Annotated in this window: 44 protein-coding genes and 1 tRNA gene; 26 read left to right on the top strand and 19 right to left on the bottom strand. The window is 45.7% G+C overall.

All coding sequences use genetic code 11. The features are described from left to right. Window positions 1-115 precede the first annotated feature (115 nt). Entirely contained in the window at window positions 116-553 is a 438-nt protein-coding gene (locus E5S67_RS07375; RefSeq protein WP_172186422.1) for a CAAD domain-containing protein, read from the top strand. A 134-nt stretch (window positions 554-687) separates the two neighbouring features. Here the strand turns inward: E5S67_RS07375 and aroA are convergent, their stop codons facing one another. Then, the gene (aroA, locus tag E5S67_RS07370; protein WP_172186421.1) at window positions 688-2,043 is read right to left on the bottom strand and encodes a 3-phosphoshikimate 1-carboxyvinyltransferase; all 1,356 of its coding nucleotides are present in this window, start codon (window positions 2,041-2,043) and stop codon (window positions 688-690) included. 536 nt (window positions 2,044-2,579) lie between these two features. On the opposite strand from aroA, the gene E5S67_RS07365 reads away from it, so the two are divergent. Further along, a complete protein-coding gene (locus E5S67_RS07365) occupies window positions 2,580-3,083 on the top strand; it encodes a hypothetical protein (RefSeq protein WP_172186420.1) in 504 nt (167 codons plus the stop codon). Between the two features lie 138 nt (window positions 3,084-3,221). On the opposite strand, the gene E5S67_RS07360 is transcribed toward E5S67_RS07365, so the two are convergent. Then, the gene (locus E5S67_RS07360; RefSeq protein WP_172186419.1) at window positions 3,222-3,701 is read right to left on the bottom strand and encodes a hypothetical protein; all 480 of its coding nucleotides are present in this window, start codon (window positions 3,699-3,701) and stop codon (window positions 3,222-3,224) included. A 274-nt stretch (window positions 3,702-3,975) separates the two neighbouring features. Between E5S67_RS07360 and E5S67_RS07355 the strand changes: the two genes are divergently transcribed. The 3 genes from E5S67_RS07355 (at window position 3,976) to E5S67_RS07345 (ending at window position 6,259) form a co-directional block, all read left to right on the top strand. After that, the gene (locus tag E5S67_RS07355) at window positions 3,976-4,653 is read left to right on the top strand and encodes a superantigen-like protein SSL4 (RefSeq protein ID WP_172186418.1); all 678 of its coding nucleotides are present in this window, start codon (window positions 3,976-3,978) and stop codon (window positions 4,651-4,653) included. A 386-nt stretch (window positions 4,654-5,039) separates the two neighbouring features. Next, window positions 5,040-5,339 (top strand): putative quinol monooxygenase, encoded by a 300-nt coding sequence (locus tag E5S67_RS07350; RefSeq protein ID WP_172186417.1) that lies wholly within the window; start codon window positions 5,040-5,042, stop codon window positions 5,337-5,339. Between the two features lie 116 nt (window positions 5,340-5,455). Continuing rightward, complete coding sequence (locus E5S67_RS07345) at window positions 5,456-6,259, top strand: MOSC domain-containing protein (RefSeq protein WP_172186416.1); 804 nt, start codon at window positions 5,456-5,458, stop codon at window positions 6,257-6,259. Window positions 6,260-6,271: 12 nt separating this feature from the next. Here the strand turns inward: E5S67_RS07345 and E5S67_RS07340 are convergent, their stop codons facing one another. The 3 genes from E5S67_RS07340 to E5S67_RS07330 form a co-directional block, all read right to left on the bottom strand. Beyond that, window positions 6,272-7,099: a Uma2 family endonuclease gene (locus E5S67_RS07340; protein WP_172186415.1), complete on the bottom strand. Its 828-nt coding sequence runs from the start codon at window positions 7,097-7,099 to the stop codon at window positions 6,272-6,274. Between the two features lie 40 nt (window positions 7,100-7,139). Continuing rightward, window positions 7,140-8,009, bottom strand: a complete 870-nt coding sequence (locus tag E5S67_RS07335; protein ID WP_172186414.1) for a calcium-binding protein — start codon at window positions 8,007-8,009, stop codon at window positions 7,140-7,142. A gap of 83 nt (window positions 8,010-8,092) precedes the next feature. Next, window positions 8,093-9,766 carry a methyltransferase domain-containing protein gene (locus tag E5S67_RS07330; protein ID WP_172186413.1) on the bottom strand — a complete coding sequence of 558 codons (1,674 nt, stop codon included), beginning with the start codon at window positions 9,764-9,766 and terminating at the stop codon, window positions 8,093-8,095. 50 nt (window positions 9,767-9,816) lie between these two features. Here E5S67_RS07330 and E5S67_RS32300 point away from each other — a divergent pair, with 50 nt between their 5' ends. From E5S67_RS32300 to E5S67_RS07295, 8 genes are all read left to right on the top strand, one after another. Next, window positions 9,817-10,041, top strand: coding sequence for a hypothetical protein (locus E5S67_RS32300; RefSeq protein WP_216670266.1), 225 nt, complete (start codon window positions 9,817-9,819; stop codon window positions 10,039-10,041). A 94-nt stretch (window positions 10,042-10,135) separates the two neighbouring features. Further along, window positions 10,136-13,984, top strand: a complete 3,849-nt coding sequence (locus tag E5S67_RS07325) for a glycosyltransferase (protein WP_172186412.1) — start codon at window positions 10,136-10,138, stop codon at window positions 13,982-13,984. A 317-nt stretch (window positions 13,985-14,301) separates the two neighbouring features. Next, the gene (locus tag E5S67_RS07320; RefSeq protein WP_172186411.1) at window positions 14,302-15,051 is read left to right on the top strand and encodes a peptidylprolyl isomerase; all 750 of its coding nucleotides are present in this window, start codon (window positions 14,302-14,304) and stop codon (window positions 15,049-15,051) included. Window positions 15,052-15,183: 132 nt separating this feature from the next. Then, a complete protein-coding gene (locus E5S67_RS07315; RefSeq protein ID WP_172186410.1) occupies window positions 15,184-18,192 on the top strand; it encodes a peptidase domain-containing ABC transporter in 3,009 nt (1,002 codons plus the stop codon). 52 nt (window positions 18,193-18,244) lie between these two features. Further along, window positions 18,245-20,251, top strand: a complete 2,007-nt coding sequence (locus E5S67_RS07310; protein WP_422614724.1) for a chromosome partitioning protein ParA — start codon at window positions 18,245-18,247, stop codon at window positions 20,249-20,251. A gap of 235 nt (window positions 20,252-20,486) precedes the next feature. Beyond that, window positions 20,487-22,373 carry a hypothetical protein gene (locus E5S67_RS07305; RefSeq protein ID WP_343045291.1) on the top strand — a complete coding sequence of 629 codons (1,887 nt, stop codon included), beginning with the start codon at window positions 20,487-20,489 and terminating at the stop codon, window positions 22,371-22,373. Window positions 22,374-22,376: 3 nt separating this feature from the next. Beyond that, window positions 22,377-23,138 carry a glycosyltransferase gene (locus E5S67_RS07300; RefSeq protein ID WP_172186408.1) on the top strand — a complete coding sequence of 254 codons (762 nt, stop codon included), beginning with the start codon at window positions 22,377-22,379 and terminating at the stop codon, window positions 23,136-23,138. After that, window positions 23,131-24,195, top strand: coding sequence for an NAD-dependent epimerase/dehydratase family protein (locus E5S67_RS07295; RefSeq protein ID WP_172186407.1), 1,065 nt, complete (start codon window positions 23,131-23,133; stop codon window positions 24,193-24,195). Before E5S67_RS07300 ends, E5S67_RS07295 begins: the two co-directional genes overlap by 8 nt. Before the next feature lie 84 nt (window positions 24,196-24,279). On the opposite strand, the gene E5S67_RS07290 is transcribed toward E5S67_RS07295, so the two are convergent. Beyond that, complete coding sequence (locus E5S67_RS07290) at window positions 24,280-24,969, bottom strand: class I SAM-dependent methyltransferase (protein WP_172186406.1); 690 nt, start codon at window positions 24,967-24,969, stop codon at window positions 24,280-24,282. A gap of 49 nt (window positions 24,970-25,018) precedes the next feature. Between E5S67_RS07290 and rfbC the strand changes: the two genes are divergently transcribed. From rfbC to E5S67_RS07270, 4 genes are all read left to right on the top strand, one after another. Beyond that, window positions 25,019-25,564 (top strand): dTDP-4-dehydrorhamnose 3,5-epimerase, encoded by a 546-nt coding sequence (gene rfbC, locus E5S67_RS07285; protein ID WP_172186405.1) that lies wholly within the window; start codon window positions 25,019-25,021, stop codon window positions 25,562-25,564. A gap of 2 nt (window positions 25,565-25,566) precedes the next feature. Beyond that, complete coding sequence (rfbD, locus tag E5S67_RS07280) at window positions 25,567-26,439, top strand: dTDP-4-dehydrorhamnose reductase (RefSeq protein WP_172186404.1); 873 nt, start codon at window positions 25,567-25,569, stop codon at window positions 26,437-26,439. Window positions 26,440-26,633: 194 nt separating this feature from the next. Next, the gene (locus tag E5S67_RS07275) at window positions 26,634-28,442 is read left to right on the top strand and encodes a hypothetical protein (RefSeq protein WP_246276659.1); all 1,809 of its coding nucleotides are present in this window, start codon (window positions 26,634-26,636) and stop codon (window positions 28,440-28,442) included. A 92-nt stretch (window positions 28,443-28,534) separates the two neighbouring features. Then, on the top strand, window positions 28,535-29,509 hold the full coding sequence (locus tag E5S67_RS07270) for a glycosyltransferase family 2 protein (protein WP_172186403.1): 975 nt from the start codon (window positions 28,535-28,537) through the stop codon (window positions 29,507-29,509). Window positions 29,510-29,604: 95 nt separating this feature from the next. Here E5S67_RS07270 and E5S67_RS07265 read toward each other — a convergent pair whose 3' ends face one another. The 3 genes from E5S67_RS07265 to E5S67_RS07255 form a co-directional block, all read right to left on the bottom strand. Then, entirely contained in the window at window positions 29,605-31,437 is a 1,833-nt protein-coding gene (locus tag E5S67_RS07265; RefSeq protein ID WP_172186402.1) for a DUF6798 domain-containing protein, read from the bottom strand. Between the two features lie 12 nt (window positions 31,438-31,449). Beyond that, complete coding sequence (locus E5S67_RS07260) at window positions 31,450-33,630, bottom strand: hypothetical protein (protein WP_172186401.1); 2,181 nt, start codon at window positions 33,628-33,630, stop codon at window positions 31,450-31,452. An 81-nt stretch (window positions 33,631-33,711) separates the two neighbouring features. Continuing rightward, complete coding sequence (locus E5S67_RS07255; RefSeq protein WP_246276658.1) at window positions 33,712-34,737, bottom strand: SGNH/GDSL hydrolase family protein; 1,026 nt, start codon at window positions 34,735-34,737, stop codon at window positions 33,712-33,714. A gap of 156 nt (window positions 34,738-34,893) precedes the next feature. On the opposite strand from E5S67_RS07255, the gene E5S67_RS32295 reads away from it, so the two are divergent. Continuing rightward, the gene (locus tag E5S67_RS32295; protein WP_216670265.1) at window positions 34,894-35,175 is read left to right on the top strand and encodes a hypothetical protein; all 282 of its coding nucleotides are present in this window, start codon (window positions 34,894-34,896) and stop codon (window positions 35,173-35,175) included. A gap of 3 nt (window positions 35,176-35,178) precedes the next feature. On the opposite strand, the gene E5S67_RS07250 is transcribed toward E5S67_RS32295, so the two are convergent. Both E5S67_RS07250 and smc read right to left on the bottom strand, forming a co-directional pair. After that, the gene (locus E5S67_RS07250; RefSeq protein ID WP_172186399.1) at window positions 35,179-36,204 is read right to left on the bottom strand and encodes a PRC-barrel domain-containing protein; all 1,026 of its coding nucleotides are present in this window, start codon (window positions 36,202-36,204) and stop codon (window positions 35,179-35,181) included. Between the two features lie 68 nt (window positions 36,205-36,272). Continuing rightward, window positions 36,273-40,163 carry a chromosome segregation protein SMC gene (smc, locus tag E5S67_RS07245; RefSeq protein WP_172186398.1) on the bottom strand — a complete coding sequence of 1,297 codons (3,891 nt, stop codon included), beginning with the start codon at window positions 40,161-40,163 and terminating at the stop codon, window positions 36,273-36,275. Window positions 40,164-40,528: 365 nt separating this feature from the next. Here smc and murA point away from each other — a divergent pair, with 365 nt between their 5' ends. The 5 genes from murA (at window position 40,529) to E5S67_RS07220 (ending at window position 45,074) form a co-directional block, all read left to right on the top strand. Continuing rightward, entirely contained in the window at window positions 40,529-41,950 is a 1,422-nt protein-coding gene (gene murA, locus E5S67_RS07240; protein ID WP_172186397.1) for a UDP-N-acetylglucosamine 1-carboxyvinyltransferase, read from the top strand. A 151-nt stretch (window positions 41,951-42,101) separates the two neighbouring features. Continuing rightward, complete coding sequence (locus E5S67_RS07235; RefSeq protein ID WP_172186396.1) at window positions 42,102-42,971, top strand: M48 family metallopeptidase; 870 nt, start codon at window positions 42,102-42,104, stop codon at window positions 42,969-42,971. Then, window positions 42,950-43,031: transfer RNA gene (locus E5S67_RS07230), tRNA-Leu, on the top strand. The genes E5S67_RS07235 and E5S67_RS07230 overlap by 22 nt, the downstream gene beginning before the upstream one ends. Window positions 43,032-43,143: 112 nt before the next feature. Continuing rightward, window positions 43,144-44,019 (top strand): DMT family transporter, encoded by an 876-nt coding sequence (locus E5S67_RS07225; RefSeq protein ID WP_172186395.1) that lies wholly within the window; start codon window positions 43,144-43,146, stop codon window positions 44,017-44,019. Between the two features lie 131 nt (window positions 44,020-44,150). Continuing rightward, window positions 44,151-45,074, top strand: coding sequence for a spermidine synthase (locus E5S67_RS07220; RefSeq protein ID WP_172186394.1), 924 nt, complete (start codon window positions 44,151-44,153; stop codon window positions 45,072-45,074). Between the two features lie 442 nt (window positions 45,075-45,516). On the opposite strand, the gene E5S67_RS07215 is transcribed toward E5S67_RS07220, so the two are convergent. The 3 genes from E5S67_RS07215 to E5S67_RS07205 form a co-directional block, all read right to left on the bottom strand. Further along, the gene (locus E5S67_RS07215; protein ID WP_172186393.1) at window positions 45,517-45,945 is read right to left on the bottom strand and encodes a heavy metal-responsive transcriptional regulator; all 429 of its coding nucleotides are present in this window, start codon (window positions 45,943-45,945) and stop codon (window positions 45,517-45,519) included. Window positions 45,946-46,048: 103 nt separating this feature from the next. Further along, window positions 46,049-46,342: a hypothetical protein gene (locus E5S67_RS07210; protein WP_172186392.1), complete on the bottom strand. Its 294-nt coding sequence runs from the start codon at window positions 46,340-46,342 to the stop codon at window positions 46,049-46,051. A 359-nt stretch (window positions 46,343-46,701) separates the two neighbouring features. Then, window positions 46,702-46,872: a hypothetical protein gene (locus E5S67_RS07205; protein ID WP_172186391.1), complete on the bottom strand. Its 171-nt coding sequence runs from the start codon at window positions 46,870-46,872 to the stop codon at window positions 46,702-46,704. A gap of 167 nt (window positions 46,873-47,039) precedes the next feature. Between E5S67_RS07205 and E5S67_RS07200 the strand changes: the two genes are divergently transcribed. The 3 genes from E5S67_RS07200 to speA all read left to right on the top strand — a co-directional run bounded on the left by E5S67_RS07200 (window position 47,040) and on the right by speA (window position 51,636). Next, window positions 47,040-47,630, top strand: coding sequence for a DUF3611 family protein (locus E5S67_RS07200; protein ID WP_172186390.1), 591 nt, complete (start codon window positions 47,040-47,042; stop codon window positions 47,628-47,630). Window positions 47,631-47,777: 147 nt separating this feature from the next. Next, entirely contained in the window at window positions 47,778-48,926 is a 1,149-nt protein-coding gene (locus E5S67_RS07195; protein ID WP_216670264.1) for a helix-turn-helix domain-containing protein, read from the top strand. Window positions 48,927-49,626: 700 nt separating this feature from the next. Then, complete coding sequence (gene speA / locus E5S67_RS07190; protein ID WP_172186389.1) at window positions 49,627-51,636, top strand: biosynthetic arginine decarboxylase; 2,010 nt, start codon at window positions 49,627-49,629, stop codon at window positions 51,634-51,636. Window positions 51,637-51,757: 121 nt separating this feature from the next. Here speA and E5S67_RS07185 read toward each other — a convergent pair whose 3' ends face one another. From E5S67_RS07185 to E5S67_RS07165, 5 genes are all read right to left on the bottom strand, one after another. Beyond that, window positions 51,758-52,924, bottom strand: a complete 1,167-nt coding sequence (locus tag E5S67_RS07185; RefSeq protein ID WP_172186388.1) for a nucleotidyltransferase family protein — start codon at window positions 52,922-52,924, stop codon at window positions 51,758-51,760. A 293-nt stretch (window positions 52,925-53,217) separates the two neighbouring features. Then, a complete protein-coding gene (locus E5S67_RS07180) occupies window positions 53,218-54,033 on the bottom strand; it encodes a segregation/condensation protein A (protein ID WP_172186387.1) in 816 nt (271 codons plus the stop codon). A 65-nt stretch (window positions 54,034-54,098) separates the two neighbouring features. After that, a complete protein-coding gene (locus E5S67_RS07175) occupies window positions 54,099-54,488 on the bottom strand; it encodes a LapA family protein (RefSeq protein WP_172186386.1) in 390 nt (129 codons plus the stop codon). 200 nt (window positions 54,489-54,688) lie between these two features. Then, window positions 54,689-55,513: a DUF3153 domain-containing protein gene (locus E5S67_RS07170; RefSeq protein ID WP_172186385.1), complete on the bottom strand. Its 825-nt coding sequence runs from the start codon at window positions 55,511-55,513 to the stop codon at window positions 54,689-54,691. 240 nt (window positions 55,514-55,753) lie between these two features. Then, window positions 55,754-57,058, bottom strand: coding sequence for a metallopeptidase TldD-related protein (locus E5S67_RS07165; protein WP_172186384.1), 1,305 nt, complete (start codon window positions 57,056-57,058; stop codon window positions 55,754-55,756). Window positions 57,059-57,671 lie beyond the last annotated feature (613 nt).

Here is a 57,671-nt window from a genome sequence, read left to right as displayed (position 1 = left end):
TGCCTTAGTCTCATCAATTAGTCGCGGCTGCATGAGTCCTGTGCTAATTGCCTGAGAATTATACTGCCAGCAACTCACAGCCTGCAATTTTACTTGACACCGGAGAAAGTATCAAATGACACAAGCTAACTTTTCTGACGAGACACAAACAGTCACTGAAGTCGTCACAGTAGACCTGGTGGAGGACAAACCGGGGGTCATGACTACAGTGACAACCACAGAAACACCGACCACCCAGCTCCAAGATATTAAAGACCAAGTTATTACAATTTTGTCGGAACTTCCAGCCTATCTATCCAATTTTTTTGCTGACTACCAAAAGCCTCTCATAACTGTTGGTTTAATCCTGGCAGGCGGTATTAGCATTAAGGTAATGCTGGGAGTTTTAGATGCTCTTAATGATGTCCCTTTGGTAGCTCCAATTTTTGAGTTGATTGGTATGGGATATACGGGCTGGTTTGTTTACCGCTATCTGCTCAAGGCTTCTAATCGCCAAGAGTTGTTAACGGAAATCGATTCTTTAAAAGAACAAGTTGTAGGTAAAGATTCTTAAGCGAAGGAAGAAGGAAGAAGGAAGAGGACAGAAGGAAGAGGGAAGAAGGAAGAAAGATGATTTCTCCCGCTCTCCCCTCTCCAAAGCTCGGACTCCTCCCTCTCCCGCTCTCCCACTATCCCACTATCCCGCTCTCAATTTGGATGGCAAACTTGTTGCAAAGTGGCGGTAAAGTCCGGGTAGGAAATGGCAGCGGCTTCTGCCCGGTGAATGTTAGTAATACCTGTGGCGTTGAGGGCTGCGATCGCCAAACTCATCGCTATTCTGTGGTCGGTGTAGCTGTCAACATCCGCGCCAGTTAAAGGAGTTCCCCCGGTAATTTCTAAACCGTCGGGTAACTCGGAAATTTGGGCTCCCATGCGGTTGAGTTCTGCAGCAGTCACGGCCAGCCGATCGCTCTCTTTGACTCGCAACTCGGCCGCATCTCGAATTATTGTAGTACCGGAGGCAAAGATCGCCGCTACTGCCAAAATCGGGATTTCGTCAATCAGTCGGGGAATTAAGTCGCCAGCAATGGTGCATCCCCGCAATTGGCCGGAACTGCGAACCAAAATATCCGCTACAGGTTCTCCGGCGGCCTCTCGCTGATTTTGCAGTTCAATATCGGCGCCCATCATCTCCAAAGCTTCCAAAATGCCTGTACGGGTTGGGTTGACGCCGACATTTTCGACTACGAGTTCCGAACCCGGGACGATCGCCCCAGCAACTAGCCAAAATGCCGCCGAACTAATATCCCCCGGTACAATCACATTCTGCCCTTGCAGTTGTGTCGGCCCAGTGACTGTCACGCTACAAGTTTCTGGATCGACGCTCAATCGGGCTCCAAACGCCCGCAGCATCCGCTCGCTGTGATCCCGCGATAGAGCGGGTTCTGTGACTGTAGTTTCTCCGCTTGCCATCAAACCGGCGAGCAAAATGCAAGATTTAACTTGAGCCGAGGCGATCGGAGAATGGTAGTGAATCGGTTTTAACTGCTGTCCGAGTATCCCTAAAGGAGCTAAAGAATTGCTCTTTCTACCCCAAATTTGCGCCCCCATTTGTTGCAGCGGTTTAATGACGCGCGACATCGGGCGCGATCGCAAAGAACTGTCACCCGTTACCGCATAAAAACGCCCCGGATGAGAGGCTAAAATTCCTAACATCAGCCGCATCGTCGTGCCGGAATTGCCTGCATCCAAGACTTCCACAGGCTCCTCTAACTCGCCAATTCCGACGCCCGTGACTGTCACCCGTTCCGCGTTGAGTTCAGAAACTTTGGCTCCCAAGAGCGAGAAACATTTAGCAGTGCTGCGGGGGTCTTCTCCTAGCAGCAATCCTTCAATTGTAGTTTCACCTCGGGCGATCGCACCCAACATCAAAGCTCGGTGAGAAATCGACTTATCGCCCGGAACTCGAATCCTCCCGACCAGCGACAAGCCCGAGTCCGGTTTTTGAATGCTTAAAGTTTGGTTTTTGTCAAGAAGCGAAGTAGTTATAATGTCAGCTTGCATTGAGATAAACTAGGATGGGATGGCGTTAGCTATCCTACCTTTTTCCCAGTCCTAAGTCAGTCGTCTTCTGGAATGCCTGCGGGTTTTTTCCCAATGTGTCCGGTTAACTCCAAGGCTGATTAAACTCGCCGGGACAGTGCGCTGTCAGTTGTCAGCGACAAGAGAAAGCGGGCGCAACTGCACGGATTTTACCTTAATTTCACAAATAGTTCGCGATCGCACTTGCGACCTCAGAAACCCGGTTTCTTCGTATATTTATCATTACTAAATGCCAAATTTCGTAGAAACCGGGTTTCTAGCCTCTATAGGCGATCCTGACAAATACTATCCGTGTATCTGCCCAGATTTCATGTTCTGCTCTCAGTTATCGACCAGATGATTGAAATTTGACTAAACAATTTTAGATTTTCGATTCCGAGTTGTAAATTTTTCATTCTTTTAAGCAAAAGCTCCGGAATTTGGAACCCAGCCAATCTAAAATCTAAAGTCTCAAATCTCAAACCGCCCGATCCACAACAACCCCTGCACTTTTGTTTATGCTGACGCATCACCGCAAGCCTGTAAGTTTATCGCTAGTATCCACAGATTTACCTTTGTGGTCAGTCGTTGAAACCGCTGGTACGCTTTATCAAAAAGACCGCGATCGCTTTCACTTGTTGTTGCACGAACCAGCCATAATCGATCGCCAATTTTCCGACGACTCCGACGCATCTGCCGAGCAAGTTACAATCTTACCCCCAACTACAAAACCCCGGTTGCTCTGGCTAGAAGTTTCACCCTATCGAGTCATTATGACCATGCAAGGAAACGGCAAATACAGTTACCGGCACTGCTGGGAACGAGGAATGTACGGCCTGAGCCGTTATTGGCTTCAGGGCGAATCGCTGGCGACTCCCGAACAGTTGAGACTCCGCAACTTCACTCGCAACTTGACGCTGACAGGAACGCCAGAACCGGAACACCTGCGGTTAGAATATGAGTTGTGGTCGGAGAAAGTGCAACTCGGTCGCTATATTTTGAATCTAGAAATTCATCACTAAAATTGGGGATGGATAATTGGGGATGGGTAATTGGGAATTAGTAGATGTCCGGTGAAGGCGACGCCTTCCAAAACTCATGCACGGCGCAGCCTTGTTCGCGGCTCGCGTGGCAATCTCAAAACTCAAAACTATTAATCGTTAGGAACTGCTCTTACAATAATTAATCAGTTTGCTAGTCAAAGCGTCTTGATTTGCGGCTGCTTGATTCGCCTGTTGGCCGACTCTAATAATATCTGCTTGAGCTGTTTGGATTTGCTCTCGACCTTCTATACTTGTAGAAGCGAGATTTCCAGCCTGAAGGCTTTTGCTGATGTCGCCGAGTGCTTGACTAATTTCCTGGAAGGATTTAACCGATGGCTCCTGAATTTCTTTGAGGGTTGGATCTGTTATTCGCAGATCTTCAAGTTCAGTCGCTATCAGGTTCAAATTTTTAGCTAAATTGTCGGTCGTTGCAGCATCGTTGCTGTCTTTATCAACATCAATGAGAGCGTTGCCTTTGTTGACAATTTCAGTAAATTTAGTACACTGGACAGCTCGGCTATCGCTGCAACTAATCGTCAGCGTACAGCAAGCAACAACTATCAGCAGGATGGCAATCTGTTTGCGAAAAAAGTACATGAACCCTCGGTTGCAAAAAAAAGTAGATTCTGGGATTTTGTCGTAGAGTGCGTCACTCGATTTTCGATTTTCGATTTTCGATTTACTTGCGACATTGAATCAAAAGAGCTGGAACTTTGGTCTAAAATTAGGGATTGTCCACAAGGCGAGTGTACGCGGCACAGTATCCGTTTTTCGGTGTGTCAGCGGGCCGATCGATATATCGACTGTCGAAAAACTTTCGCGGCATTCAGACACGCTCTACTAAGCTAAACTACGTACCTGTTTAGGAATTATGGTCAAAAACAGCAATAACCTAAAGAAGGGCAGCATTTGGGGATATCTTACCCTGCTTTTGCCTATTTCCTTGACGGCGGTTGCCAGTTTCGAGTCGGGAGGGATGTTTTGGGCGATCGCCACCACAGCGGGCATTGCTTGGGCTTACAAGCTCTACCAGCAGCAGCAAAAACACAAACTCGCTCATTTAGACTCGGTTTTCTACAAGTTGATCAAGGAAAATCAAGGGCGAGTTACGGCTTTGGATTTGGCGATGAATGCGAAACTCCCCGGAGAAAAGGTTCAAGAGTATCTCGACGAACGGGCTTCTGAGTTTGCAGCGGAGTTTGAAGTGACGGAACAAGGCGGAATTTTGTATTATTTTCAAATAGCTCCACCTGTCAATCAAAGCGAAACACCTAATGCGGGAATAGCTGTTCAAGAGCCTCCCACAAATCGGGAAAAAGCACAAGAGAAAAAACCAAATTTATTCCCCATTGCTCAAACTAAGACTCCTGAAAAACCCAAAATCTCTTTTACTCAGACGGAACTCTCCCGCAGGTTCAAAGTTCACGCAACTACGATCGGCAAGTGGAAAGTTAAGCCGGAGTTTGCTCAGTGGAGTCGCGAAAAAGACCCGGAGGATCTCGCCTGGGAATATTCTACAGAAAAGAAGCGATTTTATCCCAAAGATTGAGTTCCTCCGGTATTTGCCAAAATAGATCGAGAAACCCGGTTTATACGACGCTCTGCGGTTAGTAACGAAGAATTTGGCAAGAAACCGAGTTTCTGAGACTTAAGCGCCTGCTGGACTGATTTTAGTACCGTTGACCGAAAGCATCCAGGATACAAGCCCCCGGATTCATCCGTCCAGAAATAAACAACCTGTATCCGATAAAGGAACCCCCGAATTTATCCGTGGGGTCAATGCTTCAATTCTTTAATCTCAAATCTCAAATCTCAAATCTAAAATCGATTGACCGATCGACCTCTTTAGGTTATTTTAAGTAAAATTGTGTTTTGTTGAGTTTGCCTCATAGCAAGCGGTAAATTCGATTGTCATATCTGTTTCTTTTTTCTCCTATGTCCAAAACAACCTTGCGAGTAGTCGCCCGCCTCGCTGCCTTTCCCGACAAAGTAGCAGAACTTAAATCTCTGCTGCTGAGCATTATGGAGCCAACTCGCAAAGAAAAAGGCTGCATCAAATACGAACTCCTGCAAAATCAAGCCGAGCCCACAGATTTTACGTTTGTTGAAGAGTGGGAAAGTGCAGCTTTGCTCGAACTACATCTCGGTTCAGCTCACATTCAAGACGCCGTGCATAAATTAGACGGTTTGGCCGTTGGACCTCCAGATATCCGTCGCTATGAATTGCTAGCTTAATAGGGTTTTTATAGCAATTTTATTAAGGTTTTTGAATTAGCTTAGACCCCCCTAGCCCTCCTTAATAAGGGGGGAAAAGAGTGAGAGTTAAAATTGTAGTAACTTTGGAAATTTTTATGACATTAGCAACCATAAAACAGTTATTCACTTATCCCATTAAAGGGCTGACACCGCAAGAAATGTCGGAGTTTGCTTTAACAGCCGGACACGGAATTAAGGGCGATCGAGCTTTTGCCCTCATGTTTGCAGATAATATTGAAGCTGCAAAGATGTCTGCCCAAAATGTCCCTTGGATGAGCAAAAAACATTTTGCCGTCCAAAATGATTGGCCTCTGTTAGCAGCTTTAGAATGTCATTATCAACCGGAAACGGCCGTTTTAACAGTCCAGCGTCAAGGAGTTGCAGTGTTATCCGCAGAAACAAACACAGCAGCGGGGCGCGATCGCATCGGCACTTTTTTCACCGAATATTTGGCGGCAATTGAACCCACAAAAGAAGCGAGACACCCGCAGTTTGCACCTTTGCAATTAGTCGGCGACAGCAGCGGCGAAACTCGTTATCCCGATCGAGAACCAGTACACATTTCTTTACTCAGTCAAGCCACATTAGACCAATTAACAGAAATCGCTCTTCAAAACATTGACGTGGGCCGATTTCGCCCGAACATTGTGCTAGACGGTATGGCAGCTTGGTCAGAATTTGAGTTGATCGGAAAACAGTTTCAATTAGGCACAGCGCGCATACAAGTTACAGCACGAATCGGTCGCTGTGTCAATATAGAAGTGAATCCAGAAACGGGCGATCGGGATATTTCCCTACTCACTTTACTCCAAAAGGAATTCGGTCACGCACAAACCGGAGTTTTAGCCAAAATTATCAACAGCGGCACAGTTAAAATCGGCGATGTTTTGACTTCTTAATAAAAATCGACATTAAGATTGTGAATGCTGCCTAACTTCCTCTACTGATAAACCGAGTGCTTCTGCCACTTGCTGTGTATTCAATCCCATTGCCAACAACCGAGGGATGGCATCCCGCCGCGCTTGGGCTTCTGCACTCAAAGCCTGCTCTGCTAAGGAAGCTCGTTCTGTACCTGTCAGCAGCAAATTGCCCTCGCTGTCCCACCACCGCAGCCACAGCATTGTCTGGTTTTGATAACTGCCTTGCCACAGTCCTAATTCTACGCCCATTGGCGCGATCGGATAATGACCGCGCGAGTTCGGAAGCAACTGCTGGTAAAACCCATTGTTCAGGCTGTAAACCTCCAGCCTGCCACTATTGATCTCATAGATGCCATAATACGGAATCCGCATGATCCGCTCATAGACCCAAAACTTCCCAGGTCTTGGCGCCGATTCGACTTCTGAGTACGATAACGGCGTTGTGTCTCGCTCTTGTGAACCGTCTCCCGATGCGAACTCCAAAGCAATCATCGGAGCCATGAATTCCCGCCACAGCACGTAAGAGCGACGAATCTGATTTCCTAGTCTTGGTGGCACGTTCGGCACGTAGAACCAATCAGGAGCTTCCGCTCCCTTTTCAAGCGGGTCTGTTTCTCGCCAGTAGATGCCACTGTCTTGCCCTATAGCATATTGCCGATCGGGATGAAGCCGTTGCAACACCGACCCGATAGAATCAGTCAAAATAATGCTCTGGGGATGCTCCTGAAAATTCTTCACGAAAGAGCCATCTTCCTCTGGCAGTTTCGTGTGGTCGGGGAAGGGAGAGGGAAGGACAATCTTTTCGGTTGCCTGGTTCATGCTACCTCTCAAGTATTGCAGCTTACCTGAATATCTTAACTCATCCTGCTTCCGGCACCCTTACCTTATTACCAATCAACTTCAGAAAACTTGCTCCAAAATGTTGAATTTCCAAAAAATTAGCATAAGCAGGAGTGGACTTATAAACTCTAAAAGTCCGCATAATTCCTAGAGTCGCCGCACTTTCCAGCGGGCCGATAAAGCTAGTATCCCTGTCCAAAAAATGAGACTGCTTAGCCCAGTATGCCATCTGTTCCGCATTCAAAAAATAGCAGCCGGAATGAGGATTCAAAGCCCGCTCAAAAGCGATTGCTTGTTCCATAATTTTTCCCATTAACTGCCGGTGTTCCTCCACATTTTGAAACTTAGCAGTAGCTGTTTCCGCTAAATCACCATCAACATATGCTTTAAAAACAGCCCCTTGAGGCGATATTTCATAGCGATTAGGTTGCAGCAAATTCCCATTTCCCCCGTGATGTGTAAACCAATTTAATTTACTGAAAAACCACGGATCGTGCAGAACTAAATCATCTTCTAAATAACAAAAATAATCGTATTTGTCGAGACACGCTCGCAAAACTGCTTGACATTCAAACCCCAACAGCAGCGGTTCGCATTTTGTAGGGTGGTGCATAAAACATCTGGGCTGCACTGGCAGTTGAGGCAACAGATGATAGCCTTGAGTAGTGCAAATAACAATGTCAATTTCGTGCTGTTGAGATTGATTGGCTGGGATAATTGCACATTCGCGAATGTCAATCATGGACTGAGATTTGCCGTACAAAGCTTGCAGCGATGTCACGCAAGCGGTTAAAGCGTTTAGTCGCGGTTGCGGATCATTTCGCTGGGAAGCGTGTTTCCCGTCGCCGCTGGGATTGTAAAAGTGAGCAATAGTGAATAGAATTCGCATTGGTGTGGAGTAACAATTAAAAATTAAACAATTAAACAATTAAACAGAACGATCGCACAATAACCCTATAAATCTTACCGCATTTAGCCACCAAATAACTCCGGCAGGCGATCGCGCAACTCAGCATTTAAACGCGGCAACTCGTCCCGCATTTGTAAGTACCAATCTCGCCGCTGCCGGTAGTGCCCGCACAGCAAGCGATTGTCGCGCACCCATTCGTAAGCATTCGCGGCTATTTTCCGGCGCATAGAAGTGTCAGAAATCAGCGAATTTAGTTTGGTTTCAAACTCTTTTTCATATCTATAAATAAATCCGGTTTCACCTTCGACAATCGAATGTTCGTACACGGTGGGACTTGCCAGCACCGCTACTCCCCGCGCTGCACATTCAATAAATTTTAAGTCGGATTTCATTTCGTTAACCGGGTTGGGAACGAGCGGCAGCAAAGCTATATCGCAACTGTACATAATTTCTTGATACCGTTCGTAACTGCAAAATGGTTCAAATTCTTTTTGCTGTATTTCCAAGGATTCAAAAAATCGGCTGTCGTGGATTACTTTAACTCGAATCCGGTGCTTGTGTGCGATTAAGACTCGATTGAGCGCTGCCATAATTGGCCGCCAATCTTTTTCGCGGTTGAGGGCACCAAAGAAGATTGTGACTGTATCTTCTGCGGGATAAATTCGCGGCGGAGGTAGATAAGCTAATTGATTGGGAAATACGGCAACATTGGGATTGTAGTGCCGCAAAATTTTTGCTAGCGGTTCTGTAGAAGTTTGCACGCAGTGACAGCCGCGATAGCTGAGATAATTATTGTCGGCGTATTCGCGGCGGCGGATGGGATTGTCGTCAATTTCCGCTACTATTAAATAGCCTTGTTGCAGGAGTTCTTTGAGTTGGGGAATATAGCCGGGATATTGCATGATTGTCCGCTGCCAGATGAAGACTTTTTCTTCTCCAGACAGTGGCGGAATTAACTCTGCTGTTTTCACGCCGCATACGGTGCGGACACCGGGAATTGTGGCGCTAAATTTGTCCGGTTCCAAAACTCGCACGCGATCGCACCCTGTAGGAGCCATAATGATAGTCTGAATCAGCAGTCTGCGCGCAGGTACGGTCGATTTTGTCGATCGCACGATATAATATTCAGCACCTGTTTCCGTAGCAAAACTGCTCGATGTGAGCTCTAAAGCATTTACCATTGGATGCAGCAATTCCTGAAAGCGGACAAAATTTTCGGTTTTGTGTCCCTTTCCTTGAAATTCATAAACCTGCAATCCTGCTTGAGCAAATAGTGATTTAATACTTTCTAGGGTAAACCAGTGCTGCATCTTGCTGTCGGCATTTTCCCACTGTCCCCGCAGCAGATTGACAATTCGCCGCCAGTATTGAACATTGGGGATTCTAGCGAGAATTTGCCCCTCTGGATTCAACAAAGCACTGTACTGCTTGAGGATATCCCAGGGATTTTTGAGGTAGGGTAGCAAGTCGCCAAAAAGCAAACAATCGACGGTTCCTGGAGCGATGTCGAGACTTTCGAGGGCAATTTCTTCAATATTGGCTACCGTCACCCAGTTTAGCCGATCGACCGCAATTTTAGCTTTTTCTCGATCGCATTCAATGCCAATATACTGACAATGGGGATTGATCAGCTTGTACTGTTCGCCTGTAGAACCCGTACCGCAGCCAATTTCAATAATGACTTTAGCATCCGGCGGTAGCAGCTTCAACAGGTCGTGGTTGGCGCGATCGATCACTTTCTCTAAAATTCCTGATTAGTTTATCGTAAAATAAAACCGAGCAACCCATGCCAACAGACGACCAGCCGAAGGTTAGCATTGCGATGCCAGTATACAATAGCGATCGGCACATTTGTCAAGCACCAAATTTTCTGTTGCCAACTCTTTCTCTTCCCTATCTTTTCTTCCTCTGCGTTCTCTGCGCCCTTGGCAGTTCATTTAATCTTGTTCACCCATCCTGCAAGGATTGCTATATCTTAGCAAATATTGAGCAAAATTATAATTTATTCTAAACTTCTACCCTCCTTTATGGCAATTTATGAACTCCATTAATTCTGCTTTTTTCCCAAAAATTTACACAACAATTTGCTAAATACATTATAAACTATGAACCACAATCTAGGAATTAACATCGCCGGCTACATCAGCGGCGAATTTGGCATAGGAGAAGGTGTCCGAGCCAACATCAGAGCCACAGAAGCCGCCAACATTCCTTTCAATATCAACAATTTTACCCGCAGTCCCCACCGCAAACAAGACACCACCTATCAAAATTTTAGCCCAGACAATCCCCATCCCATCAACTTAATTCAAGTCAACGCAGATGAAGTTGCAACATTTATCAAACATACAGATTCCAGCTATTTTGAAAACAAATACAATATCGCCTTTTGGGCCTGGGAACTTCCCGCATTTCCCCCTGAATGGCAGCCAGCCTTTAATAACTTTCACGAAATATGGACTTATAGCAACTATTGCGCCGAGGCAATTTCCGCAATCTCGCCAATTCCCGTTATCAAAATGATGCCCAGTATTGCTCTCCCCGCACCTTCCCTTAGCAGAGAAGCACTGAATTTACCTAAAGATAAATTTATTTTCTTGTTTGTGTTCGACTTTTCCAGCCGCATCGAGCGCAAAAATCCTTTAGCGGCCATTCAAGCATTTAAACAAGCTTTTGGCGAAGATGACCGCCTATTGTTAATTCTCAAATCTTCCAACTCAGACAAAAATATTGAGCAGCAAAAATTGTTAAATTCTGCCCTAGAAAATTCTTCAAATATCAAACATCTAGACGGGTATTTGTCCAAAGATGGAATTAACGGTTTGCTGTACAATTGCGACTGTTATCTATCCCTGCACCGCTGCGAAGGATTTGGCTTAACAATGGCTGAAGCCATGTTTTACGGCAAACCCGTAATTGCCACCGGCTATTCATCAAATACAGAATTTATGAATGTCGGCAACAGCTATTTAGTCAAGTATAAGTTAATCCCAATTGAGAAAGATTGCGGGCCTTACAAAAAAGGCAATGTTTGGGCAGAAGCGGATGTGGAACACGCTGCTGATTTAATGCGGTACGTCTTCAACAATTACCGGGAAGCTAAACAAATTGGAGCGATAGCTGCTGAGGAAATTAAGACTTTACTCAACCCGCAAGCTACAGGGAATAAAATTAGAAAACGTCTCGAATATATTGCCGAGATTACCGATAAATTTCAAAGCATACCTCTGTCAGGAACAGCCAAAGCGAACTCTGCCAAAATTAGGGCTAACTTGTCGCCATCTCAGCAACAAAGTCAATCAAAAGGAGAACTGCTAAACGAGCAGCCGAAGGTTAGCATTTGCATTCCGACCTACAACGGAGAAGCATTTATTGGGGAAGCAATCAAAAGTGCTTTAGCCCAAACCTACCCTAACATAGAACTGATTATATCCGACGACGGCTCCACAGACCGCACAATTGCGATCGCCCAATCATTCCAATTACAAACCTCAGTCGATTTCCGCATCGTACTGCACCGCAACTACGGCTTATCACAAAACTGGAACTTTTGCATATCCCAAGCAAAAGGTCAATACATTAAATTTCTCTTTCAAGACGACTTGCTCGCACCAGAATGTATTGAGAAAATGGTCGCAGTCGCCCAACAACACCCAAAAATAGGTATGGTTTTCTCTCCGCGCGGCATCACCATAGCTGAAGATGAATCTAACCCGATTTTGCGGAGAGCTTCCCAATCAATTAAAGATTTGCATAAAAGTTGGTCGAATTTAAAATCTATTCAGCCAGGAAAAGAATTACTGGCAGATACTAACTGCTTGAGCAACCCCATAAACAAAATTGGCGAACCGAGTACCGTCTTAATTGCCGCCCGAGTCTTTACCGAAATAGGATTATTTGATTCGGGATTATCTCAGTATGTAGACTTAGATATGTGGTGGCGAATCATGGGGAATTATCACATCGGGTTTGTAAACGAAAAACTGTCGTCACTGCGGATTCATCCCGAACAACAAACTTGGAAAAACTTCGCTGCTGGGGAAAATCATAAGGATGTAGTCAGATTTTACAATAAACTACTAAATAGTCCTGATTACAGTTTCCTTAATAAACAAATCAAACAGACAATTCGCCACAAATTGGCATTAAGAACCCAGCCTCGTATATTTGACTTGTCAGCACTGGTTGAGCAGTACAAAAAATCGCCATCAAACCAGTCTATTCTCGCGCAACTGCGGCAATACCGCCAACAGATAGCTAGAAATTGGCTGAATTTGCCTGCGGAAAAATTAGAAAGTTCTTACTCGCAAGAAGCGGGTAAATCTCATAAGTTGCTACTAGATAGCGGTCTCAAAAATGAACCTTTAACTGAGTCAGAACAAAGTTTTGTCCAGCAGTTATCCTCGAAACTTGCTGGAGGAGGGGAAATTGCCGATAAGATTCAATATCCCCTCGCAGCGATGCTGTACTGCGACGCTTATCAGTTGCCGCTAGAGTATAAAAATGCAGCGATTCCTCAGTGGTTTTTTGACGATTTTCTGACATTCTTATTTCAGTCTCCCAGTTATTTGCAAGAAAAGTGGGAAGTTGAAAGGTACTCTGAATATTTCCAGCAGCTAATCAAGTACGTCGCTGCTAATATCGCCAGTTTTCCCGATGCGGAAGTTTGGCGTTATTTAGCGGCATTTATGACGCAAAATATTAGCTTCAAAGCTTTGTACTTAAGCGAGGCAAATTTGTTCGATATATTCACCCAGCGAGCTGATATTTTGGAACATCATTTGAAAAATATCGGCTGTCAAATAGACTGGAATCCTGCTCATATAAAATCTGAAACAACTAAAATTAGAGTAGGTTTTTTACTAGATAAAATTAATAATAAATCCGAGACTCGTGCTGCAATTGCGAGTTTTGAATATTTAGACAGAAGCAAATTTGAAATTATCGTGTACCATTTCCAGGTACAAGACGAGCAACTGGGGAAATATTGCGAAAATTGCGCCGACAAACTGGTGCAACTGTCAGAAGATTTGCCAAATCAAGTCCGAGAAATTCGATCGCACGATTTAGATATTCTGCTAATCTGCACCAATACTACCGACACTGCCCAACCAAGCGCCCTGCTGTGCCTGCACCGGCTAGCGCGAGTGCAAATAGCTACCGGTGCATCAACCCCCGCCACTACCGGCGCCCGAAATATCGATTATTTTATTGCCGGAGATTTGACATTGCCCGCCGGTGCTGCTGCAGAGTATCGCGAAAAATTAATTACTTTAAAAGGCTCGGGAGTTTGTTTAAGCTATACTGTAGCATCAGCACCTGCGACCGTTGAACCGACTCGCAGGAGTTGGGGAGCCACCGACGAATCTGTAGTGTTCATGTCCGGCGCTCAAGCTTTTACAATTATCCCAGAATTGAGAAAAACTTGGGCAAAAATTATTGCTGCCGTACCGAATTCTCTTTTAGTTTTGTATCCCTTTAGTTCCCGCAATGAAAACTATCCGACGGTACTTTTTTACAAACAAATTCGATCGCTATTTGCGGAATTTGGCATTGACAAAAAGCGCTTAGTTGTAATTAAAGCGCTGCCATCTCGCGCAGATTGCATAAAATGTCTGGAATTGGCTGATATATATTTAGACACCTATCCATACAGCAGTGCCTGCTCCTTAGCAGAACCGCTGTTGGCAGGGTTGCCTGTAGTGGTAAGAAAAGGGCAAACAACTCGATCGCGACAATCAGCCGCAGTGCTCGAAGAACTGCTACTTCCGGAACTGGTAGCAAACAGCGAGAACTCTTATATAGAGCTGAGTACAGCATTGGGAAACAACCTAGAACTGCGCCGGCACTACCGCGATCGAATCCAGCAAAAAATGGCGGCAAACCCCAAATATCTCGACAGTCGCGCTTGCTCGACCCAACTCGGAACACTGTTTGAAAGGCTATTCCGATAGTGAAGGAAGAAGGAAGTTCGGCGACGAAGCAGTATACGGGTTTTAACGGATTTAACGGATGGATGTTGAGATAAGAAGGAAGATGGCAGAAGAAAGATTTTTCCACTCTCGCCCGATCCCACTCTCGCCTTATTCCACTACCATTGTGAGACACGCGGGGAACCCCTCGCTAGGCAGAGCGTCAAGAAATAGACAGCAATAGCGCTAGCCCGCTGACGGTCTGCTATCATCGGGGAATCGAGGGGTTAGTGGTTGTCGCTCTTTTCCTGCCACAGCTAAATTAAAAGGGGAAGCGCAAGTCAGTTGGAGATAAAAAAATGACAGGACTTTTTCAAATAGGCGATAAATTACTGCAAGCTCAGGATATGCCATCGCTCCTGAAGCGGTACCAGTTGATGCCACAATTCTTGCGGGGTGTAATAGTAGACCAAGCGATCGCATCCTTTAGTTGCAGCGACGAAGAACGCCAATCCGCCGTCGAGAACTTTCTGGCACAACACCAACTGACCGCCCCCGAAGCCAAAGAAGCTTGGCTGCGCAGCCAAAACATGACCGAAGAAGAACTTCAAGAGATGGCCGTTAGGCCCTTGCTGATCGAAAAATTTAAGCAAGCCACTTGGAGACCTAAAGTAGATAATTATTTTTTAACCCGCAAAGCCAGCCTAGACCACGTAGTCTATTCCCTGGTGCGCACCAAAAATCCAGCACTGGCAAACGAACTTTACTTTCGCATCCTCGAAGGGGAACAAACCTTTGCTGAAGTGGCTCGCGACTTTTCCGAAGGGCCGGAGTCCAAGTCCGGCGGCTTGTTGGGCCCTGTACCCCTCAGCCAGCCCCACCCGGCAATCAGCAAACTTTTGTCCGTCAGCCAGCAAAATCAACTCTGGACGCCGCGTCCTCTGGCAGAATGGATGGTAATTATTCGACTAGAAAAGTTCATGCCGGCCCAGCTCGATGAATCGATGCGGCTGCACTTGATTAACGAACTCTTTGAAAGCTGGCTCGCCGAACAGATATCGCAAATAGGCCCGCTACAGCCCCTCTCCTCCGTGTCTTCAATATCATGACAATCAAGCAATTTGGTCAGGGGCCCCCGGATTTATCCGTGGAGACTTGAAAAAGCGTAGCATCCTGACAAAAACCCCCTGGATTCATCTGTGGATTCAATCTTAAATCTAAAATCTAAAATCTAAAATTGGATGACTTCTTCCGCTGTTTCCCTCTCCCAAATTCAGGATTTCCTAGCTCAAACACCTCCCTTTGACCGACTGTCAGAGACGGCTCTGACAGCCTTGGTGGCTAAATGCCAACTCCTCGGCTACCGGACGGGGCAACCGCTGTTTGAACGGGAAAAAATGCCGACTCAGGTGGCAATTATCTATCAAGGCCAGGCCCGGCTGCTGGGCTTTGACCAGCGCTCGCAGCGTCACGTAAGTTTGCGGTTGGTGCAGTCGCAGGAAATTCTCGGCTGGGCTGGCTTGCTCAGGGGAGTTCCCTGCGAAACCGCCATCGCCTCTACAGATGTGATTGCGATCGTCCTACCTGCCGAAGATTTCCTGAGCGTACTGGAAAAACAGCCGACATTTGGAGAAGCCTTTCGCGAACACTGTTCCTTGAGCGAAGTATTTGAACTGTTGAGCCTGGAGTTGCAGCGCCAAGCAGACGGCACTTCCAATCTCAAGGAACTCACCCTGCAAGCTTGGCAAGATGCGACAGTTGTCAACGTGCCCAACGGCAACAAAAAAACTCAAGACCTCGCCAAAGAGCTAGATGCCGATCGAATTTGGCTCGTCAGCAGCGGCGTCTTGGGCGACTTTCCCACCGGCAGCCGCTTCTCTGTGGAAAACGCAGCCAAATCCTTAAAAATAGAAGGCCGCCTCGGCGCCCGCTTGGTCGGCTTCCGGGAACCCCCAGAACCCCAACCCGAAACAGACTCATTAAATGGCACGGCAGACATAGTAAGCCCAGGGCAGAATCCGCCCGGCGGAAAATTCATCGAGGTTCTACCCGGTCCAGACCGTCCCCCAGAACCCAAAACCGACCAACCAAAGGATGCGGCGAGATACCCAGTTTTCCGCGCCAAAGGGCAGATTGACAGCCCGCTAGCTTGCTTCCAGATGTTGAGCAAGTATTTCGGCCTCAAGTTTCGTCGAGATATCATCCGCAAAGTTCTAGAAAATCAGTTAAAAACTGCTGGTTCTATCAGTATGCAAGCCTGCGGGGCGATCGCCCAAAGCATCGGCCTCACGCCTCAATTGGCGCAAGTGCCAGCAGAAGCCATCAACCGCATCAAAGCCCCCGTAATGATTAAATGGCAAGATACCTTTGCCATTATTTACAGCATCACCGAGCAAGAATTGGTGCTCGCCACGCCCGAACAGGGGCTGATGCGGAAGCGGATACCTCAGTTTAAAGAAATCTGGGGAGAATCAGGAGAAGTCCTGCTGCTGCAAGCTCCGCAAGTCGAACAAAAAGAGCAGTTCAGCTTCTGGTGGTTTGTGCCGGCTCTCATGGAACACAAGACAGTGTTTTTTGAGGTGTTGCTCGCTTCGTTTTTTGTACAGTTATTTGGTCTTGCCAACCCATTAATCAGCCAAGTAATTATTGATAAAGTATTAGGTCAGCGCAGCATCGACACCTTGGATATTTTGGGCGCATTTCTGTTAGGTGTTGCCCTGTTTGAAGGACTGCTCAACGGTTTGCGTACCTTTTTGTTTATAGATACCTCAAACCGCATTGATGTCAAATTGAGTGCGGAGGTAATCGACCACTTGCTCCGGCTGCCCCAAAATTACTTTGACAACCGGCGCGTAGGAGATTTGGTTTACAAATTCAGCATGATGGGCCAGATTCGGGAATTCATGACGAGTACAGCTCTGACAGTGGTTCTCGATGCGGTATTTTCGGTGGTTTACGTCGCCGTTATGATCTCCTACAGCGTGAAGCTAACGTTTGTATCTTTGGCAGTGGTACCGATACTGGGGCTGATGATTGTTCTAATCAATCCGCTGGTGCTGCGCCTGATCAAACAGAGAAATATGCGTTTTGCTGACTCTCAATCTTATCTAGTGGAAGTAGTCAGCGGGATTCAAACTGTTAAGGCTCAAAATATTGAATTGAAATCCCGCTGGGAATGGTCTAGCCGCTACGCAAAATACATTACAGCCAGTTTTAAAACAATTATCACTGGGACTGCGGCCGGTACGATTAGCAGCTTTTTAAACCAGGTGGGTAACTTAGCTCAGTTGTGGGTGGGAGCTTATTTGGTACTGGGAAATGAAATTACTTTGGGTCAGTTGATTGCTTTCCGAATTATTTCCGGCAACGTGACTGGTTCGCTGCTGCGTTTTGTGAGCGTGTGGCAGAGTTTCCAAGAAGTCTCGATGTCGATCGATATGCTTAAGGATGTGGTCGATACGCCGACGGAAACCAGCGATGAAGACCGCAGCAATATCCCGCTGCCGGCAATTCAAGGGCAGGTTACCTATGAGGAGGTTTCCTTCAGATTTCTCGAAAGCGGGCCGCTGCAACTGGCGAATGTGAATTTGGAATTTCCCGCTGGCAGTTTTGTGGGAATTGTGGGGGGAAGCGGTTCCGGAAAAAGTACGGCGATGAAGTTGTTACAGCGTCTTTATCCGCCGCTGTCGGGCCGGATTTTTATTGACGGGTACGACATTGCCAAGGTGGAATTATATTCGCTGCGCAGCCAACTTGGGGTGGTGCTGCAAGATACTTTGCTGTTTAACTGTACTGTGCAGGAAAATATTGCTCTGAGCAATCCCGATGCGAGTACGGATGAGATTGTGCGAGCTGCGAAACTAGCGGTGGCTCACGATTTTATTATGGGCTTGCCTGCTGGTTACAATACGATCGTCGGAGAGCGGGGTGCGTCGCTTTCTGGAGGTCAAAGGCAGCGTTTGGCGATCGCCCGCACGATTTTGCAAAACCCGAAACTGCTGATTCTGGACGAAGCTACAAGCGCCCTAGACTACCATTCCGAACGCCAAGTTTGCAATAACTTAGCAGAAGCTTTCGCCGGTCGCACTGTGTTTTTCATTACTCACCGCCTGACTACAATCCAAAACGCCGACATAATTATTATGATGGATCAAGGTTCTGTAGTCGAGCGAGGAAGTCATAAAGAATTAATGGCTCTTAAAGGGCGTTACTACTGTCTCTTCCAACAACAAGAGTCATCGAATACCTGATATCTAAAAACGCACAACTGATAACTAACAATTAACAACTGAAAACTAACAAATGGCCATGAAATCGGTAATACTTTCTGAGCAACCAGTCATTCTCGAAAAACCAGCGATTTGGTCGCACTTGTTTTTGTGGATGATCATGCTGATGACCACTTCTGCTGTAGTTTGGGCTTATTTTGCTAGCGTAGAGCAAGCTGTCCCCGCTATCGGCCAATTAGAACTCAAAGATGGTGCTAGAGACATCCAAGCACCTGCTACAGGAGCTGTGGTGAGAGTTCACGTTGAAAATGGCGATCGGGTAGAAAAAAACCAGCCTTTGCTCACTTTTAACCCCCTTGCATCCAGTGCTGATTTAACTTCTGTTAAGAAAAGTAAAGAGGCTCTGGAAAAGGAAAACAAATTTTACGAAGATGTGGTTAACGGCAAAATTCAAGGCCCTATTCCTTCAAGCCTAGAATCAACTATCAAAGACAGACAGAGCCTCACGGCACAAAATCAAGTGCTGCAAGCTTTGATTGACGAGCTGTACCTCAATCGGGGAGCGAGCGGAAATTTTGATGCTGCTCAGCAAGGGCTTTATGTTAATTATCGATCGGAATTTTTGTCTCGCGTAGCCGCAGCCCAAGGACAAGTTCAGGAGTTGGACAAACAACTGAAGCAAGCTCAGGATGCTGAGAAAGCCGCAGGCGATCAAATGACCGTAGCACAGCAACAACTGGGTTTTGCCCAGAACCAATTAAATTATGCTCAGCAGCAGTTAAGTTCTTCGCAAGAGCAAGTAAAATCTGCCATGGCTCAGAGAGATTTGGCGGACGAACAGTTAGCGAAATCCCAACAAGTATTGAAGTCGAATCAAAACATTCTAGGCAGACTCGGCCCTCTGGTAGAGCAAGGAGCGATCGCTGAACTGCAAAAAGAAAAACAGGAACAAGATGTTTTCAGAGGCCAAAGCGACGTTCTCAAACAGCAAGATCAAATCAAGCAGCGCGAAGGTGAAATTAACGCCCGCAAAGGCGAAATTAACACGCGCCGAGGTGAGATAAATACGCGCCGAGGTGAAATTAACGCGCGTCAAGGTGACATCCAAAAAATTAGTGCTGAAATACAGCGCCAGCAAGGAGAGCAAGCGCGCCTTCAGGAGTCCATCAGCCGGGCCGAAGAACAGTTGAAAAACACCAAGGATTCCTGGGCAAAAGAACTTTACACCAAAATTGCTGAAAACCAGAAACAAATTGCCAGCAGCGATTCTCAGCTAAGTCGCTTCAAGGTAGAAAACTTGAAAAAGCTATCAGAAATCAATGCTCAACTTGAAAAAGCGCAGCAAACCCGCGACACTCAAGTTATGAAGGCTCCGGTATCGGGCGTTATCTTCGATTTGAAACCTTCTAAGAAGGAGAATGCTAAGTTGGATATGGCGAAAGATCCGATATGCCAATCCATTATTAATTCGGTGCTGAAACCGGGCGAACCGCGCCCACAACGATGCGAAGAAGCTTATTACGAAGCGCAGCAAACTGAAAAGCTACTCAAGGTTTTGGATGACGAAAACGGTCTGGAAGCAGTTGTTTACCTGGAAAACAGCAATGTGGCTCTGGTATTGGATGCTTTGAGACAGAAGCGGGAAAAATTGGAGCCGTATCACGGCAAACAATTAGATGGAGAAAAGATTGATTGCGAAAAGGGTAAAAGTTGCGTGTGTCCTGAGAAGGAAGTTAACAGAGAGAAACTGGGTTTGACGAAATACCAATGCGTGCCTGTGGAAGTGAATGTGGAAGCTTTCCCTGCTATGGAGTTTGGTACTGCTGAGGGTGAAGTGAAAGAGATTAGCAGCGATGCTGAGCCTCCTACTGAACTGCGGAAATACTACGCTTTCAAAACCAAAATTAAGCTCAAGAATCAGAAGTTTGTTTTGAACAAGGGCAAGGCAAATGAAGTGGAGGTTGGTTTGCAGTCTGGAATGTCCGTGAGTTCTAATATTAATATCGGCAAGCGGACTGTTTTGCAGATGTTTATCAACCGATTTACTGGGAAACTGGATACGTTCAAGACTGTTAAGTAGGTTGATTCGAGGCGAACAGAATTCGCTACTACACAACCAAATTCCCAGCAGAGGGGGACTAATTGTAACTGGTTCCCTGGAAGAGCCAGGGAACCCATGTCCAGAGGATCTGCCTTGCAAGCTTTCATAAAAAATGGAGGCAGATCCTCCCGGGGTTACCAGGCTCTGCCTGCTAACGAGTAGAATTAGAGCGACCTACTTAAAAGAAAATTGGAGCGCAGCTTGGTATAAAATTGTGGCTGCAATCGATCGCACATTAATGAAAAAATTTATTTTATTTACTTTATATCTAATTCCTGTTGTCTTGTTAATCGGATTTGTAGCGAATTTTAGCGTTAACGTTCCCGTTGATGACGAGTGGAGGTTAGCTAGCCTTTTTGAGAAAATAGCTCAGGGAAATGTAACTTTTAACGATTTTTGGGCTTTGCACAGCAATCACCGCATAGTGTTCCCGAAAATAATTATTGCGGTGCTGGCTTTTGCTTCCAGATGGAATATTAATTATCAGTTGTGTCTCAGCATAGGTTTGGCTGCGATAACTTTTATCGCTATGTACAAGTTATCCTCAATGCAAGTTAAGAATGTTGGGGATGATTTGTGGCATTTAGCTAATATTTTAACTTGTATTTTGGTGTGTTCCCTAGTTCAGTACGAAAACTGGCTTTGGGGATTTCAATTAGCGTGGTTTTTTGTAAATTTGTGTTTTGTAGCTGCGGTTTATGCGCTGGTTTCAAATCCCAAATTATTGCCTAATATAGCGGTTTTTAATCGGATGAAATACAGTAGGGACACGGCAGTGCCGTGTCCCTACCCGATATCTGTACTTCACTATATTAGAATCTCTATTGCTGCTGTATTCTGCTTTATTGCTAGTTTTTCCCTAGCCCAAGGTTTGCTTTCTTGGTTAGCAGCAATTCCGGCTGTAGCGGCTTTAGAAGGAAATGCCGCGCAGAAAAGAAAAAAAATTATTGTCTGGATGCTGCTGTTTGTGGCAACTTGTGCTGTTTACTCAATTGATTATCATCCCAGTCGGAAAGCAAGTATTATTTCATTGTTGAGCAAGCCACTTGTAGTGATTGATTATTTTTTGAGTTTGTTGGGTTCACCACTTGTACGTTTTCCGGGTATTTCTGCACTGGTTGGCTTGCTAATATTTGCAATTTTCTTATTTTTGGGATTCTATTTCTTCGTCATTGCGAGCCCTGCAAAGCAATCTCCAGCCCCAGCGATTGCTTCGTACCTCGCAATGACAAATAGGAATGATATTAGTGAAAATCACGATGCTTTACCTTGGCTGTCAATAGGTTTTTTTTCGGTTTTATCGGCTCTGTTTATTACTGCTGGTAGGGCCGAATTTGGGGCGATTCAGGCGCTCGAATCGTCGAGATATACGACGAATTCGATTTTGCTGTTAATTGCTTTGGTTCAGCTAGGGCAATTGTTTTTCCGAGGCAAATATCAAGAAACAAAAGCAACGTTAAACCACAACTACATTTTTTTTTATCGGATGTTGGCAGGGCTGTTAATTACTACAATTATTGTTAACTCTCAACAGGCGATCGCCCAATCTCGAACGGCACTTCTTTACAAACAAGGCGCTCAAGATTGTTTGCAGTTAATTAACTATCTGGAACAGTCTGATTTTTTTGATAATTCGCCGGAAAGCTGTTTGAGGGTGCTGAGCAAAAAAACTTGGCTCGTGAGAGAAGGCGCGGCAATTATCGACAAAATAGGTTGGAGAAAGTTCGCGAAAAATGTAGAGTTTATTTCTAATACCGAGAAAGTTTACGGCTATTTAGAGAAACCTCAAACCAGCGAAAAATCGGTGATTCTCAAGAAAAAGGCTGCTGTCAAGGCTGCGGGTTGGGCGGTTTTGCCAGAAAATTTGAAACAGCCGAACATTGTACTGCTATCTGTCGGAGATAAACAATCTTTTTTTGCTAACGCTTATGTAAATTTGGACAGTCCTGATATAGCTAAGAGTTTAAAATCTGAATTATACAACAATGCAAGGTGGGCTGTTGAATTGTCGGATAATAATTTTCCGATCGCCCAAACGGAAATTAAAGCTTGGGTGTATAATCCTGTTGACAACCAGTTTGTCCAGTTGCGCGGAGGATGAGGAGTGAAAATTTCTGTGATTATACCAGCCCACAATGAGGAGGGCTGTTTGTACGGTACTGTGCGGGCGATCGCCCAGACGCTTGATTTAGAAGGCATTCCGCACGAAATTTTGATTGTGAATGACAACAGTGTCGATCGAACTATTGATATTTGCCAGGAGTTGTCAGAGACTTTTCCCACAGTTAGATACATCAACAATCAACCTCCCAACGGTTTCGGATTTGCGGTGCGACGGGGATTGGCCGAATTTGACGGAGATGCTGTGGCAATTGTGATGGCGGATGCTTCCGACGATCCGATAGATTTGGTAGCAGGATACCGCAAGTTGCAAGAAGGATATGATTGCGTTTTCGGTTCCCGCTTTATCAAAGGCGGCTTTATAGTTGATTATCCAATTCACAAGTTAGCAATTAACCGCTTAGCAAACTGGTTTGTCAAAAGTATTTTCGGCTTGCGGTACAGCGATGTCACCAATGCTTTTAAAATTTACCGCAGAGAAGTGATTGAAGGCGTGCAACCGATTTTGAGCCATCATTTTAATTTGACAGTGGAACTGCCTTTAAAAGCAATTGTCCGGGGTTTTTCCTATACGGTGATTCCTCTGAGGTGGTACAATCGGACTGCTGGTATTTCTAAGCTGAAAATAAAAGAGATGGGGAGTCGGTATTTGTTTATTGTCTTGTATGTCTGGCTCGAAAAACATCTCTCTCGCGGCGACTACCACCGGACTAGAAAGATAGCAAAATTAAAAGTGAATGCCTGAGAGAATTTTAATTGTGGGCGGGGCGGGTTTCATCGGCAGTTGTTTGGCAATTGGCCTGAAAAAACTGCACCCGGAATGGCAAATAATTTGTTTAGATAACCTGCGTCGCCGGGGTTCAGAATTGAATCTGCCTCGGCTTAAAAATTGCGGTATTCAGTTTTTTTACGGGGATATTCGCACAGCGGCAGATTTAGATCCAGTTGCACTGAATGCTGACTGCATTATAGATTGTGCTGCGGAGCCTTCTGTGCTGGCTGGTTTTAGTTCGCCACAGTACGTTTTGCAAACGAATTTACTGGGCACTGTGAATGTTTTGGAGTTGGCGAGACAAACGGGTGCGAGTTTGCTGTTTTTGTCTACGAGCCGGGTTTATCCGATCGCCAGTGTCAAGTCTGTTAAGCTGTTAGAGTTGCCGAATAGATTTGCGATCGCCCCCGAGCAAACTTTACCCGGTATATCGGAGTTGGGCATATCAGAAGACTTCCCTTTAAAAGGACACCGTTCGCTTTACGCAGCAACTAAATTAGCTTCAGAATTGCTGATTGAGGAGTACAGGGAAGCATACAACGTGCCGGCAATTATTAACCGCTGCGGGTTGATTACCGGGGCTTGGCAAATGGGTAAAGTCGATCAGGGAGTTTGCGGTTTGTGGGTAGCGGCTCACTATTTTCAAAAGTCGCTGAGTTATATCGGTTTTGGTGGCAGCGGCAAGCAGGTTAGGGATTTGCTGCACGTTGAAGATTTGTTGAGATTAGTTAATTATCAGTTAGAAAATTTTTCCAAATTAGATGGTGAAGTTTTTAATGTTGGCGGCGGTTTGAGCAACAGTCTTTCTTTTGTTGAGACAACTGATTTGTGCCAAAAGATTACGGGGAAATCGATTCCGATTCCTCCTGTTTTGGAGGAACGCGCGGGGGATATTCCGATTTTTATTACTGATTCTTCTAGGGTGATGGAGAAAACAGGGTGGCAGCCTGTTATTGGGCCGGAAGCGGCTTTGCAGGATATTTATGATTGGATTGCTGCTAATGAGGTGGTTTTAAGTTCGATTTTGTAGGGATTTTTCAACCGCAGATGCAGGCGGATCAACGCGGATCAACGCAAATGTATCGCTCTGCCTGCATCTGACGGGAAATGCGTGTCATGAGTCTCTACCTCTCTGGTTTTGTTTGGATGCTTTAACAAACATTTGGCCTCCCAAAAATTGCCACAAAAAAGGTAATTTTAAGTAAACTTTTAAAAGCCAGGGCGATGCCGGTCTGCCTTTGGTCGAAAATGGTAAAAATCTCGGTATAATTAGGTCGATTTCAAAGCCGACCGTTTGTAAAAGTTCTTGCAGCGATAAGTGGGTAATTGGTAATTGATGATCGATAAAATCGTAATACTCTTTGAAAGAATATTTGAAATTTGGTTGGACAACTAAGAGAGAACCCCCTGGCTTAAGGGTCTCAAAACAAAATGAGATAATTTGGATTAGTTCTTCTTTATTGCGGAGATGTTCAAAAAAGTTAGAGATAAATATCCTATCAAATTCTTCGCTAAAAGCTGGTTTATCGTCAAAAGTTAAAACATCAATATTTAGCACTTTTACATCAGGATGGGCAAATAACTTTGAATCTGGATTGAGGTCAATCAAATATTTTTTTCCAGCCATAATTTGATTTATAAACTCGCAGTAGCCGCCGCCAATATCTAAAACAGTTGATTCTGGAGGAACATAATCTTGTAAAAACTCATCAATTAAAACTTTCCAGAGTGCCACTTTTGCTTGTATTTGTCGGGAATCAAATCGATTGGCGTACAATTTTTTGAGATATGCGTCGGCTTTCATAGTAAAATAGCATAGACAGAGTATGAGTTTATCACTTTCACAGCTAACTATGAATGTTATATCTACCGAAATACCGGAAGTTTTGATAATTGAGCCTAAAATTTTCGGAGACGATCGCGGTTTCTTTTTTGAGAGTTTCAATCACAAAGCTTTTGTCGAAAAAACAGGCGTGACGGCAGAATTTGTTCAAGACAATCATTCCAAATCCTCTAAAAATGTGCTGCGCGGTTTGCACTACCAAATGCAGCAGCCTCAAGGCAAATTGCTGCGGGTAGTGGCTGGCGAAATCTTTGATGTAGCGGTGGACATTAGAAAAAGTTCGCCGACTTTTGGGCAGTGGGTTGGCTGTTTGGTGAGTGCAGAAAATAAACGGCAATTTTGGGTTCCGGCGGGATTTGCTCACGGTTTTTTAGTGGTTTCGGAGACTGCTGAAGTTTTGTATAAAACTACAGACTACTATGCACCGGCACACGAGCGGTGTATCCTGTGGAATGACCCCGATTTGGCTATCGACTGGCCGCTAGATGGTGCCCAACCAATCTTATCAGCTAAAGACCAAGCTGGACAAACGTTGAAAAGAGCTCAAGTGTTTTGATCATGAAAATTTTACTCGCAGGCGGCAGCGGACAGCTAGCTCAAGAATTACAGCCGATTTTATTATCTTCGGGAGATGTTATTGCGCTCGATCGCACTCGCCTCGACTTATCCCAACCCGAAAGCATCCGTCAAGCAATGGCTGAAATTCAACCGGATTTAGTCGTCAATGCGGGTGCTTATACTGCGGTAGATAAAGCAGAAAGCGAACCGGAATTAGCAAACGCAGTCAACGGCATTGCACCCGGAATTCTCGCAGAAGAATGCGAAAAACTGGGAGCAAGTTTGATTCACTTTTCTACTGATTATGTATTTGACGGCAGCCACGGTTCTGCTTATCTGGAAACAGATTCTACTAACCCGCTGGGAAGTTACGGCAAGTCTAAATTAGCAGGCGAGGAAGCAATTCGGAAAGCGGGAAACCGACATATTATTATTAGAACCGCGTGGGTTTACGGCAACGGTGGCAAAGGCAACTTTGTCAAAACCATGCTGAGGTTGGGAAAGGAAAGAGAAGAAATTCGGGTAGTAGCCGATCAGATCGGAAGTCCTACTTGGACGGGGGATTTAGCGGAGGCAATTTCGCAGATAATTCCTCAAATACAACCAAAAAATTTTGGCACTTACCAGTACACTAACAGCGGTGTTTGTAGTTGGTACGATTTTGCGATCGCCATTTTTGAAGAAGCAGAAACACTCGGATTTCCCCTAAAAGTTCAGCGCGTAATTCCTATCACAACCGCCGAATATCCGACACCCGCAAAACGCCCTGCTTTTTCGGTTCTCTCTACGGCAAAAATATCAGCACTTCTGGGTACGCATCCTCCCCACTGGCGGCAAGGACTCAGAAAAATGCTGGCAAGAGAAGTGAAATGAAATAAGATTTACCCACAGAAAGAAACCCGGTTTCAGCCCGCCATCTTGGGTTTGACGACTAGACGGACAGGAAGAAACCGGGTTTCTGGTTCAATAGGAAAAATCAAAACGCGAGGGGGGCTTTTGTTCATGAGTTACCTGTTACATTCTAAGTTGCTCGCCTAAACCTGCCCTTACCAATTAAAAATCTCCCAATGTCTGAATCCATGAAAGTCAAGCAACAATATATTTTAATTGCCGCATCAGTTCTCGGCATTCTAATACCAGCGTCATATATTTTGTACTTGATATCCCAAGCGGGAGACTTGTCTAATTTTGATTATTGGTGGATGACGTGGAATTTTTATTCAGTAGACGGTTTCTCTACAAATCCTTTTAATTGGATATTTCGGGCAAACGAGCATTTTGTCTTGATTCCGGCAATTATTTATGGCTTGAATATAGCTGTAACCCAAGGCTCAAATATTGGTTTATGTTTAGTTGCCTGGTTCTTGGCTTGGATTCAGTGTTACGTATTAATCGCTCTGCTGCCGTTAAATTTGAGGCGTTTCCCCCTGCAATTTATTTCCCTACTCCTTTGCATTTCTATTTTTAATTTTACTCCGGCGGCGGCTCACAATTGGATGCGGGGATTCAGCGGCGTTCACTGGATAATTGCTAATTTATTTGTAATTTGTTCGATATTTTGTTTGCAATATTATGTGAAACTTTTGTCAAGTAAGAGGGAGGCGGAGCCTCTGGATATTCATTTCCAGGCAGAGCCTGGTAGCGAGTTTGTAGGGGCTGCGCTCCCGCATTTACAAAATAAGTGGGTAATTGGCAGCATTGTTTTTGGAGTTTTAGGCTGTATTAGTTACAGCACTCCTTTAGCTTTGTGGCCGATATTGTGTGCTGCTGCTGTTGTGCTGCGGTTCCCTCGGCGAATAACTTATTTGTATTTCATTGCTTCGATTGGAGTGGTTGGCATTTATTTTTTAACTTATAAAACTCCTTCTCATCACCCTTCTTTAACTAAAATTAACCCGCTCAAAACTCTCGAATATATTCCCACGTATCTCGGCGGAATTTTTAGCGAAAATATTATTGTTGCTTCAATTATTGGTATAATTGGTTTGATGGCAGCGACGGGTTTTGTGGGTTATTGGCTATTTGTAAAAAAGGTCGATCGCGCGGACTGGCTGCCTTGGCTATCAATCCAACTTTATACGCTGCAAACGGCGTTAATGGCCGCGGTTAGTCGATCGGGATTTGGCGTCGAACAGGCCACAGCTTCCCGCTACGCCACACTCCCAGCCTTGTTTTGGATGAGCACAATTGTCCTCACAGTATTGTGGGTGCGCGAGTTGCAGCCAACACCAAGAATTCAAGGGCGTTGGCTGACACCGCTGTTTGCAGTCGCCACAGTCGCGATTATTTTAATGTACGGGGTGGGAGGCGAAACTGCCATGGCGATCGCCCACAGAGCAACCTATCAACCGTTAGTAGCATTATCACTGCAATTAGGCATCACCGACGTAACCCTAATTAAAGACCGCGTAGGCAATAGACCCGCGGCTTTTATCGGGTTAATCGACGCCTTAAAAACTAACAATTTAGTGCCATTTAACCGAGACATCAAAAAACACAATTTCTGTGCAGCATTAGACACAAAAATCGACGCAAATTTCCTGTCAGCCCCCAAAGACGGAGTACCCGGATATTTTGATACAGCCACCAAACTTGCACCAACAGCAGCGAGAGCAATTGGCTGGGTAGGAGACCCGGAAAACAATGTAAAATGTATTGCCATTCTCAACCAAGAAAATGTCGTTCGAGGTTTTGCCATGTCAGGATTTCCGCGCCCCGATTTAGTTAAATTATTTGGCCCTTCCTACGAATTTGCAGCTTGGAGAGGATACATTCAAATATCGCCAACAGATAAATTATTGACAGCTTATGCCTCCTTTAAAAACCGCGAAGGTTGGGTAGCTTTGCGAAACTCCCAAGTTATCAATAAAAACTAAAAAACCTCTCTTCCTCCTCCTCTGCGCCCTCTGCGCCCTCTGCGGTTAATAAAAAAATCTCATTGACAACACAAATGAAATAGAATAGCCCTATGCCAAAACATCTCAGCTTCGTAATCCCCGTTCACAACGAAGAAGCTACTTTAAAATTACTGTTTGAAAAAATCAAACTTGTCATGTTCCAAACAGGAATTGACAGTTACGAAGTCATTTTCATAGATGACGGTAGCCGCGATTATTCGTGGCAAGAAATCACAGATTTAGCCAGCCAACATCCCAAACTAATTAAAGCGATTAAAATGCGCCGCAACTTTGGTAAATCCGCCGCACTTTCAGCAGGATTTCGGAATGCAGCAGGGATAATTATTTTTACTCTCGATGCTGACCTTCAGGATGATCCCGCAGAAATTCCCAAATTCTTACATCATTTAGAATCTGGATTTGATTTAGTTTCCGGTTGGCGAAAACAGCGAAACGACCCGCTTTCTAAAACTTTACCTTCCAAGCTGTTTAATGCCGTTGCGTGTTTGCTGACTGGGGTGCAAATGCACGATATGAATTGCGGTTTTAAAGCTTACCGTAGGGAAGTTTTGCAGTCGATTAAATTGTACGGGGAATTGCACCGCTACATTCCAGCTTTAGCAAACAATTTAGGGTTTAAAATTGGGGAAGTAGTTGTGGAACATCATCCGCGCAAGCACGGTAAATCGAATTACGGCTGGGAACGTTATGCGCGGGGATTTATTGATTTGTTGACGGTGTTAGCCACGACGCAGTATTTACACAAACCGGGTCATTTGTTTGGGGGTTTGGGATTGTGTTTTGGCTTGGTTGGAACTGTTTCGCTGAGTTATTTGATAGTTATTTGGTTTCTGAATTTGGCGGGGATGAATTTTGGGCCGATCGGCAATCGACCTTTGTTATTTTTTGGGATTTTGTGTACAATTCTGTCGGTGCAGTTGATTTCTTTGGGAATTTTAGCTGAGTTGATGGCGCGGAATGTTGATGCTGATTATGTGGACAAGCAAATTAGCGAAATTATTGATGATTCGGCTTTTGATATTTAACCGCAGATTAGATTCGGCGGTTGAAACCGCTTCTATACAAACAAAGTCGGCGCAACGCCAGACTGAATAAATATCTGATGTTTTCAAGAATAGTATTATCTAATTTTAAACAGTATCCATTTGCCTTCTCGATCTACTATTTCTCCCTCAATATTTGGGTGCCAATCGCTGCGAGTCAGGATATAATCGGCATGATAGTTTCTGGCTACTTTGACTAAATCCGCACTGCTGCGTCGGATGAAAAAGTCATTTCCTCCCCAAATCATTTGCGGGTTTAAGGGAACTCCTAAAACAGTTTCCATGCGATTTTGCCACTCTTTGATGCCTTTTTCGGTAAAGGGAAAGTTCTTGAAGTTGACGACAATCGCTCTTTCGGAGAAAAACTGGAAGCTGGTAACTGAGGGGGGAATTAATACGAGTGAATCGCGGCTGCTACTTTGCGAAAATCGCACAGCTAATTTGCTTAAGTCCTCTCTGGAAACGGCATTGATATTAACTCTTGTTTGAAATACATTTAATATAGGTTTGGGCAAAATTCCTGCAATTCCAAAAACTAAGGTTGCAGTAGTTATTAAGGCTAATGTGTGAGTTAGAGTTTGTTTGATAGATGTAGCTAAGGATGTTTCTTCTAAAATGAATGGAAAGGCGAGGATTGAGAAAAAAACTGGGATGCTAATTATTCGATCGCCCATTATTTCCCATGAATCAGTCAGCGGATATATCAAGCTGAAAATAACCGTTCCTGCTGCTAAAATCCACAACCATATATTATATCGTTTGGGCAATACGTAATTTTTTGTTTGCCAAACTGATAATGATAGGAAAATGATACCCCTAAAAGGCAAAGTTAGTACAGCTAACAGCAACAAGCTAATAGCTATTTGTTTTTCTCTGTAAAGTTGCTCGACTGTCAAAACAACAGCAATAAATATAATTAATTGAGCAAAAGGTACAGTTCTAGCTAACTGTAGTTTGGCGATAAAAGCCAAAGGGTAAACTTCTACAAATATGTAATTAAGAAACAGTGCAAAAATCGAGCTACCAACAATTGTATAAAAATTAACTTTGTCTTCTTTTGGCAACAAATCAGATTTTTTGATGCACAGCAAGCCACCAATTATGAAACATATAAAGTTGAACCAATTCCCGACATCCCAATTTGACGGCAGGATGTGGTGGGGGTTGCGGACTTTCGCGTGAATGTAGACAAAATCAGCGTTGTCGATAGTGTGAGTGCTGGTAGTACCTGTTAATAACATCGGTACGTAAACGATACTTGCCATTGCTGCTAAAAGTGCGATCGCCAAAATCAATGTTTTGAAATTCCGCTGTTTTACAGATTGAATTACCAAAACGGGAACCATCATTAATCCCGGCAACAAACCAACTAAAAATTGCAGCAAACAACCCAGTCCAAAAAATAAATATCCTGTCAGCCATTTCTGACGCAAACTAAAGTAAATTCCCCAGATTGCGAAGGCTATCGCGAAGGTACTGGGGACTGATTTGGTGGAAAATATCAGGGTGTTACCAACATCTGTAAATGAAGCGACTATACATAAAAAAGCCATCGCTGCGGCCGGCAGTTTAGAATTAGTATAGATATTGATAATTGCGTAGCAAGCTAGGATAAATGAACCAAAGGCTAGGAATTGATAAATAAAATGCGCTAGGGGAATGCTTGTTCCTAATTGGGCGAGTAAATAGATGATATAATAATAGTAATATCTCGGATTAAATTTAACCATTTCCTGGACGTAATAATCATTTTTATACAGTTCAGGATTTAGCATAAATTGAATGGGTGGCACTTCGGGGAAATTGCCTCCAATGGGGAAAATATAGCCAGTGGCCATCAGGGAGCCGATGATGACAAAAGTATAGAGAGATATATTAAAATACCAGTGGGATTTTTGATGTTTCTGCATTGACGGTTCAATTTACCTACTGACAGCTAAATTGTTAATCTCCAGTTGGCATTGGTTTGTTAAATCCTGTTTGCTGCTACTCAATACCTCAAGTAGCAGATAAGTGGGATTTTTGCCCTCAACTAATAGATTTAAGCCGATCGCACTTTTTTGACCATAAGCCATCTCTGCTGAGTCTATTAATTTACCTTGCTTGTCCCACAAAGTCAAGCGCAGGACAACTCCCGGACATTGCTTCTTAAGTAAATTGAGTTTGCTGGTAACTTTTACTTTGTCTGAGATGGAACCTAAATACAGGAAAGATGTATCGAGTTTCTGGCTGTTTTTAATTGGATGAGTTACAATCTTATATAGGTTATCTGATTCTTGACTGACTGAATAATTGGCACTTGTGTAGATTGATTGATGCAAACTAATCCAATCTAACTGCGTGCCTGGTCGATCGACTATTTGCCGCTGTATCGCCTCCAGAGTCCTAAATGCCGTTGCTGTATCAGTCGGCCGCACCCTCCGGTAAACTCTGACAGTCACGCCGTTTTCTAGCTTAAACTGTTCCGGTAGCAATTGGAAATCGCGAGCAATTTCCCAGTTTTGAGTAAAGGCATCGTAGACAACTTTAACAACATCTTGTTCGTGCGATCGCAAAACTTGTTCGTCACTCGGTAACACCTGCTGAAAAGGCACAGCAACCACCGCATATTGTGACTGCAACAACTCGGGTAGCGGGTAAGTATCGCGCGAGTCAATTTGTGGCCTCCCGATTGTATTTAATTTCCACCAACCCTCCGGCGGATTTAATTTGCGGTTGGCTTGTCTGAAGATATTAGCATTAAAACTGTTAGAAGCACCGGCAATATAAATCGGTTCTTCATTGGGCGCTAGTTTTCGCAGAAACTCTACTAATTTTACAACTTCGTTGTAGTCCGATCGCACTAACGGTGGAAAATTACCTACAAACAGTCTTGACAAATCAATCTTGAGAGGAATTAACCCGACTGCGGCATTCACAATCAGGTACAAACCCGCGACGCCCAGCATCAAATACCGAACTTTTCCCTTGAGTGTCAGCCAAGTTGTCCAGAAAAATGTTGACAATCCCAAAAGTGCGATCGGTGTAAGATGAATTGTATAGTGCAAGTAGCCGTAACGCAACACTAACAGCCATTCAATCAGCGACAAAACCCCAAACAACGAAACAAAAATAGCCGCCGCCGGAACCAGGATTCGGGTGAGAATTCCCGCCGAAAAACCAATCACTACCAGCAGCCAAGTTCCCAAACCGTAAAAATCCGCATAACGAGTTAAAATATCATTTACAGGCAAACTCCAAGCAACATACAAATTGCGGTAGTCAACCGTCAGAGCACTGCGAGTAAAATCTCCCGCTACCAACATTAAAATAGTCAAGCTAGTTGCAGCTATCAAACCCAATTTGATGCCTGATTCAAACAACAATCTGTAGGGAAACGGCACAGCCACGTCCTTATCTTTTGAAGACGACAATGCTGTTTCTTTACGGTATATTAGTATAATAAACTCGATGAAAGCCTGTAAAGTCGCGGCACCAAAAAATGCGATCGCACTATAAGCAAAATGACGCCGCAACAGAATCGCCGCCGCCAGAAAAAACCCAATTAACGGGATGTTCCACCAAGATTTTAGCTTAATATCCTGCACGTAAACCCAAATTGCCAAGGCTACAAACACACAGCCGCCAGTATCCAGATATCCCCGCAGAGTCGGTATCCAACTCATCGGAATTAATAAACTCAGCAGCACAGTTGACCAAAACACACGGCGGGGATAAACTGGAATTAGCTTTGCAGAAATTGCCCCCAGCAACAGGCGAAACGGCAGCACATAAATCAGAGATACGCTGAGAATGTAACTCAGCCGAGACTCGCCAAATAATAGAATAAACGGCACTAACGGCAGAGAAATTAACAGGTTTTTTTCCTTAGATAGGGATTCTATAACTCCGCCCCATGCTTTATCTGGCGCGTCTCGAAATAAATTTGCCGTGTTGACTGTAGCGGTGTTGTAGCCCGCGTAATCCCACCAATAAAAAGTATGTTCGCTGGATACATAGATTGATGTTACTGCAACTGTTACGAGAACAAGTAAAAACAGGAAAAAACCATCAATTATAAATTTTCGAGGCCATTTAAAAGAAACAACATCAAATACTCCCATCACTCTCGCAACCCTAAATAACTCCTAAACTTCCTCTTTCTCTCTTCTTTCGCGCCCTTTGCGCCTTCGCGGTTCGTTAACTTACTTTAAAACAGTATCTTGCAAAAAAACATCCAACTTTTCTGCATATTGCCGATTGGCGATCGCACTTGGATGAAGGTCATGAGGTAAATTATTATTGGCAGGTATTTTCAAATCAACAGAAATATCCGCCGTAGGAATTCCCTCCTCACTTAACTCCTCCAACATCTTAGCAGAACCGGCATTAATTCCGGCCACAACTAACTTAACACCATTAGCCTCAGCCACATGGTTAAATTCTTTAATAATTGCCTTAGAAACATCGTGACTTTTGTACAATCCCTCTTCAAATTGATTGTAATTAACCTCCAAAAAATGGCTTAATGCAGAAACCCGCATCAGCGGGAACTCGTGATATTCAAGTTTTGCCATTTTGTAGGTAAAATTATTTTCTCCATTCAGCCTAGCATCGGGCTGGAAGAGAATACCAAGTTTATTCCAAGCAGCCATTTGCTTTCTTCTTGCCCTTAACAAAGTATTGCGGCGGTCGTGAAATCCCGCATAAGCAATCACCGTAACTTTGGGTTTATTTGGTTGTTTGAGTGCTTCTTTGAATTGAATCAACGAGTGCAGCGTGCCGTAGCCGTTAACGCCAAAATTTACTATTTCATACTTGGGTAATTTCTCTTGCAGCAACCAAGCATAAGTTTCGCTATCATTCAATGACCAACCGTAGGTAAAAGAACAGCCAAATATCCAAATTTCAGGCTTTTTTGACGATAAATTGTAAGTATTGAGGGGATGTGTTATTCTGAAACTATTATTGAGATGAGTTGTCTTAAATGAGTAATTGCCGTTAAGCGTCACCTTGAATTTACCCGGCAAATGCTTGTAGCCTAGTTCCGAGTCTTTGGTAAAAAAGTTACCTTTTGGTTCGACGGCAACATCAACATTTTCTATTTGCCAGGGTTTGTATCCCGCAACTCGCAAGACAATTTCAGCGGTGGTGGTGGATAAAAAAATTGGAAAAATTAGATATGTTATTAATCTGAAAGCAATATTTTTAGCGAATTTTTTTTCGATCATTAACATAATATGAAATGTCAGCAAAAGTATAGTAAACTGCCATGCGAGTATTATCTAGTTCATAGATCTAATTTAATTAGATTGAGCGCCTTCACTGCATCCCCCAACCTACTCCACTAGATTGTTTGCGAGAATTAAATTTTATTCGTAAAACCCGTGGCTACAAAATATTTGTTTAAACTCACATCTTGCACCAATATCAATAATCCTTTTTTGGGCGGGCAGGATGCCCACCCCACAAGAAAACTCATTCTTCGCTTCACAAGCATCTTGCCTGTTCTTGAGAATGGTGCAACATCTCAGTTTAAACTCACATCTTGCACCAATATCAGCAACGGGCTAGAAGGCCGTTCCACAAAAAATAAACTTGATTGTGGAACGCGCATCTTGCCCGTTCTTAAGAAGAGTGCAAAATATTGGTTTCAGCTAATTGAGTAATTTCTAATAACCAGCCTCCTCCTCGTACTCAGGAGTCTTAGTCTTCTCAGGGATATTCACCCGAGGAGCCTGGTAAGGCTTCGGCGCCTCATCGTCAGCCCAAGCATCAGCTTCCACATCATCCTCGTACTCGTACTGTACGATGGGCTGCTTCGGGCGAGAACTCTCAGGGCGAGTGTACTGCGGCTTCTCCTCGTACTCCTCCTCGTAATCGTCCTCCTCGCCGCCCCAATTATCCTCTTCGTAATCCTCGTAATCGTCGATGAGCGGCTCAGGCTGCACCGCGCGCATCTGCTGCTGCGGTTGTCGCACCGCAGGCCGATTCCACTGCGAATCCTCATCCCAAGGAACTTCCTCCACCGCAGGCGCGGCTACCCTGCTGCGCATTTCCGGTGCAGGTATCCGCACGCCCGGGCCCAATTGATTTCCCGTAGCCACGGGTTTCGGATAATAACCTGCCTCGTCCTCTTCCCGTTCCCAAGGTGCTTGACCCAAACCGACGCGCTCCAGCAAACCCACACTAAGCTGTCTGAGCCTTTCCTCGGAACCTTCAAACACAATCAAGCGATTCGGGCCGCTGCTGACAATTTCTTCAATCCCCAACTCGTAAGTGCTGAGAACTTGGTCGGGGATTTGGGGGATTCCCAGGGAAGCGATAATTATAGAAACTAACTTACCGTCTTCTGGGTCGAACCTAAAGCCCCGCACCCTACCTAAAAGTTCGCCTGTTTCGGTAATAACTTCGCTGTTAATCAAAATGCTGTAGACTTCAACATCAACATCATCTTCGATCGCGCTCTCATCTTCCACCAACAGCACGTCACCGATTTCGCTGACATTGTTGAGGAACATAAACCTCGGCATTCCAGCGACCGCGAATATATTATCGCGCAGACCGATCGCCACAACTTCCCGCCGGTCTATGTCCACCCACAATTGACTGACCACCCCCAAGCGTTTGCCTCTGTCGCGGGTGATGACTTGAGTGCCGAGAATGTCGGAGCGTTGGCAGATTTGTTCGGATGTCATTCTAACTTTAATCCTGATTTATTAAGTACATATATCACTCAACACGAGCGTTAACATAAACTCCGGGACTACAACTTCAGTCCTATGACTTGAGTATAAGCTCCCCGCGCTTGAGTAACGCCAATTGTACGCTCAGCCGATTGAATCATAGGTCGCCGCAAACTCACAACAATAAACTGGGCTTGTTCAGACTGTCGTTTTATCATTCTAGCTAATCGCTCCACATTTGCCCCATCTAGAAACATATCCACTTCATCAAAAGCGTAAAACGTAGACGGGCGGTAGCGTTGCAGCGCAAAAATAAAACTCAGCGCCGTCAGCGACTTTTCGCCTCCAGACATGGAAGCCAGCCGCTGTACGGGTTTGCCCTTCGGGTGAGCGACCAAATTCAAGCCGCTGCTGAATGGGTCTTCCTGGTCATCTAGCTGAAGATAGCCGTCGCCTTCGGAAAGTTCCGCAAAGATAGTCTGAAAGTTCTCGTTAACCGCGTCGAAAGCTTCTTTAAAAGCGCGCCGCCTGAGTGTGGTAAAATTTTCGATTCTCAACAGCAGTTCAGTGCGTTCTCCTTCCAATGTCGTCAATTTTTGACTCAATTCTTGAAGGCGTTCTTGAGTGCGGTTGTACTCTTCCAAGGCTAGCATATTGACTGGTTCTAAAGCTTGAATGCGTTTGGCGATCGCCTTTACTTCTTGCTGCAATTCCGTTAAATTGGCTTTCTCGACATTTTCAGGAATCGACGGCACGGGGTCGGGCATTTCCGCCCGCTGCGTTTCCAATAGAGTGCGGATTGCGGCTAATTGTTCCCGGCGTTCTTGCTGAGTTTCGTGGAGTTTTTGTAACTGCCATTGTAACTGTTGTTTGGCTAAATGCTGTTCTCGCAATTGAGATTCCGCCCGATCGCGCTCTCCCTTCTGCACGCCCAATTTTTCCTCAATTTCCCCCAAAGCCGCCTTAGCTTCCTCAATTTGCCGATCGAGTTCTAACTGCTGCGAAACAATGCGATCGATCGCCTCCGCCCCCGCGTTTTGCTGCACTTGCCAATCCTGCAATTTCTCGCTACCTTCCTTAATTTTGTCTTCCAAACGCCCGAATTGATTTTCCAAGTCTACAAGGCGTTGCTGGACGTTTCTCAGAGCCAATTCTCGCTCTTGCAGTTGCGCTTCTAGAGCGCGCAAACTCGATTGCATTTGCTGCCATTCGCTGTGACTGTTCGACTCTTCCAACTGCGCCAAAGTTTGCCGGTACTGCTGCAATTGAGTTTCCTGTGCGGGCAATTCTCGTTCCAGCAACTGCAATCTCGATCGCGAATTAGTTAATTCCTGTGTATTTTTGGCAATTTGCGATCGCACTTGTTCCTGTTGCGCTTGCAAATTCTTAATTTCTGAATCCAACTGTTCCAAGCGCAACTGATTTTCGCGCAAATTTTGTTTCGCTTCCATCAATTCTTGGCTGCGAGTTTTGACTGCAACAGAGGCGCGGTCGATCGCAATTTTGCACCGTTCCAAAATCCGCTCAATTTCCTCCAACCTTTCTTGCAGAGATGCGATCGTCCGCGCTTCACTAGCAGCCTCACTAGCCTCAACCGTGCCAAAATGCAAGGTAGATCTGTTAGTAGAACTTCCCCCAGTCATCGCCCCGCTAGTTTCCAAAATTTCCCCGTCCAAAGTGACAATCCGGTACTGTCCCAAATAGCGGCGGGCATCGCTGAGGTTGCTAAACACAACCGTACTGCCAAAAACGTACGCAAAAATTTCCTGATACCGCGAATCGCAATCAATCAAATTAACAGCCGCATCCACAAACCCAGCCGCGCGCCGCAAATTTTCATTCACCGAATACCTGCCGCCCCTAATTTTATTCAAAGGCAAAAACGTCATCCTTCCCGCCCGTTTTTGTTTCAACAATTCGATCGCAGCAGCAGCCACGCTGTCATCTTCCACCACCATATTTCCCATGCGCCCGCCCGCCGCAATTTCCAGCGCCAACTGATAGCGCGGTTCCACCCTGCCCAGTTGAGCCACCAAGCCGCAAACTCCGCCAATTCCGCTTTGCGCGACAATTTTTGCAGTAAACGTTCCCGTCGCTTCTTGCAGTGCTTGAAACTGCACTTCTAGTTTGTCTAACTTGCGCTGTCTTTCCCGCTGTTCTTCCAACAAACGAGTTTGAGTTTCCTGTTGCAGTTGCAATTCTTGTTCGGCTTCGACTAAAATCTGATTCAGCGATTCTACTTGCAAAGATGCCATGCCTTTGGTTTCCCCAAGGCGAGATTGCTGCTCTTTTTTCGCTGCAATTTCCTGTTCCAATACTTGCAGCGATTGGTTTTGTTCTTGAATTTGACTTTGCAGGCGATCGGCTCTTTCGCCAATGGTAGCTTGTTCTGTACGCTGCGGTTCCAAAGTTTGTTGAATTGTTTCGATTTGGCGGTGCAATTCCGTTTGCTGCTGTACCCAAACTTCGGCAGTCGAGGCGATCGCATTTGCAACTTCCCGACTTTCATCTAAACTTTGCTGGGCTGCATCCCGCTGTTCCTGAAAACTCCCCTGCTGAGACTTAACATAGGATATTTCAATCTCAATTTGCTCCAAACTTTGCTTAAATTGCCGAACTTCTTCCTCGGTTTGTGCTATACTAGCCGCCATTTGCCCAGCAGTTTTTTCCAAATCCTGTTTGCGGTTTTGGAGTTGCCGCCTTTCCGCTTCCTGAGTGGCAATCGTCGCTTGCAAAGCCAACAATTCCGACTCTCCCAAAGCTTTAACGCGGGCATTCAGCGCGTCAAGTTCGGCGGTTGCTTCTTGAATTTGGGTGCTAATTGTTTGCAGTTGTTCGGTGAGAGATGCAGAAGTGCGATCGCCCGTTTCGATTTGTTCTCGCAGTTTCCATTCTTGCTGCTGCAATTGACGGAATTTCAGCACAATTTCCCACTGCGACTTTTCTTGAAACTCCGCCCGCAGCTTTTGATATTTTTCCGCTTTTGTACGATCGGAAGCCAGTCTATCGCGCTGAGAAATCAGCTCTTTTTCCACAATACTGCTGCGTTCTTCCACCTCCTTAACTTCATCCAACTTCTGCCTAGCTAAGGAGATTTTGCGATCGAACTGAGCCACCCCAGCCAATTCGTCAATGATTTCTCTGCGTTCCTTAGAATTCATCGAAATAATGCTCGTCACGTCTCCTTGCAGGACGACGTTATAGCCTTCGGGATAAATTCGCAAGCGGTTGAGTTGTTCGTGAAGTTGAGTCAGCGTGCAAGGTTGACCGTTAATGTAATAAGTTGAAGTGTAAGTACCTTGGCGAGTTACCCGAAGTTTGCGCGTCACACTCCACTCATCCGATTTTGGATTTTGGATTTGGGATTTTCGATTGGTAGCGAGTAGTTGTCCGTTGTTGTCTTGAGTTGCTGCGATTTCAATCTCTTCTACGTCTTCAACAGATAACTCATCCGATTTTCGATTCTCGATTTTCGATTTTCGATTGACAGGAGATGATTTGCCGTTGTTGTCTTGAGTTTCGGCAGTTTCTATCCCTTCGGCTTCTGCAACAGATACAGGCGATTTTTGATTGACAGGAGATGATTTGCCGTTGTTGTCTTGAGTTTCGGCAGTTTCTATCCCTTCCACTTCCTCTGCTTCAACAGATAACTCATCTGCTGCATTTTCCTCCTCATCTTCATCCCGGGCGAACCATTCCTCCCCCACATCTTCCAGCGCAAAGGTAGCAGTCACGCTAGCTTCGATCGTACCGCGTTTGTTTTGGGCGCTGTTCACCAAATCCGGCAAACGTTCAGCCCGCATTCCCTTAGAACTCGAAAGTCCGAGACAAAACAGCAAAGCGTCGAGGATGTTGGACTTCCCAGAACCGTTGGGCCCGGAAACCACAGTAAAACCGGGCAGCACGGGAATGGCCGTCGTGCCGCCAAAAGATTTAAAGTTAGTCAGTTCGATCCGTTTAATGTGAACCATATGCTAGGAGTAGCTTTGGCTCTAGGTTGTTGTCACAGGTTAGCACAGGCAATGGGGCGATCGACAATGTGTAAACTTTCTGGCATGGTCGATCGAACCGATATCTTACACCTTTGTCAACAACCGAGTCTGCTTTTATTTCAAAAGCTCGTTGACAAAAGTACAACTTCTGCGATCCGAGCGACCGCTACTAATGAACGTAAATTTTGATACAGATAACTTCATGAGACTCGATCGAGATTATTTTTGCGAGCGAACATGAAAGCCTTGCCCCGACTCAATGCTAGCAAATATAATGCCGAAAATTCCTCATGTTACCCCTAGACATATAAAAACTTTCCGGTAAAATCGAACCAAAATTAATAATGTATAAAGTAACGAAGCGCATTATGGAGGGCAAACCCATTACACCAGCTCAGAACACGTCTAACCTGCCAGCTTCACCTGAAAGCGACGAACAACAAGTATTACAAATTTGGGGTCGCGAACCCCTTAAAGGACACGTCAAAATCAGCGGTGCCAAAAACTCGGCCTTAGTCGTCATGGCAGGAGCCCTGCTATGCCCAGAGGATTGCCGTCTCCGCAACGTTCCCGGTCTAGTCGATGTCGCTCGCATGGGGCAAATTCTCTCGGCTGTAGGAGTCAAATTACAGCAAAACGGGGACGTTTTAGACATCAACGCCAGCAACCTCATAGACGCTCAAGCCCCCTACGAATTAGTCAGCCAACTGCGGGCGAGCTTCTTCATCATCGGCCCACTGCTAGCGCGTTTGGGATTTGCCAAAGTGCCCTTGCCCGGTGGGTGCGCCATCGGCGCTCGACCCGTTGAACTCCACGTTCGCGGTCTGCAAGCCCTCGGCGCCGAAGTCCACATCGACCACGGCACGGTTCACGCTTACGTCAAAGGGCCGAACCGCCGCCTCAAAGGAGCCAAAATTTATTTGGACTACCCCAGCGTCGGTGCAACTGAAACTTTGATGATGGCGGCGACTCTGGCTGAAGGAGAAACCGTGATTGAAAATGCGGCTCAAGAGCCGGAAGTCGCAGATTTGGCGAATTTCTGCCGCGCTATGGGAGCAAAAATTCAAGGCGCCGGCACTAATACGATCGTCATTTCGGGAGTTCCCAAGCTGCACGCGGTAGACTATCCAATTATTCCCGATCGCATTGAAGCCGGAACATTTTTAGTAGCAGGAGCCATCACTCACTCCGAAATCAGTTTGTCGCCGGTAATTCCCGACCACCTGACCGCAGTCATTGCCAAATTGAAGACAATTGGGGCGAAAATTATTGCAGAATCCCCCGACATTTTGCGGATAGTTCCCGGCCAAACTCACTCCGCCACAGACATCGAAACTCTGCCTTACCCGGGTTTCCCCACAGATATGCAAGCTCAGTTTATGGCTTTGCTGACGCTGAGCCAAGGAGACAGCTTGATCAAAGAAACCGTGTTTGAGAATCGCTTGCGCCACGTAGCAGAACTCAACCGCATGGGCGCCGACATTCGCCTTAAAGGCAATGTAGCGATTGTGCGCGGAGTATCGCTGCTGTCGGGTGCGCCAGTAGTGGCAACAGATTTGCGCGCTTCGGCGGCGTTAGTGCTAGCGGGACTTGCAGCCGATGGTGTCACCACCATCAGCAGCTTGCAGCACTTAGACCGCGGCTACGAGCAGTTAGAGGTGAAACTGCAAAAATTGGGAGCTAAGTTGCGGCGCGTCAAAGAGGGCACAGACCCGGCGACTGCTGAGGCTCCTGTCAATCCCGTGCGATCGGGTTTAAACTGTTAATTAGTCATTAGTCAGCAGTCATTAGTCATTAGGAAGAAGGAAGAAGGAAGAAAAATAATTCAACCTTTTTTAATTGCCAATTCATAATTCCCACTTCCCAATGACCGATGACTAACGACCAGTGACTCTTGACTAATGACTCAGGATTAAAATGTCGAACATACCGCTCATCGGTTTGAAAGCAGACCAGTTTCGCCACCCGCTAGACTTGGAAGCAACCAACACGCTCAAACAACTGCCCGGCCTAGATTTGATGGTGCGGCAGTTGCTGGGACAAATTGGGGAACAGTTTTTCATGCTGGAAAATCTGGCTTCCAGCGTCCAAGTCGGCGAAAATCAATTGCCCCACCTGCATCAATTGCTGTTGGATGCCTGCAAAACTCTTGATTTGGAACCGCCGCAGCTTTATGTCCGCCAGCATCCGATGCCGAATGCTTACACCTTTGCGATGCGGGGAAAACAGCCTTTTGTGGTGATGCACACTTCTCTAATTGATTTGCTCACTGACGAGGAAGTTAAAGCAGTAATCGCTCACGAGTTGGGGCATTTGAAGTGCGAGCACGGAGTTTACCTGACTCTGGCTAATTTAATTGTGTTGGCCGCCGGCCAAATTTCGCCGGTGGGAACCGTGCTCGCGCAGGGTTTGCAGGCGCAAATGTTGGAATGGTTGCGGTGTGCGGAATTTACGTGCGATCGCGCCGCCTTGCTCGCCACCCAAGACCCAAAAGTGGTAGCATCGCTGTTGATGAAACTGGCCGGAGGTTCGCCGACTTTAGCTCCCAAACTGAATGTCGATGCGTTTTTGGCGCAGGCGCGGGCCTACGACGACCTCAGCAGCACTCAACTGGGAGATATGCTCAAACAAGCTCAGACGGCTCAGTTGTCCCATCCTGTACCAGTATTGCGCGCCAGAGAGATCGATCGCTGGGCAAGTTCAAAAGATTATGAATCTTTGCTTGCAGGAAATCGATCGGTGTGTTATGATGGTGAAACGAAAAAGGGCGGGTGGCGAAATTGGTAGACGCATCAGACTCAAAATCTGACACCGAAAGGTATGAGAGTTCGATTCTCTCCCCGCCCACTGCTAAAAAAGCTTAATAAATCTAGGGTTCCAGATGATAAGTCTGGAACCCTAATTTATATGGCATGGGGAATTGGTAACAACAGTCAACAGTCAACATTCAACAGATTTTATGGGTGAATTAGCCGCTTTAGGCGCTGCATTTGTCTGGGCCTTATCTTCCACAATCTGGCAGCGAGTGGGACAGCAAATCCCCGCAGTGGTGCTAAACTTGCTCAAAGGCGCGATCGCCCTTTTCATGCTCCTTGCCACTGTACTAATTTTAGGTAAACCCTTACCCGCAATCAACCCTAATATTTTAGCAATGCTGCTCATCAGCGGCGGCCTAGGAATTGGCATCGGAGACACCGCTTTCTTTATCGTATTAAAATATTTAGGCGCGAGGCGAACGCTGCTTTTAGAAACCCTATCTCCCCCTTTAACAGCTTTATTTGGCTTAATATTTTTGCAAGAAAACTTATCGCCCATTGCTTGTACAGGCATTCTTTTAACAATCTGCGGCGTAGCTTGGGTAATTGCAGAACGAACAGCCGAAACAACCTTACCATCAAAACATCTTTGGCAGGGATTAGCCATTAGTTTATTAGGACAAACAACCCACGCCGCCGGAGCAGTTTTATCCCGCGCCGCCTTCACTCAAATAGATATCGATCCCCTGTGGACTGCGGCCTTGCGTTTGAGCGGCGGCCTAGCAGTCATGCTATGCTTTTTGAACCCAACAAACCGGGACAGTTTCAAACAATTGAAAGCGCCCAAACTATTAAATGCAATCATTCTAGCAGCTTTTTTAGGAACCTATCTCGGGATTTTCCTGCAACAGATTTCGCTGAAATATGCACCCGCAGGAATAGCTCAAGCACTCAGTTCTACCAGTCCCCTATTTATCCTCCCCTTAGCCGTGCTGGCGGGCGAAAAAGTGAGCCTTCGGGCTGTTTTGGGGGTAGTTTGTGCGATCGGCGGAATCGCCCTATTATTGGGTTTGAAGTAATTAGATGTGAGAATAGAGATTTAATATTTTAGATTTTATACCAGTTCCCAAAAAGAATGAAAATGTAGGTATGCTCCCAACCATTATAGTCATCAGTGATCCCCAATCTAAAATCTAAAATCTAAAATCGTATGACTGATTATAAAGGCGATCGGCAAAGTCGCAATTTAGCACTTATTAACGAACAAATAAATTGGCTTCAGCAACAACCAGACGGCATCCTATTTCAACAAAACTCCGGCGACAACTGCATAGCAGTAAAAAAAATAAAATCAGTGCTACTACTGCTTTTAGCAGACAGAGAAACCTTAAGCACAAATGTAGCTCAATCAATCCTAGACCTCAACAATCCGCTAAATTTAATATTTCCCTATGCCAGAGCCATGCTGCTAGCATTAGTCTGGAAAAATCAACCAAAAAATATCTATATAATTGGCTTTGGCGGCGGCAGCATTCCCAGAGTTTTTCACCATTATTTCGCTGACGCTATAGTCGAATGTACAGATATTGACCCCACAGTAGTCGAAGTAGCTCACAATTTTTTTGGCATTCTATTCGACGACAGACTCAAAGTAGCCATTCAAGACGGGCGCGAATATCTAGCCCAACAAAAATCTACAGTAAAAAACGATATAATTATCGTGGATGCTGGTTTTGGCAGCGGCTATATGCCCTATAGATTGGTGACACAAGAATTTTACCAACTGTGCAAAACTCGCTTGTCAAGCGCAGGTGTTTTAGTTGTCCACCTGTTCCACAAACAAGAGTTTAATGCGGCAGCGGTGAAAACAATTCAAACTGTGTTCGCACAAGTTTATATATGCAATTTTGAAACAGGCAACAGCATTGTCATTGCAACTAATACTCCTGATTTAGCTAAAAATGAAATATTTTTGAAAGCCGAACTTATTCAAGATTTCCACAATTTAGAATTTTCCTTAATAGAAATGTCGCTTCAGCTAAAAAAAGTAGCCCAATTGCCGGAATGGGTGAAAAATTGGGAAACCCTGCCAATTTTTACAGATGCTGAAATACCTGCAGGATATTGGGACTGATAAATACACAATTAGGGCTGTTGACGCCAGACAAAAAACTGTAATTTTAGGGTGCTTATAGGCGCACCATCGGGCTGTATGGTGTTTATTGGCCACCATCGCTATGTCTATCGCAAACCCCAATCAGTCAACACTTGATACTAGGAAACATCTCTCTCAAAAATACTTGACAGTGAAATTACGTTAGTCTATTATAGAAGTAGTGCAAACAATTAAAAATATGAGACTAAAAAGTTGGGAGTCTCCCCGCAGCGAGGGCAGAAACTCCAAAGGCAAAGGCGGCTCAGCCAGGGCTCGGCAACTCAAAAAGCAACAGCAAACTCTGCGAAAGCAGTTAAAAGTGCAACACGATCGACCAAACCACCAACAAAACCACCAAAAAAACCATCAAGGGAAGGAAACCGATAATTCCTTCCCTTATTTTGTATCTTTCTGCAGCAGCTCAATCCCGCTGAATGTTCGGACAAATCGTGCGAGTAATGCTCGCCTGCGAGGGTTGCTCTTGCCAGCAGTTGAGAATGCCTTGCAACTCCCCCTTCAAAGTTTCTAACGCTGCAATTTGCCCAGAAATTGCCTCTACCTTCGCCGTTAGATGCTGCTTCGCTTCAAAGCATGGCAACTCTCCCCGATCGCGAACTTGTAAAATATCCTTAATCTCCTGAAGGCTCAAACCCAGAGTCTGAGATCGTTTAATAAACGCTAACCTGTTGAATACCGCTTCCCCAAACAAGCGATAACCAGCGGGCGATCGCTCCACCGCAGGAGACAGCAAGCCCATCTCCTCATAGTAGCGAACAGTTTTCACCGACAAACCGCTACAGGCAGCTACGGAGCCAATTTTGTACAGTTTCTCGGCAACAGAAATATTCATAAACCAAGCATCCCAGATCGAAAGACTTTCTTGCCCTATCTTTTAGTGCCTCAGATCCAGGGAGTCGATCGGCACCTCGCCCAGTCGCCATTGTCCGGTAATCTTAATAAGGAGGATTTTTTTTAGACACGTTAAGCACGGGCAACTGGGGCCGAGAAGACTGAGGAGGAAGATAGTATTCGGGAGCAGGTGCGGATTGTTCGGCTCCAGAGCGGTACATTTGCCACCAGCGGAGAGCCATCGCCACCCCAGCGGTACCCAGCCCAAAAGCTAATAAAGAACCACTCGCACCGATGCTGCCGATCGCTACATCGACAACGCCCACTGTGACAACAAAGCTGGTAATTGGCTCTCTACGGTAAGCTGACCTCAAAAGTCGCGTCCACGAAGCATTCATTTGTTTTACTCTGTTCTATATTTATTTACAATCTCTAAAACTTAGAGTTGGCGGAACGATCGGGATTTCTAGTTCAGAGACTAGCTTCACCTAAATTAATCTTCTCGCCTGTGGGGCATTGTACGGGAGCGAGGCAAAATTGCCAAGCTTGTCAAATCAAAATTCCACCCGATATACAACACATCCAAAAGTCAGCTCTTGAATTCGGGGAACCGATCTCTCTCGACAGAGAAGTCACTGGGCTTGTTTGTAATTAATATTTTAATCAATTCCCGAATTTGTCGCGATCAGCAGAAGTGACACCTGCTGCGGTCTTGTCAAGACAAAGTGTGAGGCTGACCGCGCCGCCATTGCTAAAATTAGTTGAGACCTAACCAGGACAGCAAGCCCTGGCCTGTGACATACTCGATAATTAAAGTTAGAGAAAAACCGATCATCGCGGCTCGACCGTTAAGGCGTTCCGCGTAGCTGTTGAAGCCAAACTTTGGCTGTTCGAGTTTGGGGGTGACGGTGGGTTGTAGTTGTGTCATTGCTTTGGGTACCTGGCGATCGACGCTATTCAAATGTGAAATCCAATGTTAGTTACAATTCTTAAACATTGCTACTTCTATTATAAAGAGGGTTAACCCCCGTCAACCGTCCTCGAAGAGAAAAAACTGCTGCCAACTAATGCCAATTAATTATACCCGCTCAAAATATGACTAATCAGTTAGATAACGATAAGCTTCCTGTCGCGGTACAGCGAGTAGCCTTTGCCCTTCGTACAACAGGCTGGGTTTGCTTCTGGGTACAGGTAGTGCTAGGGGTGGTAGCGGCGATCATTTTGCTCTTTGCCATCCCCTTCGCCATCCCCAGGGCTAGCGCCGCTGCGGGTTCAACCAGTGCCGGCACCGGCGGCGGCGTATTTTTTGCCATTTGCGGGCTGGCCGTACTCGCTTACAGCATATATCGCTCTTTCCGCTTCACTCGCTTGTCGAGACAACTGCGATCGCCCGCTAACGCTGTCCGCCCCAAAAAAGCAGACACCATCAAAGAAGTGCGGCTGGCACTTTGGAGTAACTTATCGGGAATGGTGCTGACGCTGATCGGCGCAGAAGCCATCAGCGGCACGCTTTTAGCCAAATCTCTAGCTCAGCCGCAAGCCTTGTTCGGTGCCGCAGTTGATTTGGGCCGATTTATTCAGCCCCTAGACATATTTGTGGTACTCGCCAATACTCACGCCACTGTTGCCCATTTTGTCGGGATTTTCGGGGCTCTTTTTTTGCTAGATCGCATACACAAGCAATAGACAATCAATAAGTGGGAATTGCGCCTCTCCCACTCTCCCACTCTCTGACTCCCTCGCTCTCCCAGTCTCCCCAACCGACATCCGGAATCACTGCCAAGCTGTCGAAGAACGTACTCAGATACCTTCTAGCAAGACAAAATAAATATCATGGCACTGAAACCCGAGGCTTATTTTGGGGTGACAGATCACGTAACTATTGAAATTTCTCAAGAAAGTTTTCGTTCTGTCCTCAGTCAAATAGAATCTGAACTCCTCTGTAGCGACACCTATAGCCACGCTCTAGCTAGCTTGCAAACAATGTTGGGCGAAGCAGCCTCCGCTGCCGAAATTTTAATTAGAGCAGTTAGCAGAGAAGCCGTCAAGCTCGCATTTGACCGATTTCCCAAACAAAACAAAATTGAACCGCAAGTAGCCCAACAGAGTTTTGCTGCTTTAAGTCCCGCCATTGAGACGGTCACAGAAATTAAAGAATTGGAGCCACCAGTAACTGTTCCTGTCTTCTATTGGCGCAGCGCTAGTGTGGAAGCGCCGCCCCAAACCGAGTCCGACACAGAAAATTCCGATCGAGAGCCTAACACTTCTGAAGACAGCAAACAAGCGCCCCAAGACGAAATTAAAGTCGAGTCGGCTCCACCTGCAACTGTCACCGTCCCCGGAAAATCCTTCCCAGGGTTCGGTTTTCCCAAGAAGCCAAAAAAACTCACCAAGGAAGAAGAAGCAGCTTTAGCCGTTCAACACCGAGAAGAGTGCCTGCGGGAGTTGGGTAGAGAATTGCGCAAGGGACGGCAAATTCGCTCCCTATCCCTGCAGCAACTCCACAGTCAAACTCTCGTACCGCTGCACCACATCGAATCGATCGAAAATGGGGAAATCGACAAACTGCCCCAAGATATTTACGTTAGAGGTTTTATCCGGAGACTCGGCGACGCCTTGGGACTAGACGGCAGCGCTATGGCGAATGCTTTGCCCAAACCCGCTCCGAGTCCAATTCCCACTATGTATGTGTCCGTTTCCGATTCCGACTCAAGCGAAGGCTTTCAAATGCGTCCGGTGCATTTGTACATCGGCTACACCGCTTTGATGGCTGGGGCTGTAGGGGGTTTGGGTTGGCTGTCGCAGCAACCCGTGGTGCCAGGAGCACAGGCAGTACCTCCAACGCAGGTGACACCGCCAGCCTCAGTTGCACCGGCTCAGAAGACCCCAGAAAAAGCACCTCAACCCGGCTTGAAGAAGTCTAGCAACGGGGGATTGATGATGGGGGCTGACATGGCGCCGCCGGAGGTGATTTTTGGTTAGTGTGTGTCGGGCGAGCGATCGTCCGACAACTCTCCTGGCGCAGGTGAACTCAGAAACCCGGTTTCCGAGTTCACCTGCATAGGGATACTTGCTTGAAGAAATGAGTCCAGCAGAGCTATTACGGTTGAGATTTTAGTTCAATCCCCCACCTTCATCCATCTGTAGAGTCAATTCTAAAATCTAAAATCTAAAATCTAAAATCTAAAATCTAAAATCTAAAATCTAAAATCGCCGGCCCGTGTAGCCAAAGTGATTTTTCAACTGCATCAGGAAACCCGATATATGCGATAAACTATCTATTTGACCACTCCTAAAAGAGGTTTCCGATAAGGTCAGTAACTCAGGGCTAAAGCCACTGAGCTTGTAAGAGAGATCAAGCAAGCTGTGCTGACCAGCCTAAGTCTTAGCTGACTACGTTATTCAGGTCATAACACCGGAGAATGCGACGCTAGTTTTCCGCTCTGTTGTTTACAGTTAAACAGTCTTAAAGTCACTGAGACAGTGCTGTAAGCGTGACAAGCCTTTATAACCTTGGCGAAGCGAACATTACCCCGAAAGGGAGACGGGGCAACCATACCCCGTATTGGAGAGGCAATCATACCTCTCCAACCCCGCAAGGGGATTCAAGGCGATTGAAATCGCCGCGCCGTTTTCCTCTCTTGGCTCAAGCCAGTGAGTTTCCCACTTACCGAGTATTTTTATGAGTTCCCCAGCCACCGCTGCTTTCTCCGATCTCGATCCGCTATCGACTCACTCGCCAACAGTCACGAGTTTGGCGGCACCAGACAGTGCTTTAGTAACGGCGGCTCAACTGCCACAAAAATCTTGGACAATAGAAGATAGTGAGAAACTCTACCGCATTCAAGGTTGGGGCGAACCGTATTTTTCGATCAATGCAGCCGGTCACGTTACAGTGTCTCCCAAGGGCGATCGCGGCGGTTCCCTCGACTTGTGCGAACTGGTAGAATCCCTGAAACAGCGAAATTTGGCTTTGCCCCTGCTGATTCGATTTTCTGATATTTTGGAAGACCGGATCGAGCGCTTAAATTCGTGTTTTGCCAGAGCGATCGCTCGCTACAATTACAAAAATGTCTATCGAGGTGTCTTTCCAGTCAAATGCAACCAGCACCGACAATTAATTGAAGATTTGGTGCGTTTTGGTAAACCCCATCACTTCGGACTGGAAGCCGGCTCGAAACCGGAATTAATGATAGCTTTGGCGACCTTGAAAAACCCAGGCGCTTTATTAATTTGTAACGGTTACAAAGACCGCGAATACATCGAAACTGCTATTTTGGCGCAGCGGCTAGGGCAAACTTCCGTAATTGTGCTGGAGCAAATAGAGGAAGTAGAACTCGCAATCGCCGCGAGCAAAGCATTAGGAATTAAACCGATTTTGGGAGTGCGAGCAAAACTCACTACCAAAGGCGTTGGCCGCTGGGGAGGTTCCACGGGCGATCGGGCAAAATTTGGCTTGACAATTCCTGAAATTATCCGTGCAGTCGCCGAACTAGAAAAAGCTGGAATGCTCCACTGTTTGCAGTTACTGCACTTCCACATCGGCTCTCAAATTTCCTCAATTAGCGTCATCAAAGACGCCATTCGAGAAGCCAGCCACATTTATGTAGAATTGGCTAAATTGGGAGCTAATATGAACTACTTGGACGTAGGCGGCGGACTAGGCGTTGACTACGACGGATCTAAAACAAACTTCCACGCTTCCAAAAACTACAATATGCAAAACTACGCTAACGACGTAGTAGCGGGAGTGAAAGATGCCTGCGACGAGCGCAAAATTCCGGTTCCAATTATCATTAGCGAAAGCGGGCGGGCGATCGCTTCTCACCAATCAGTGTTAGTTTTTGACGTACTCGGTACTAGCGATGTCCCCAGAGAAGTACCAGAACCAGTAGATGAAAACGCGCACCAAATTCCGCGCAATCTTTACGAAATTTACCAATCTATCAGTCCCGAGAATTACCAAGAAGTTTATCACGATGCTATCCAATTCAAGGAAGAAGCAGTCAGTTTATTTAACTTAGGCTATTTGGGAATTGCGGAACGGGCGAAAACCGAACAGTTGTACTGGGCTTGCTGCGATAAAATACAGGCGATCGCGCGGCAAAAAGAATATGTATCGGACGATTTGGAAGACTTAGAAAAGGTGATGGCGTCCATTTATTACATCAACTTATCTGTTTTCCAGTCCGTACCAGACAGTTGGGCAATTAACCAATTGTTCCCAATTATGCCAATTAACCGACTCGACGAAGAACCAACTCAACGCGGTATTTTAGCCGATCTCACCTGCGACAGCGACGGCAAGATCGACCAATTTATTGATTTACGAGATGTGAAGTCGGTTTTGGAACTGCATACTCTCAAACCTGGAGAACCTTACTATTTGGCACTATTTTTAGGAGGTGCTTATCAAGAAATTATGGGCAACCTTCACAACTTATTCGGAGATGCTAATGCAGTTCACATTCAGCTAACACCTTCTGGCTATCATATCGAACACGTTGTGAAAGGAGACACTATGAAAGAAGTTCTCAGCTACGTACAGTACGATTCAGAAAGTTTGGTTGAAAGCATCCGCCGTCAGACAGAAGCAGCTTTGCAGCAAAATAAAATTACTCTTTCCGAGGCCCAACTTTTGCTGCAAAATTACGAGCGGAGTCTCAGCCAATATACTTATCTTCAGTCTTAAAATGTAGGGTCAACCTAAGCACCTTGCCAGAATTGAAAGCTGAGATAATAACTGTAAAAGTAGGGTGCGCAGTGCGCACCTTACCTTGAGCAATTACCAATTAGCAATTACCAATTACCAATTATTCAGGATGACTACCGAGAATTTCTGCGATCGCCCGCCGCTCTTCTCCGTGTTGAGTGGGTAAAACTTGGCGAGCGTCAGTAATCAGCCAATCGAGAGCAGCCGCTTGCAAATCGATCGCAGCCCCAGTTTTATCAACGCAGTAGCGCCCGAACACCAGTTTATCAACCAACCGCACCTCCGGACCCAAACGGGAATACTCAAAAATCACGCTGTTTTCCACAGTGGCGCCACTGCAAAGCCAACAATTTGGGCCGATCATTGTCGGGCCGACAATTTTTGCTCCATCCTCAATGATTGTCATCCCCCCAATGTACACAGGCCCAGTAATATCAACCTTATCCCAGTTGACAGCTACATTCAAACCAGCGTAAATGCCGGGGCGCACTTCAATTCCCGGAATCGAAACATTTTTAACTTGTCCGAGCAGGACGCTCTGAATTGCCCGCCAATAGTCAGGAACTTTGCCGATATCCACCCACTCAAAGTCCATGCTAATCCCGTAAAAAGGCGCGCCTGCTGCTACTAGCGCGGGGAATAACTGCGAACCGATATCGTATTCCTTACCCGAAGGGATGTAATTGAATATTTCCGGTTCAAAAATATAAATACCAGTGTTAATGTCGGTACTCAGAGCTTCCTCTACAGAAGGTTTTTCTTGGAAAGCTTTAATTTTGCCAGAATCGTCTGTTACTACCACTCCGTAACTGGGAACCTCCTCGCGGGGAACCGATTTCATAACAATAGTAGCGATCGCCCCTTTTTCCCGGTGCCACTTCACAGCAGCAGTCAAGTCCAAGTCAATCAAAGCGTCGCCGCAGAGCACCACAAAAGTATCGTCAAAAAACGGCGAGAAGTCCTGAATTCGTTTCATGCCGCCAGCCGAACCGAGAGCCTCTCCAATCATTTCTCCCTCCTCAATTCGCCCTTCAAAAGAATAGCCAATTTGTACCCCAAACTTTTGACCGTCACGGAAGTAGTTTTCAATCACGTCTGCCAAATGGGAAACATTGACCATAATCTGGTCAAATCCGTGCTGGCGGAGTAATTCAACCAAAAACTCCATCACTGGCTTTTGCAGGATGGGAATCATCGGTTTGGGTATTGTCTGAGTAATGGGACGGACGCGAGTGCCTTTACCGGCCGCCAGAATCATCGCTTTCATTCTTAACTTCCTCAACCCTCTGTTAATTGATATAAACTCAACAATTAGATGCTAGCGATTGCGCTCGAATCGATCGCAGCAAAATCCTGACCTGTTTATAGGCGACATCGTACCAGGCTATCAATCATTTATTGCTAATCTACCTAGATTTAACGAACCAGAAATCAGAAATAATATCAAGTCCGGGTGAATGCACGTACAATTGCTCTAGGAGCGGGTTCGCCTGGATAGCTGTCAAGAGTTCGAGAGACTGGTAAACCCGCCCCAAAACCCGATCTGATGCTCCTCCAAGCTCAAAGCGCGCGGATTTTGAGGTCTTGGTAAAACTCCTCTTGAAGCAACTCTACTTTAGACTGAGCCGACAGCAGCAACAACGCCCAAAAAATACCCACGCGGTCATGATTTGGCAAGTGAAATTCCCCAGTCGATACCGGGACTTCTGGGTCAACAGAGGAGTGCAAATCCTTATGATGCCAAAGTTCCAGCAGTTGTTCCAAGTCGAGCCAACCCTCGTCAATTTCCGAGCCCCGTTCTGCCAGAAAGCGATCGAGTTCACTAGCAGTTTCCACCAAATTTTCTTGGTGAGCTAGCTCAAAGATAGCCTGGGCTGCTTGCGATCGCATTTTTGAGGTAGGGCGCCGCCGGGGGGTAACTGTCTGCTCCATTGCTGCTTTCATTAGCTGCAACTGCTCGATCAGTTCTGGGAGGGTCACCGGGCGTTTTTGCGGTAGTTGAGCTACACCGCGACGGCGCAATTGCCGTTCCAAATGCTGGGGCAAGTGTCGCCCTCCTGAGTGCTCTGCGTCTTCGAGTGTCGCCTCGTCGGCCGAGTCGGAATCCGCGGGGGATTCTGAGAGGACGATACTTTCTGCTTTGAGCAACACCAGCATTGAAGCGTACAAAAATGCTTGGCCGGAGTGGGACAAATCAGAGAAATCCGTAGTCTGATCGGCATCGCAGGCATTCGTAAGCTTGCTCAAACATCGATCGAACACTTCAATGACCTTAACGTCCCAAGGATCGATTTCTCCCCGTTCGGCGAGGTCAATTAAAATTGCGATCCCCTCGGAAATCGTTTCTAAGCCATCTTGGTCTCGGGAAACGGCCATTCGATTTTAGATTTTAGATTTTAGATTTTAGATTTTGCCTGTGAGAAACCAGAGAGCATATCAAGTTAATTGGCGGTTATTTCAGCAGTTGTGCCCTCAATGGCTGCTATTTCTAAACTTATCGGTTCTGCACTTTCTAACAAAGGTTGTTTGCCTTCTACTTCGGCTTTATAGCGTTCAAGATTTTCTTCTAATTCCTGAATCCGCTGCTCTTTTTCGCGAACTTGGCGGAGTTGTTGGCGCGAGGCGAGGGTTCGCTGCATTCTCGACCACAGACTGAACAGCCACGCTAGTATTGCCCCTAATCCTGCCGCCATAATTAGTTCTAGGCACAGCGGACCTTTAACTTCGACGCCTTTGATAACTTGAATCGCGACGGGCTGTGTATTTTCGATGCTGAACAATACTAGAGCCAAGCAAATCAGAAAGATAAAGAAGAAATTTAGCGATCGCATTTTCTCTGTCCCTAATTCTCAATTCAGGTTAAGCAAATTATTGGGCATTTGTCAACTGTTTTTTGGCAGATGTTCCCAGTTTTTTTGATAATATCAAATCTTTTCAATTAAACATAATATTCAGGGAGGGGCGGGTTTATTGTAGCTCGGAGAGTTGATTGAAGAGATTGGTTAACCCGCCCCGGCAGGACATATTCTCTTTAGGTTTGACCGATTTTTTGCGGTTTCTTGCCGATTCCCAGTGCTGGCAATATTTGATATTTCAAAGCAATGCCCGCCGCCACAAATAAGGCAATAATCAGCGCCCCAATTCCCACGGGACTGGGAATCCAGAATATGGCCTCCAAATAGTTAACTTCCCCGGGTTTGAGCTTCCAAACTAACTGTTTTCCCTGCTGATAGCTTTCGGGAACCAGCGCACCGGCGACAGTTTCAATACTTTTGGCACCCCAAGGCGTGTTCAAGCTAAAATCTAGCTCCAAAAGTCCCCCCGGACTCAGCAGCAGACTGCCGTTAGAGGAAATCAGAGAAAGAGAGCGCAAATCCAATTCCAAACTCAACCGATTTCGCAGCACCAATAACAAATTATTCTGCTTGACACTCAGGTGAGATTCAAACTTCGGCAAATCGGTTTCTAGCGGACTTGCGACCCGAGATTTTGTGGTTGGTGCGATCGGATTGTAAAATTGGTTGAACTTGTCTTGCAACTCGGCTCCATTATTGAAAGGAATCGTCACTAGAACTTCTGTATCGGAAAGCCGTTTAGTTTTTCCGTCCAGCAACCTCACCCGGCGTTCTACGCTTTTCAACCATTCTGCAACAGTTTGGCTGCTGAAGCTCGTCAACCTTTCCCCCAGTTTAATGTGCTGCACGATTTCGCCGCGAGTTTGACTCTCAAAGTTAACCCCGACATCGTACTGAACGCATCCAGTCACTAGAGTTAAAAGGCAAAAAACCAAAGGTAAAAGAAAGAAAAAGTGCTTTTTCTTCTTCCGAGTTCCATCCTTGACATTTTGCTCTTTCATTGTACCTTTTTCCCTGTTTTTCCCTATTTGCATGAATTAGCAAAGCGCTGAATGGCCGACACTGTTTCTATGTTTGTTTTGCACGTCTGGACTTAGGAACTGCTTACCAAAAACCAGGTTTCTGGGCTGCCAAAAGGCGATTTCACAGAGGATTTGTGGCAGAAGCAGGTTTTTTTGACGTGAGTGCTAACATTTTGCTGGCAGCAGTGTCGGCCTTACCTGGAATTAACCGCACTGAACTTATTGCCTGGAAGCTACACCCAACTGTTGAAACAGCATACTCGGCAAATATGCCGCACCGCCTACCCATTCGGCTTCGCTGCTCAAATCTGCCAAATTTTTAAAGGCTTCAAAAATGCTGCCTGCCACCATTGTATTCTTGACGCGGCCGACTATTTTGCCTTTTTCTACTTTATAGCCTAAGTCCAAATTGACAGAAAATTCGCCAGCTAACTGATTGGACTGACCGGCACCTAAAACTTGCTCTACTATTAGACCTTCGTCCATGCTAGCAATCAAGTCTTGAGTGGCGGTATTTCCTGGGGAAATGCAAAAGTTAGTCAAATCAGGGCCTGGGCGAGACAATCCGCCACGAAAACCGTTGCCGGTTGATTGTACACCGGCGCGAGCGGCCCACCTGCGATCCCAATAAAATCCGGTGACAGTACCTTTGTCTATCAAGACTTTGCGGGTGGTGGGCGTACCTTCGTCGTCAAAGGGGCAAGCAGAAGGGCCTAAAGTGGGGTCTTCAAAAAAGGTAAAGCGTTCGTCAAATAAGGTTTCGCCGATTTTGTCGGCTAGGGGAGAGGCTTTTTGAACTACTGTTTGACCTGAAAGGATGGTATCAAACAAGCTGCCGAGGGTGCTAGCGGCGGCTCTGGGGGTAAATAATACTGGGTAGGAACCGCTGGTGATGGTGGCTGAATGTTCAGCGAGGCGGTATTTTTCGAGGAGTGATTGGAGGATGCTGTTGGTGTCCAGGGGCCGATCGCGCGCTACGTCGTAACTGTATGCTTGCATAAAGTCTTCTCCCTGTACCAAATTTCCCGCGATCGAGCCGCTGACTATTTGGCTGCTTCTTTCGGCATACACGTCTTGCGTGGTGGCAATTTTGACGATGCCGCTGCGGACGTGAAAGCCCACATCTACCATAATATCGGGATTGTAGGCGTGAACTTGCTCGATCAGGTTTTTGCCGTTTTCGACTAATTCTTGAGTTGTGGGCGGAGTGTAGGTGGTTTCCGGGCCTTTTAGCTGGAAGTTGGAGGCTAGTTCAAATTCTGCGGGGTCGCCGATTTCGGCTGTTTGAATCGCTGCATCTACTAAATCGTCTATCCGCGTTAAATCTGTGGAACTGGCAAAACCGATTTTGCCAGAGTGAATCAGCCGGAGTGCTACGCCTTGCAGTGCTTTGGTTTGTAGGGATTTGAGGCGATTGTTTTCAAATTCGATCGGCGTGTCTTGACTCGACAGGTAGTATACCTCAGCGGCCGAAGCTCGCTGACTTGCCAATTTCAAAATCTGCTCTAGGGTAGAATCACTCACAATAATAATAGCCTTTCAGGTTTGGTCTTTGTTTTATTTTAGCTTTGTTGGCCGGTAGCCTGACACTCATACAATTTTAGATTTTAGATTGGGAATGACTGATTCTGTATAAGTTACGAGCTTGGCTACACTTAATTCTTTTTTTAATGGTATTACATTAATGTAAGTGTGGGATGAATAGCCGATCGAATTACGGAGATCGAATGCCCGGTTTTTATACCGCTTTTAAAAAGTCTTGCTTCAATATATCTTTTGCAGGCATTGTTCTCCTATTTTGAAAGGCATTTGCGTTGCATTTGCGTTGCATCTACGATTTCCCTATCTCAAGATTTATGCAAAAAGTCTAATCATTAATCAGATACGAATTATTTAAAGTCGCTGATACCAACACCTGACACGGCATTACCATTTCGCTACAGATACTCGCGTACAATCTATTTTATGTATTTTAAAGCTTCATTTAACTTATTGCTTAATTTAAGTTATTTCCCTTAAAAATAATGTGTTTTTATTCGATTATTTGTAATTGCTCAACCCCCTTGACAAGAGAACGAGATAGACATTAGATAAAGGAATGAAAAAACTCCCTGACCTAAAACAACTATCGGATGAG

It is taken from the genome of Microcoleus asticus IPMA8 (assembly GCF_013179805.1).
In the GTDB taxonomy this organism is placed as follows: Bacteria; Cyanobacteriota; Cyanobacteriia; order Cyanobacteriales; family Microcoleaceae; genus Microcoleus; species Microcoleus asticus.
The sequence above is the reverse complement of the archived record's forward strand: the minus strand, read 5'-3'. Positions and strand labels throughout refer to the sequence as shown.

What these genes read in the sequence shown, in the direction of transcription:
- E5S67_RS07375 (WP_172186422.1), top strand. Translation starts at nt 116, where the DNA reads ATGACACAAGCTAACTTTTCTGACGAGACACAAACAGTCACTGAAGTC.
- aroA (WP_172186421.1), bottom strand. Translation starts at nt 2,043, where the DNA reads ATGCAAGCTGACATTATAACTACTTCGCTTCTTGACAAAAACCAAACT.
- E5S67_RS07365 (WP_172186420.1), top strand. Translation starts at nt 2,580, where the DNA reads ATGCTGACGCATCACCGCAAGCCTGTAAGTTTATCGCTAGTATCCACA.
- E5S67_RS07360 (WP_172186419.1), bottom strand. Translation starts at nt 3,701, where the DNA reads ATGTACTTTTTTCGCAAACAGATTGCCATCCTGCTGATAGTTGTTGCT.
- E5S67_RS07355 (WP_172186418.1), top strand. Translation starts at nt 3,976, where the DNA reads ATGGTCAAAAACAGCAATAACCTAAAGAAGGGCAGCATTTGGGGATAT.
- E5S67_RS07350 (WP_172186417.1), top strand. Translation starts at nt 5,040, where the DNA reads ATGTCCAAAACAACCTTGCGAGTAGTCGCCCGCCTCGCTGCCTTTCCC.
- E5S67_RS07345 (WP_172186416.1), top strand. Translation starts at nt 5,456, where the DNA reads ATGACATTAGCAACCATAAAACAGTTATTCACTTATCCCATTAAAGGG.
- E5S67_RS07340 (WP_172186415.1), bottom strand. Translation starts at nt 7,099, where the DNA reads ATGAACCAGGCAACCGAAAAGATTGTCCTTCCCTCTCCCTTCCCCGAC.
- E5S67_RS07335 (WP_172186414.1), bottom strand. Translation starts at nt 8,009, where the DNA reads ATGCGAATTCTATTCACTATTGCTCACTTTTACAATCCCAGCGGCGAC.
- E5S67_RS32300 (WP_216670266.1), top strand. Translation starts at nt 9,817, where the DNA reads ATGCCAACAGACGACCAGCCGAAGGTTAGCATTGCGATGCCAGTATAC.
- E5S67_RS07325 (WP_172186412.1), top strand. Translation starts at nt 10,136, where the DNA reads ATGAACCACAATCTAGGAATTAACATCGCCGGCTACATCAGCGGCGAA.
- E5S67_RS07320 (WP_172186411.1), top strand. Translation starts at nt 14,302, where the DNA reads ATGACAGGACTTTTTCAAATAGGCGATAAATTACTGCAAGCTCAGGAT.
- E5S67_RS07315 (WP_172186410.1), top strand. Translation starts at nt 15,184, where the DNA reads ATGACTTCTTCCGCTGTTTCCCTCTCCCAAATTCAGGATTTCCTAGCT.
- E5S67_RS07310 (WP_422614724.1), top strand. Translation starts at nt 18,245, where the DNA reads ATGGCCATGAAATCGGTAATACTTTCTGAGCAACCAGTCATTCTCGAA.
- E5S67_RS07295 (WP_172186407.1), top strand. Translation starts at nt 23,131, where the DNA reads ATGCCTGAGAGAATTTTAATTGTGGGCGGGGCGGGTTTCATCGGCAGT.
- E5S67_RS07290 (WP_172186406.1), bottom strand. Translation starts at nt 24,969, where the DNA reads ATGAAAGCCGACGCATATCTCAAAAAATTGTACGCCAATCGATTTGAT.
- rfbC (WP_172186405.1), top strand. Translation starts at nt 25,019, where the DNA reads ATGAATGTTATATCTACCGAAATACCGGAAGTTTTGATAATTGAGCCT.
- rfbD (WP_172186404.1), top strand. Translation starts at nt 25,567, where the DNA reads ATGAAAATTTTACTCGCAGGCGGCAGCGGACAGCTAGCTCAAGAATTA.
- E5S67_RS07275 (WP_246276659.1), top strand. Translation starts at nt 26,634, where the DNA reads ATGTCTGAATCCATGAAAGTCAAGCAACAATATATTTTAATTGCCGCA.
- E5S67_RS07270 (WP_172186403.1), top strand. Translation starts at nt 28,535, where the DNA reads ATGCCAAAACATCTCAGCTTCGTAATCCCCGTTCACAACGAAGAAGCT.
- E5S67_RS07265 (WP_172186402.1), bottom strand. Translation starts at nt 31,437, where the DNA reads ATGCAGAAACATCAAAAATCCCACTGGTATTTTAATATATCTCTCTAT.
- E5S67_RS07260 (WP_172186401.1), bottom strand. Translation starts at nt 33,630, where the DNA reads ATGGGAGTATTTGATGTTGTTTCTTTTAAATGGCCTCGAAAATTTATA.
- E5S67_RS07255 (WP_246276658.1), bottom strand. Translation starts at nt 34,737, where the DNA reads ATGATCGAAAAAAAATTCGCTAAAAATATTGCTTTCAGATTAATAACA.
- E5S67_RS07250 (WP_172186399.1), bottom strand. Translation starts at nt 36,204, where the DNA reads ATGACATCCGAACAAATCTGCCAACGCTCCGACATTCTCGGCACTCAA.
- smc (WP_172186398.1), bottom strand. Translation starts at nt 40,163, where the DNA reads ATGGTTCACATTAAACGGATCGAACTGACTAACTTTAAATCTTTTGGC.
- murA (WP_172186397.1), top strand. Translation starts at nt 40,529, where the DNA reads ATGTATAAAGTAACGAAGCGCATTATGGAGGGCAAACCCATTACACCA.
- E5S67_RS07235 (WP_172186396.1), top strand. Translation starts at nt 42,102, where the DNA reads ATGTCGAACATACCGCTCATCGGTTTGAAAGCAGACCAGTTTCGCCAC.
- E5S67_RS07225 (WP_172186395.1), top strand. Translation starts at nt 43,144, where the DNA reads ATGGGTGAATTAGCCGCTTTAGGCGCTGCATTTGTCTGGGCCTTATCT.
- E5S67_RS07220 (WP_172186394.1), top strand. Translation starts at nt 44,151, where the DNA reads ATGACTGATTATAAAGGCGATCGGCAAAGTCGCAATTTAGCACTTATT.
- E5S67_RS07215 (WP_172186393.1), bottom strand. Translation starts at nt 45,945, where the DNA reads ATGAATATTTCTGTTGCCGAGAAACTGTACAAAATTGGCTCCGTAGCT.
- E5S67_RS07210 (WP_172186392.1), bottom strand. Translation starts at nt 46,342, where the DNA reads ATGAATGCTTCGTGGACGCGACTTTTGAGGTCAGCTTACCGTAGAGAG.
- E5S67_RS07205 (WP_172186391.1), bottom strand. Translation starts at nt 46,872, where the DNA reads ATGACACAACTACAACCCACCGTCACCCCCAAACTCGAACAGCCAAAG.
- E5S67_RS07200 (WP_172186390.1), top strand. Translation starts at nt 47,040, where the DNA reads ATGACTAATCAGTTAGATAACGATAAGCTTCCTGTCGCGGTACAGCGA.
- E5S67_RS07195 (WP_216670264.1), top strand. Translation starts at nt 47,778, where the DNA reads ATGGCACTGAAACCCGAGGCTTATTTTGGGGTGACAGATCACGTAACT.
- speA (WP_172186389.1), top strand. Translation starts at nt 49,627, where the DNA reads ATGAGTTCCCCAGCCACCGCTGCTTTCTCCGATCTCGATCCGCTATCG.
- E5S67_RS07185 (WP_172186388.1), bottom strand. Translation starts at nt 52,924, where the DNA reads ATGAAAGCGATGATTCTGGCGGCCGGTAAAGGCACTCGCGTCCGTCCC.
- E5S67_RS07180 (WP_172186387.1), bottom strand. Translation starts at nt 54,033, where the DNA reads ATGGCCGTTTCCCGAGACCAAGATGGCTTAGAAACGATTTCCGAGGGG.
- E5S67_RS07175 (WP_172186386.1), bottom strand. Translation starts at nt 54,488, where the DNA reads ATGCGATCGCTAAATTTCTTCTTTATCTTTCTGATTTGCTTGGCTCTA.
- E5S67_RS07170 (WP_172186385.1), bottom strand. Translation starts at nt 55,513, where the DNA reads ATGAAAGAGCAAAATGTCAAGGATGGAACTCGGAAGAAGAAAAAGCAC.